Genomic DNA, 57,671 nt, shown 5'->3' with positions numbered 1-57,671 from the left:
CGCCGCCATCACCAGATGCCATTCGACGACGTACTTGCCCGCCACCATGTCGGTGACTTGCACGGTGAGCGTCTTGTTTTCCGGCGAGCGGATCAGCGTGTAGACGACGGCAAACTCGTTCCACGCATTGATGAACGTGAAGATCGCCGTCACGACGATCGCGGGCACGGCGAGTGGCAAGAAGACCTTGAACACGGCGCGCGAGCGGCTGCATCCTTCGAGCCACGCCGACTCTTCGAGATCGCGCGGCACCGTCTGGAAATACGACGACAGCATCCACACGGCGAACGCGATATTGAACGCCGCGTACGAGACGATCACGCCGATCTTCGAGTCGACGAGATTGCCGTCGCCATACGGAATCATCGCGGCGAGGCGGAACAGGCCGACCACCAGCAGAATCGGCGAGAGCATCTGCGTGACGAGCAGGAACTGTCGATAGAGCCCGCGTCCGCGAAACGGAAAGCGCGCGAGCGCATATGCGGCAGGCAGGCTGACGGCCAGCGCGAGCGCCGTCGAAAGCAGGCTGATCACGCAACTGTTGCGCAACGCGACGCCGAAGTTCGCGGCCGTCCACATATCGACGAAGTTCTGCCATTGCCAATGCACGGGGAACCAGCGCGCCGGATAGATGAACACTTCCTGCGCGGGCTTCAACGCGGTGAACAGCATCACGGCAAACGGAAACAGCACGATCACGACGAGCGGCGACAGCGCGAGCCAGCACCACACGGTGCGCTTCATCTTCGCGTTCATGCGGGCTCTCCTTCCTTCGACGGCTGAATGCGCAGATACAGCACCGAGAACACGAACAGCATCACGAGCATGACCAGCGACACGGCGGCCGCCTGGCCGGGGCGTCCGAGCCTGAAGCCCAGTTCGTACAGGTACGTGACGAGGATATGCGTGCCGTTGTCGGGGCCGCCTTGCGTCATCACCCAGATGATCGGAAACGAGTTGAACACGTAGATCACGTTGAGCAGGATCGCCATGTTCACGAACGGGCGCAGCAACGGCAGCGTCAACTGGCGGAACTGCTGCCACGCGCTTGCGCCGTCGATGCGAGCGGCTTCGTAGATATCGCCGGGCACGGAAGACAGCCCGCCAAGCAGGATCGTCACCGTGAACGGAATCGACACGAGGATGCCGACGGCGATTTCCACCGGGAACGCGAGTTCGGGCGTCGCGAGCCAGTGAATCGGCCCGCCGATCAGCCCGAGACGCTGCAACGTGACGTTGACCATCCCATAGTCGTCGTTGAAGGCCCAGCGCCAGACGACGGCTGTCATCGTCAGCGAGACGGACCATGGCAGCATCACGATCGTGCGCGCGATGCCGCGGCCATGAAAGTCCTGATTCAGCACCAGCGCGACGGGCACGGAAATGATGATCGTGCCGCCGACCACGCAAGCCGTCCAGACGATCGTCCGGCGCAGCGAATCGAGAAACACGGGATCGGCGAAGACGGTATAGAAGTTCTTCAGGCCGGTGAAATCGCGAATCGCACCGAAGCGCGACACATCGTGCAGCGACTGGTACACGATGTTGAAGATCGGATAGCTGATGATGAACAGCGCGAGAATCAGGCTCGGCGCGATCAGCCACCAGGGCGCGGCGGCGCGCGGCGCGATGGAACGGCTCATGCGCGCTCGATCGACAGTTGCTTGGGCGTTGGAACTCATGAAGCCCTCGGGACGGAATGGGCCGGATGCAATACGACGCACGCTTCGCATGAACAAAGCACAGCGCGCGCTCATCGAACTTGAAGCCGCATCGACATCGAGCCGATGCGGCTTCCGTACTTCTTCGCTAATAACGAATCGTCAACGAAGGCTCAAGCGCGCTTCAATGGCCGAGCGCCTGGTTCGCCTGGTTGGCCGCCTGTTTCAGCGCATCGTCGGGCTTCGCCTTGCCGAGATAGACGGCCTGCATCGCGTTCGTCACGGCCTTCGCGGTGTCTTCCCAGCCCGTCACCGTCGGCGCGAAACGCGCTTGCGGCAACAGCGCGATGAACGCCTTCGTGTCGGCATCGTTGAACGCGGGGTCGGCGGCTTCCGCCTTCGTCGTCGGCAGGAAGCCTTCCGTGCTCGTGAACTCGACGCGCGGTTCCTTCGTGAACAGATAGTCGAGGAACTTCCACGCGTCCTTCTTCACCTTCGAGTTCTTGAACATCACGATCGAATCGGTGACGGCATACGTCGCGCCATTCGTGCCGACGGGAACCGGGTCGATGCCGTACTTCAGATTCGGCGCTTCCTTCTTGATCTGCTTCGCGAGGAACGGCGCGGAGATCACCATCGCGACGCGGCCCTGCTTGAACAGGTTCTGCACGTCCTCGCGGCTGTAGCCCGTCACGCCAGGCTGCGTCAGGCCCTGGTCGATCATCGACTTGTACAGCGTCGCTGCCTTGATGCCAGCGGGCGAATCGAAGCCGGCCTTGCCTTGCTTGTTCAGCACGTCGCCGCCGTTGGTCCACAGCGCATAGTAGTAGTACACGTCGGTTTCGATTTCCTTGCCCTGGAGGCCGAAACCGGCGACGCCCTTCGCCTTCAGCTTCTTCGACGCGTCGATCACGTCATTCCACGTCTTCGGGCCATTCGGATAGCCGACGCTCGCGAGCAGATCCTTGTTGTAGTAGAGCGCGCGTGCCGAAGCGGCGATGGGCAGGCCGTACGTCTTGCCGTTGATCTGGCCAGGCGCGAGGAACGGGCCGATGAAACGGCCCTTGAAGTTCGCATCCATGTAGCCGTCGAGCGGCTCGGCCACGTCGTCCTTCACGAAATCGAGCAGCCAGCGCGTGCCGACGATCGCGAGATCGGCGTTCGCGTTGCCCGAGATGTCCGTTTGCAGCTTCTGTTGCAGCGTGTCCCAGTTCACGTCCTCGATCTTGATCGTGGTGCCGGGGTTGGCCTTCTCGAACTGGCGGGCCATTTTCTCGAAGTACGGGGCCGTCGCGTCGCTGTAGTGCGCGACCGTCACACGCACCGTATCGGCGTGCGCCGATAGGGCAAGACCTGCAAACGCGAGCGCTGCGGCGACTTTGCCGAGCGTGAGGGAAGCACGTGCATGCAACGACATTTCGTCTCTCCTGGGATGGTCCGCCGCCGTAGCCGGCTGCTTGGGTTGATTGTTTGAAAAAATCCTACACACGAAAAAAAATGTTGTCACGTAGGGCTGACGATATTTTTTGTCGTCCGGTTTTTTGCATAAGATGCCGTAAAAGATGGGCTTTTTGTGCGGTGCGGGTTGGGCGATCTATGTAGCGAACGCATCATTCGCAAACCCCCAAAATGCGCACTATGTAGGAAATTTACATGACGACCGACGGTTTCGCGCATCGAGCGCAGGCCGTCCGGGAACGTGGAGAGGACGGACATGAAGCGTGTCGTGCTGGTGACGGGAGCGTGCGGTGGAATCGGCAGCGTGTTGTGCCGGCGTTTCGTCGAGGACGGCGCGACGGTGCTCGCGCTCGATATCGACGCCACCGCGCTGAACGAGCTTGCTGCAAGTCTGGGCGCCGACAACGTGACGCCCGTCGCCGTCGATCTCGGCGATGCCGAGGCGGTGCGCGAGAGCGTTGCGCAAGCGGTGCAAGCGCGCGGCCCCGTCGATGTGCTGGTCGCGAACGCGGGCGCAGCGGAAGGGCTGACGCTCGCGACGACGGACGCCGCGAGCTGGCAGCGCGACGTGCATCTGAACCTGAACGGCACGTATCACACGGTCGAAGCGGTGCGCGCGTCGATGATCGAGCGGCAGCGCGGATCGATCGTGCTGATCGGCTCGGTGAACGGCATGGCGGCGCTCGGCCATCCCGCGTACAGCGCGGCGAAGGCGGGACTCATCAGCTATACGAAGTCGCTCGCGATCGAACTCGGGCGTTATGGCATTCGCGCGAACATCGTATGTCCGGGCACTGTGAAGACGAAGGCGTGGCAGGCGCGCGTCGACAAGAATCCGCAAGTGTTCGAGAACCTGAAGAAGTGGTATCCGCTGCGCGACTTCGCGACGCCCGACGATATCGCCGATGCCGTGCTTTTTCTCGCATCGCCGATGGCGCGCGTGATCACGGGCGTCGCGCTGCCCGTCGATGGCGGCCTGATGGCGGGCAATCGTCTGATGGCCGAGGAGCTGACGCTCGAATCGCTATAGCGCGATTAACGCCTTTAACGCCTTCGCACAGGCAAACGTGACCGCACAACCGCAACGCGGCGACATGCAACGCCGCGCACGACGACGATGAGGACAGCATGGCAGCAGTGCAACTGAGCGGCATCTACAAGCGTTATGGCGACACGCAGGTCGTGCACGGCATCGACCTGCACATCGACGACGGCGAGTTCGTCGTGCTGGTCGGCCCGTCGGGTTGCGGCAAGAGCACGTTGATGCGGATGGTCGCGGGCCTCGAAGAAATCAGCGGCGGCGAGCTGACGATCGGCGGCACGCGTGCGAACGGCTTGCCGCCGCAGCAGCGCAATATCTCGATGGTGTTTCAGAGCTACGCGCTGTATCCGCATCTGTCCGTATACGACAACATCGCGTTCGGTCCGCGTATTCGCAAGGAAGCGTCGACGAGCTTCAAGCCGCGCATCGAGGCGGCCGCGAAGATGCTGAACCTCAGCGGCTATCTGGACCGCTTGCCGCGCGCGCTGTCGGGCGGCCAGCGTCAGCGCGTCGCGATGGGGCGCGCGGTGGTGCGCGAGCCGTCGCTGTTCCTGTTCGACGAGCCGCTGTCGAACCTCGACGCGAAGCTGCGCGTGCAGATGCGCACGGAGATCAAGGCGCTGCATCAGCGGCTCAAGAACACGGTGATCTACGTCACGCACGACCAGATTGAGGCGATGACGATGGCCGATCGCATCGTCGTGATGAACGCGGGGCGCATCGAGCAGATCGGGCGTCCGCTGGAACTGTACGACCGTCCGGCGAATCTGTTCGTCGCGAGCTTTCTCGGCTCGCCTTCGATGAACTTCGCGGAGGGCGAAGTGGTGAGCGCGGCGAACGGCGTCGCATTGCAACTCGGCGATGGTGCGCGGATTCCGCTGCCCGGCGTGAGCGGCGCGACGGCGAAGCCCGGCGCGAAAGTCACGCTCGGCGTGCGGCCCGAGCATATCGAAGCATCGAACGACGGCATTCCGATGGACGTCGAAGTGATCGAGCCGACGGGCGCGGAAACGCATCTGTACGGCAAGATCGGCGGCGCGTCGTGGTGCGTGACGACGCGCCAGCGCGCGTCGATCGAGCCGGGTCAGCGCGTGACGGTGCGCTTTCCCGAGCAGCACATGCATCTGTTCGACACGGGGAGCGGACGCAGACTCGGCTGACGGCACGACATAGCGACGACATGCCGTTGATTCACCTTCAACCCAAAGGAACGCACGGGTGTCCGCACCGAACCTGATTCCTCATATCCGCAGCGCGCTCGAATCGCTGCGGCCCGCCGAGCGCAAGGTCGCCGACATGGTGCTGTCGGATGTCGACTTCGCGATGCGCGCGAGCATCACCGAGCTTGCGCAGCGCGCGGACGTATCCGAGCCTTCCGTCACGCGCTTCTGCCGGGCCGTCGGTGCGCACGGTTTGCGCGACTTCAAGATGCAGCTCGCGCAAAGCGTCGCGGGCGGGATGCCGTATGCGTCGCAGGCCGTCGCGCGCGACGACGATACCGAGGCGCTGATGCAAAAGGTCGGCGAAGCGGCCGTCGAAGGCATCATGCAGGCGCGCAGCGCGATCGATCCCGTCGCGGTGAACGCCGCGATGGCCGCCCTGGCGAGCGCGCGTCGCGTGTATTTCTTCGGCGTCGGCTCGGGTTCGGGGCTTGTCGCGCAGGACGCGGCGTTGCGCTTCCTGCGCCTCGACATCGCCGCGAGCGCTTTTACGGATGCGCATTTGCAGCGCCTGTACGCGGGTCTGCTCGAACCCGGCGACGTCGCGTTCGCGATTTCGCATTCGGGGCGCAGCGTCGAAGTGAACGAGAGCATGCAGATCGCGAAGGAGCGCGGCGCGACGACGATTGCGTTAACCAATGTCGGCTCGCGGCTCGCGTGGATGGTCGATATCCCGTTGCTGTTGCGCGTGCCGAGTCCCGTCGATCCGAATACGCCGGGCGTGTCGCGGCTCGTGCATCTGTGCGTGATGGATGCGCTCGCGATAGGCGTCGCGCTGCGGCTCGAACCGCACACGCTGGAGAAGATGCGTCACGCGAAAGCGCGCCTGTCGCACGAAGCAGATGAGGCCGCCGAGGACGAGCCTCGTTGAGCCTCGTTAGTCAGGCGTGCGTCGTCGCTGTTTAGCGATGCACGAATCCGAACCGCCGCGACAGACGTTGAGCCGCCGCGAGCAACGTTTGCGCGGCGCCGCCCTGCGTGTCGCTGTCGAAACTTCCCGCCGTGCCCATCAACGCGATCACCAGCACGATGCTGCCCGTGTGATCGAAAACGGGCGCGGCCAGCGTGTTGATGCCGGGAATCGGCTTGTTGAGCGCGGTGTCGATGCCATGCTCGCGGATCTGCGCGAGACGCTCCGCGTACGGCGGCGCGAGCTTCGCCGCGCGCGCATCCGGCGACGCGAAAATCTCCGCGCGCTGCGCACCCGCGAGACGCAGATGATCCTGCGCGAGCAGACCGTGCCGCACATCGTCGGCGACATGAGCGGCGAACACGCGGCCGATCGCCGTGTTGACGAGCGACATCACCGTGCCCACGCGCAGGCTCACATGCAACGGCCGCGCCGATTCTTCGAGCCGCACGACGGTCGGCCCGAGCGGACCGAGCACGGCCATCGCGACGCTCATGCCCGTCGTCACCGCGAGGTCGACGATTTCGGGCTCCGCTTCGCGCGTCGGCGACAGGCGCTGCAATCCGATCAGACCCAGTTCTAGCGCAAGCGGCCCCGCTTCGAAACAACCTGACGCGTCGCGCCCGAGCAAGCCGATCTTCTGCAGGCTCACCAGATGCGGAAAGGCCTTCGCGGCCGGCATGCCCGCTGCCGCCGCCAGATCGCGCAACGACAACGGCTTGCCCGCCGCGACGAGAGCCGTGAGCAGCTCGCCCGTGCTGTCGAGCGACTGGATGCCGCGCTGCTGTTTTGCATCGGCGGCGGTTTCGGATGGCGAGGTCCTGAGGGCTTCGTTCATATTCAATGCGCCACGATATCCGCGCCGATCTCGCGCGCCGCGTCTTGCAGCGCGCGTGCGACCGGCCCGTTCCAGTTCACGTCGATTGTGCCGCTCGGGCCGATCACCGTCAGCGCGAGGCATAGCTCGCCGGCGGCATCGAGCACGGGCACGGCGAGACTGCTGATGCCGGGGCTCGGCGCGTCGATGCCGCGTTCGATACCGCGCTCGCGGATCGCGGCAAGCGTCGCGTCGAACGCTTTGCGCCCGGCGGGCGCGACGATATCGGCCGTGCCGCCCGACTGGTTCGCCCACATCGTCTGCAATTGAGCGGGCGCGACGAACGCGCAGAACACGCGTCCCGTCGATGTGGCGGGCAAAGACATCACCGTGCCCACATGCAGGTTCACATGCAGCGGAAAGCCCGCGTGCTCGTAGCGGACGATGGTCGGCCCTTGCGGACCGGCCGTGCAGATCGCGACGCTAAAACCGATGTGCTCGGCGAGCGCCGCGACGCGCGGCACGGCGGCGCGAAACGCAGGCTGGTTCGCGAGCCGCATCAGGCCGAGCCGCAATGACAGCGGGCCCGGCTCGTAGCGTCCCAAGAGTTCGTCGCGCTTGATGAGGCCGAGCCGCGTGAGGCTCACGAGATACGCGTGCGCCTGGCCGGGCGCGATGTCGGCCGCCGATGCGAGGTCGGAGAGCGCGAGCGGCGCGCGCGCCGTCGCGAGCGCATGCAGTAGCCGTCCGCCGACTTCGACGCTCTGGATGCCGCGCTGCTGCTTGCCAGCGCCCGTTTCGCTGTCTGCTGCTGCTTTGGCTGTCTTGGCCGCCTTGCTCATGCCGCTCACGACGTTCGCGTGCTCCGAAAAAAGGTCCATGTTAAACGAACGCGCGCCTTCGACCGCCTACGATCGCGCCGATCCAGCGAGCGCTCAGGGTAAACACGAAATTAGCATATAGCGATATGATTCGCTATTGACAAATAATCGGCAGCGTCTAAGATGGAATCAACCCGACGCGACAGCAACAGCCGCCGGGCAATTCCAACCAATGGGGCGAGACAGTCATCCACACTGCGCCGGCCGTTCGCATGCGGCGCGCGGTCTCGCCCTTCGCCCTATCAATTGACGGAGACGAGCATGGCCAAGGCATTCGCATCGCAAGCCGACCTCGAAGAGAAGAAGATCACGTGGACGCAGCTGTCCGACAACGCGTATGCGTACACGGCGGAAGGCGACCCGAACTCCGGCGTGATCATCGGCGAAGACGGCGTGCTGATCGTCGATACGACCGCGACGCCCGCGATGGCGCAAGACCTGATCGCGAAGATCCGCAGCGTCACCGACAAGCCGATCAAATACGTCGTGCTGTCGCACTATCACGCGGTGCGCGTGCTCGGCGCGTCGGCGTATTTCAACGAAGGCGCGCAGCAGATCATCGCGAGCCGCGGCACGTATGAAATGATCGTCGAGCGCGGCGAGGCCGACATGAAGTCGGAGATCGAGCGCTTTCCGCGTCTCTTTGCCGGCGTCGAAACGGTGCCGGGCCTCACGTGGCCGACGCTTGTGTTCGAGAAGGAAATCACGCTGTTCCTCGGCAAGCTCGAAGTGCGCATCGCGCATCTTGGCGCGGGTCATACGAAGGGCGATACCGTCGTGTGGCTGCCTTCGCAAAAGGTGCTGTTCTCGGGCGATCTCGTCGAATACGAGGCCGCGTGCTATTGCGGCGATGCTCAGCTCGAACAGTGGCCCGCGACGCTCGAAGCGCTGCGCGCGTTGAACGCCGAAAAGCTGGTGCCGGGTCGTGGTCCCGCGCTGACCACGCCCGAAGACGTGAACAAGGGCTTGGACTATACGAAGGACTTCGTCACGACGTTGCTGCAAAGCGGCCGCGAGGCCGTCGCCGAAAAACTCGATCTGAAGGCCGCGATGGCGCACACGCGCAAGGCGATGGACCCGAAGTTCGGCCAGGTCTTTATTTACGAGCACTGCCTGCCGTTCGATGTGTCGCGCGCGTATGACGAGGCGAGCGGCATCGCGCATCCGCGCATCTGGACCGCGCAGCGCGACAAGGATATGTGGGACGCGCTTCAGGCGTGATTCCATGCGTGACGCCCGCCGGGCGTGATGCGGCATGACCGAAGCACAGAGCAGATGGATGGAGACAGCAGAATGAGCAGCATCGACTATCAGACCTTGTCGTTCGAGTACCGGCGCTGCGCCGAGCAGGACAACAGCACGGCGAAGCACCCCGTGATCGTGGTCGGCGCGGGGCCCGTCGGTCTCGCGACGGCAATCGATCTCGCGCAGCATGGCGTGCCCGTCGTGCTCGTCGACGATGATTGCTCGCTTTCGACAGGTTCGCGTGCGATCTGCTTTTCGAAGCGCTCGCTCGATATCTTCGATCGCCTCGGCTGCGGCGACCGGATGGTCGACAAGGGTATCAGCTGGAACGTCGGCAAGGTGTTCTTGCAGGACGAGCTGGTGTACACGTTCAATCTGCTGCCGGAGGCGGGGCATCATCGTCCCGCGTTCATCAACTTGCAGCAGTACTACGTCGAAGGCTTCCTGCTCGAGCGCGCGCAGTCGCTGCCGAATATCGACATCCGCTGGAAGAACAAGGTGATCGGCTTGCAGCAGCACGGCGAGCCGGGTTCCACAGATGCGTTCGTCACGCTGACCGTCGAGACGCCCGATGGCGACTATCCGTTGTGCGGCCGCTATGTCATCGCCGCCGACGGCTCGCGCAGCCCAATCCGCAACACGATGGGACTCGACAGCAAGGGCCGCGTTTTCAAGGACCGTTTTCTGATCGCCGACGTGAAAATGGAAGCGGAGTTTCCGAGCGAGCGCTGGTTCTGGTTCGATCCGCCGTTCCATCCGAATCAGTCGGTGCTGCTGCATCGCCAGCCCGACAACGTATGGCGCATCGACTTTCAACTCGGCTGGGACGCGGATCCCGTCCTCGAGAAAACGCCCGAGCGCGTGCTGCCGCGCGTGCGCGCGCTGCTCGGACCCGATGTGAAATTCGAACTGGAATGGGTCAGCGTCTACACGTTTTCATGTCTGCGCATGGATCGCTTCCGGCATGGCAACGTGGTGTTCGTCGGCGATGCCGCGCATCTCGTGTCGCCGTTCGGCGCGCGCGGCGCGAACAGCGGCTTTCAGGATGCCGAGAACATCGCGTGGAAGCTCGCGATGGTGCTCGACGGCCGCGCGCCGGACGCGTTGCTTGACACGTATGCGAGCGAACGCGAATACGCGGCCGACGAAAACATCCGCAACTCGACGCGCTCCACCGACTTCATCACGCCGAAGTCGCCTGTCAGCCGCACCTTCCGCGACGCCGTGCTGAAGCTCGCGCGTAAGCATTCTTTCGCGCGTGCGCTCGCGAACAGCGGACGTCTTTCCGTGCCTGCGGTGCTGCGCGATTCGGCGCTCAACACGGCTGATCGCGACAGCTTCGAAGGCAAGATGGTGCCGGGGACTTCGTGCGCGGACGCGCCGGTTTTGCTGAACGGCGCGCCCGCCTGGCTGCTCGCGCAAGTGGGCGAGGTGTTCACGGGCGTGCTCTTCTGCGGCAAGGACGGCATCGACGCCGCGACGCAACGTGCGTGGAATGCGCTGCACGATGGCCCGGTTCCCCTGAAGCTGGTCATCGTCGCGCGTGATGGCGCGCGCGATTCGATACGTGATCTGAAGGGCGCAGTCGTCCTCGACGATGCCGAAGGTCTTGCGTTCTCGCGTTACGATGCGACGCCTGGCACGTTCTATTTGATCCGCCCGGACCAGCATGTGTGTGGGCGTTGGCGAACGCTCGACGCGGCGCGTATCGAAGCCGCGCTCAAACGGGCATTGTGCGTGGAAGGCATTGCGTAAATGCAGCGTACGGCGCAACAGGAGACAACAGTGGCACTCATCACGCAACTCAATCTGACACAACCCGACGACTTCTACGAAGCGCTGATCGACATGCATCGCGACTTCGATGAAGCGCAAAGCCAGGCGGCCAACGCGCAACTGATCCTGTTGCTCGCGAATCATATCGGCGACCATGCGACGCTGATGGAAGCGATTCGATATGCGCGCGAAGGCGTCGATGGAAAGGATGCGCAGGCTGCGGCGGGGCACGCAGCGGACGCACCGCGCGTCGCGGCCTGATCTTTTGATGCGGCTCGCAGCGTAAGCACAGGCGAGCCAGGCGAGCCATCACTTTTCCCACAGCCTCACCCGTTCACAACCTCACAACACGGCGCAACGAACGCCGGACCCGTTGGGTCCGTTGGACCCGTATTGTCTGGAGATCCTGATGAGTCATTCCATGAGCCACTCCGTTCCGCATGCCTATGAGCCTGGTGGTTCCGCCGCCACGCAGCACGACGACACGGCGCTTTATCGCAAGGTCACGTGGCGCATCGTGCCGTTTCTGTTTCTCTGCTACGTCATTTCGTTTCTCGATCGCATCAACATCGGCTTCGCGCAATTGCAGATGAAGCACGATCTCGGCTTCAGCGATGCGATGTATGGACTCGGCGCTGCCGTCTTCTATATCGGCTACGTGGCATGCGAAGTGCCGAGCAATCTGCTGTTGGCTCGCTTCGGCGCGCGCCGCACGTTCACGCGGATCATGCTGCTGTGGGGCGCGGCGTCGGTGTGCATGATGGTCGTCTCCCAACCGTCGCATTTCTATCTGTTGCGGTTCATGCTCGGCGTGTTCGAAGCGGGCTTCTTTCCGGGCATCGTGCTGTATCTGACGTACTGGTATCCCGCGCAGCGGCGCGCCGTGATCCTGTCGATTTTCTTCGCGGGCGTCGCGGTGGCGGGCGTGCTCGGTGGCCTCGTCTCCGGCTGGATCATGCGCGACATGGCGGGCGTCATGGGCCTGTTCGGCTGGCAATGGATGTTCGCGATCGAAGGCGCGCCCGCTCTCGTGCTCGGCTTGCTCGCTGCGTTCTGGCTCGTCGATGGGCCGCAAAAGGCTGCGTGGCTCACGCAGCAGGAGAAGGATCATCTGATCGCGCAACGCGATGCCGAGCATCGTCCCGCGAGTTCGCATTCTTCGCGCTCGTTCATCGACGCATTGCGCAACCCACGCGTCTATCTGTTCGGGTTCATCTATTTCTCGCTGACGTGCGCATCGTTGACGCTCAACTTCTGGATGCCGCTGATGATCCGCGATTTCGGCGTGCACGACGTGCTGTGGATCAGCCTGTACACGGTGATCCCCAATGCGATCGGCGCGGTTGGATTGATCGCCATTGCGCGTCATTCGGATCGTCACGGCGAGCGCCGCAAGCATTTCGCTTTTTGCACGATGGGGGGCGGTATCGCGCTGTCATTGCTCACGCTGCATCTGAGCAGCTTTGCCGCGATGCTCGGCATTCTGTCGATTGGCGCCGTGCTGATCTTCGCCGCGCTGCCGATCTTCTGGACCGTGCCGTCCGGTTATCTGTCGGGCAAGGCTGCTGCTGCGTGCATCGCGCTGATCAGCAGCATCGGCATTACGAGCGGCATCGTGAGCCCGTGGGTGATCGGCGTCATTAAGACACGCACGGGCAGCATGGACGTCGCGCTGTATCTGCTGACGGCACTGCTGTTCATGAGCGGCATCGCATTGCTGCGCGGCGTGCCTGCGCGGCGCATCGCGGACCAGGCGTCGGCTTGAATTCCTAGACCTGCACCGACGGAATGCTCTTCATGCAACGTAGCGCGAACATCGACCGGCTGTGTCGAATGCCGGAGATCTTGTAGAGTTTTTCGCGCAAGAAGCGTTCATAGCCCGCTGTGCCATCGACGGCCACCTTGATCAGATAGTCGTATTCGCCCGACACGAGATACGCCTCGAGCACGTCGGGCAGCGTCGCGAGTTCGGCGCCGAAGCGGGCCAGTGCGTCGTCGTCGTGCCGGTCGAGCGTGACCTCGATCAGCACGACATCCGCGAAACCCAGCTTCTGCTGGTCCAGCAACGCGACGTAGCCGCGGATATAACCGTCGGCTTCGAGTTGGCGCGTGCGGTTCCAGCACGCAGTGGTCGACATGCCGACAAGCTCGGCCAGTTCCGCATTCGACAGGCGCGCGTTCTTTTGCAGCGCGCGCATGATCGCGCGGTCCTGATTGTCCAGCGGGCGGGTGCGGGCTTGCATGATGTGCGATCAGAAGAATGTTCGTGGAATCTCCATTCTACCGGAACGATATTCCGTCTATGGCCCGTCTTTCGTGCGAGACAGGAAGCCTATCAACCTGCATCACCGGTATATTCTTCACCATGCTTCCTTGCCCGCAAGGACAGGCGGATAACCCTCCGCCGGCAGGTGCCGCGTCATTCGCAAGATGGCGCCGGCAGGGATGGTCAGCGGCGAAACCACGCCGTGCGACGCGTTCATCGGTCACGGAAGCATTCATTCTCTGCGCAGTTCTCGCGCGTCAATTTCCCCTGCTTCTATTCTCACGCCTGTTTTTTGTCCTATCGACAGGCGCTTTTATTACTAAAACAATCCATCTATATTGCAGAAATAAAATCTGTCATCGCGGACGTGGTGATTCCAGTCGGACACGGCAGTGAATCACGCGCGCGCGCCACGTCGCATCGTCAAGTCATGGCGGTCTTCGGGAGACGGCCATGCTTCAACCCAGCAGGGGGAGCCATGTCCACGTCGCCTCTTTTCGATGCGCCGCACGATTCCAGCGACTTCGCCGAGCACGCCGATTCGCGCCTGCACAACCGCGATCTCGCGCCCGTTCCGCACGACCGCCGCACGTGGACGGGCTACAGCATCTTTGCGATGTGGATGTCCGACGTGCATAGCGTCGGCGGCTATACGTTCGCGGCGAGTCTCTTTCTGCTCGGCATTTCCGGCTGGCAGGTGCTGATCGCACTGACGGTCGGCATTCTTGTCGTCTACATGCTGATGAACTGGGTCGGCAAACCGAGCTATATGCACGGCATTCCCTTCCCGGTGATGGCGCGCGTGAGCATGGGCGTGATGGGCGCAAACCTCGCGGCGATGATTCGCGGCGTGGTCGGCATTGTCTGGTATGGCGTGCAAACGTACTTCGCGTCCAAAGCGGTCGCGACACTACTGCTTTTGTTCATTCCCGCATCGGCGGCATTGCGTGACGTGAGCTTTCTGAAGCTCGATGGCCTGGGCTGGATAAGCTTTCTTTTCATGTGGATCTTCCAGCTCTTTATTTTTCAACGCGGCATGGAGACGATCCGCAAGTTCATCGATTTTTGCGGGCCGGCGGTGTACGTCGTGATGTTCGCGCTGATGGCGTGGATACTTTCGCAAGCTGGCCTTGGCAGCTTGAGCCTGACTCTTGGCGGTAAAACGCTGACGGGCGCACAACAGTTTGCGGGCATGGGGAATGCCATACTGCTCGTGGTCAGTTATTTCGCTGCGTTGCTGCTCAATTTCGGCGACTTCTCGCGTTTTGCAAGAAGCGAGCAGCAGATGAAAGTCGGCAATTTCCTCGGACTGCCCGTCAACTTCATCGTCTTCGCGATCATTACCGTCATCGTCACGTCGGGCAGCGCGAGCGTATTCGGTTCGATGATCATGGACCCCGTCGCGATCGTCGCGCACATCCAGAACAAGGTCGCCGTTGTGATCGGCAGCCTGACGTTTATCGTGGCGACAATGGGCATTAATATCGTCGCCAATTTTGTTTCGCCCGCCTATGATCTCGCCAATCTTTTCCCGAAGCACGTCGATTTCAAGCGCGGCGGTTTGATCGCGTCCATTCTCGCCGTGCTCGTTTGCCCGTGGATTTTTGTCGACAGTCCAAAGGCCATTACGATTTTTGTCAGCGTATTCGGCTCCGTGCTCGCACCGCTGTATGGCGTAATGATGGCCGACTTTTACCTCATCAAGAAACAGCACGTGCAAACGGCCGAACTCTATACGATGGCGCCGACGGGCCGCTTCTATTACGACGGCGGCTGGAACAAGGTGGGTGTTGCGGCGCTCGTGCTGTCGGGATGCATCTCCGTGGGTTGGGAGTTGTGCACCCAGTTGTTGCACGTGCTGCCCGAGAACAATTTTGGCTGGTTGATCGGCGCGGTTGCGGGCGCGGTGCTCTACGTGGCGATGATGCGGTTCGCGCGGAGAACCTGAAAGAATGACCGAGTGCGCATTCGTCCTCAAGAAAGTTCTCCGAGGCGAAAGAATTTGTGCTCGGGAAAAGCGTCAATGGACCGATTTCGGCGCTAGTTTGTCTTTAGAGACCGATTGAATTATTCGATACTCAGGTGTCGATTCGTGGCGCGCGCCGATGGCGCGCCACCGTCACCATATGCGCGCGCGTATAGAGCAAGAGCCGCCGAAGCAAACACCCATACTGCTACGACTCTTTCGAACGGACACGAAGATGGACCGGCTGGACGCGTTAAGGCTGTTCGTCGAAATCGCCGAAGCCGGGAGTTTTTCCGCGGCCGCGCGAAAGAGCACGATCTCGACTTCGACAGTCACGCTTGCGCTACAAAAGCTGGAAGAGGAAGTCGGTGCGCGGCTCATTACGCGCACGACACGGCGGCTGTCATTCACGCACGAAGGTCAACGTTTCCTCGACGACGCGCGCCGCGTGCTCGCCGATTGGGATGCCGCAATACTGAGCCTGCGCGACGACGGCCCTTTGAACGGACCGATCCGTCTCACGGCCAGCAACGACTTCGGCCGGACCCGAGTCGTGCCATTGCTCGACAAGTTCATGAGCCTGCATCCGCAAGTGCAGGTGTCGCTGCTGTTGACGGACGGCGTGGTCGATCTCGTCGATCAGCGTCTGGACCTTGCGTTGCGCAACGGACCTCTGATCGATTCGCGGCTCAAGGCGCGGCTGCTGCTGACGGGCCCGCTCGTCGTCTGCGCGGCGCCGTCGTACTGGACGGCGCATGGCAAACCGATGCACCCGTCTCAGCTTTCTTCGCACAATTGCCTGATATTCGCGCGACCCGATGGGCCGCTGTCGAACTGGCCGTTTATCATCGACGGCAAAAAGGTGTCGGTGAAGGTATCGGGAAACCGCGTTGCGAGCGATGGCAGCGTGCTGCGCGAATGGGCGATCAACGGTTATGGCGTTGTGCTCAAGAACCGGTGGGACATCTATCACGAACTGATGTCCGGCCGGCTCGAAACCGCGCTGGACCCATTCATCGGCGAACGCGTCGATCTGTTCGCGGTCTATGTGGGCGCAGTGCCGAGCCGGCGCGTTGGCACGCTGATCGACTTCATTGCGCGCGAGCTTGCCGTCGACGATGCGCTTGAACTGCATCCGCTCGACAGCACGCGCCCTCTCTAGTACGACAGACGTTTCCATTGTTCAGACTTTAGTCCGGCACGCATGCAGCGTCTGCCGGATTGCCCCCGCATTCAAAAGCAGGTAGCCTAACTGCGATTGAATCAGTCGGAGTGGATATGTCTCACATCAGCGCGGGCGTCGAATACGGGTTGCACTGCCTGCTTTATCTGACCGAACAGGCGCCAGGCGGCGTGACGGAAGCGAGCGTGCGCGATCTCGCGGAACTGCAGGGCGTACCCGCCGATTACGTCGCGAAGCTGTTCACGAAGCTGCACAAGGCGGGGCTCGTCATTGCGACGGAGGGCGCAAAGGGCGGCTTTGCACTGGCGCGTCCGGCAAACCAGATTTCGGTACTCGATGTCGTGACGGCGATCGACGGCGACAAGCCGCTGTTCGAATGCCGCGAAGTGCGCACGCGCTGTGCGGTGTTCGGCGAGACTGCGCCGACGTGGGCGTCGAGCGGCGTCTGCTCGATTCATGCAGTGATGCAGAACGCCGAGAAGCGCATGCGTGAGGCGCTGGCATCGCAATCGCTGTCGGATCTGGCGACGCGCACATCCGCGAAAGCGCCACGCACGTTCGGGCCGCAAGTCGTGAAGTGGCTCGAAGGGCGTGCGACTGGCCGGCGCCGGGAGCGCGGCGATCGTCATCGGGCACACGACGCGGAGCGATAGTCGCGAGGTCATATTCCCGGCGAGTTTGACGCGAAAGGCCGCAGCTTCATTGCTGCGGTCTTTTTGTTTGGGCATCGAAAAGCGCCGCATTCTCGCGGCAGATGATTTACACCGTTTCGAGTTGCGCGCTACCGGTGCGTTCCCGTTCCCATGCCGCCCAATCGGCCGCCACGGCTGCGAGGTCCGCGTGCGCGCGCTTCAACGCGTCGATGCGGGCTTCCTGATCGGAGAACTGCAGCGGCTGCGCATCGACGAAAGTCGGCGCGTCGACACCGATGAAGCCGAATGCTGCCTTGAGCGCCGGCGTCAACGCATCCATCGACGAGAACACGTTGCCGGGGCGCAAGTCCGCGCCACGCGTGGTGATGAACAGTACTTTCTGGCGATTCAGCTGGCCGACGATGCGCCCATCCTCCGTTGTCCGGTAGGTGATGCCCGCACGCGTGATGTTGTCGATGAACGCCTTGAACGCGGACGGCATTGACCAGTTGTACATCGGCATCGCAAAGACAAAAGCATCGGCCTCGAAGAGGCGCTTGCAGAGCGCGTCGGAAGCGGCGAGCGTCGCGCGCATTTCGTCGGTGCGTTCCTGTTCGTCGCGGTACGTCGCAATGGCAAATGCCTTGCTGACGTGCGCCGGCGTATCGACAGTGACATCGAGGTAATCGACTTCGACCTCTACGCCTTCACTCCGCAAGTTGTCGATGAACTGGCGCGACAGCGCGCGGGAATTGGACCGTTCGCGCTTCGCGCTCGAATCGACGTGAAAAATCTTCATGTTTGCTCTCTAGTTGCAACGTTTTTGAAAATCGGCGCCGCACCTGGCGGCAGAAGACGACTGCGTCACGCGCCATCGACAGGACCTTCGCATGCGCCAGGTCTCCATTACTACGACTCGTCATATCGTAGTCGCGAGAATGGTGGGTTTATCCATTCGATGCAACGGATGGAGATACGGCTGGAGATTTCGGGCGTCGTGCATCCGGAATTCGTGTGAAGAAGCCAGAGGCTTGCGCAGAGAGGCTTGGTCCGCTGTCGCGTCAAACGGCCCGAGCATCCGTGATGAAAACGGGAAACAGTGTTTCGCGCAACGCATCGTACGTGCCAAAGAAAACGGCGGCCATGTGGCCGCCGTTGATCAGGAAAGAAGTCGAGCGTATGACAAAGGCGCAGAAATATCAGAGTTTCGCCACTTCCTTATATACATGTATGCGCGGACGAATCGACCGTCGAAACTAGTCGAGTACGATGCCCCTCGCATAGCCGGGCACTTCTGACGCGAGAATCATTCGGTTGCGATTGGCGGGGAAATACGTTTCGCAGGCACGTGGACGGAACACAGGATCACCGCGTCGAATCGGCCTGCCAGTCAGCACGCAAAAGGCGTCCTTGCGCGCGAGGCCGATGCGCCATACCTGATCCGCGTAATGGCCCGAGCGCGGGTCGCTCCAGCACACGCTGAGCGTTTTCGACGACAGCAGTTCGAGAATTGAAATATGCGCCGGCGGCGGTTCCGCTTCCACAGGTTCTAGCGCTTCGGGCGGCGGCCGTTTGGTCATGCGGAATTTTTTCTTCGGACCGTATTGCGCTTTTCTGGTCGATTCAAGCGTCGAGGGTGTGGGCATCAAAACGCCCACCAATGCGCGTCGAACAATATCTTCTTCGACCGGACGAGTCATGATTCACCTCCGTCACAGAGTTTGGCTGGCGGCTCGCGATCGCGCGGCCGAGGTGCTGCTGCTGACGTCAACGTTGTTGTACGGTGTGGCTCGCAAGGCAATTTGTTTGACATGCCTGCATGGCGCAGCGATGCGCAACCTCGATTCGAGGCATCGACGCGCCATGACTCTATATTGGACGTTCCGACCGCAATACGGCAAGTCAGCTTCGCCAATCGAGCGGCAATTTTGCGTAGCAGGCGATTGATCGACGCGCGGCATAGACGCGATGAGCGCATGCATCGCGTGCTGGAAAAGGCACGTGCGTCTGGATGGCCGATAGCCACTACCGACGGGCAACTGAATGCCTGGAGCTCGCGCGTGCCTTGCATCAAGTTGCTCTGATTCGATAAGGCAAATATGCGCGTGGCTTACTTCTTGTCCCAGATCACGAGGTTCTTATCGTTGTCGTCCGCGACAAAAATGGCGAGCAGCTTCGCGGGCTTGGTCTTGCTTGCGTTTTCGCTGACCAGATGGTGAGCGCCAGGTGCTTCCGTCCAGCTCTCGCCCGCGTGATACACGCGCTCTTCGCCATCGTCGACCTTGCTGCGAATTTCGCCTTGCAGCACATAGCCGACCACGAACGCCCGCCCATGCCGATGTGACCGCGAAACGCCACCCGGTTTGTAGTCGACGACGATGGCCGTCATGGTCTTGCCGGGCAAGTTTGCAATGGCGGTCTGGAACGCCGGGCTGATGTGCTCGTGTCGGCTATCGATGCCCTGCGCATGGGCGGCGTGCGATGCGCCGAGCGCAATACACGCTGCGGCAGTGGATGCGAAAACGGTATCGACGAAATTCACTTCAACTCTTCGATACAAGGCATTTTTGATCGTTGCGACGTGCCAGCAGACTTCAGCACGATGAACGTTGCATACGAACGTGCGTTTATAACTGCGATAATCCAAATCGTAGTTGCGAGATTAAACACTTTGCTGCAAGTATGCAAGCAAACGTCCCGCGTCCCGCTGCGAACATATGAAAGGTCAGTATCCGCCCGGCTTTCCCACATAGCGAGAGTTGACTGGTGGATGCTGCCGTGACATTTCACTTGCCATGTTTGTCATGCGTGTCTAGAATCCGCATCATTGACATCCACGTCAAATATCGCGAGCGGCTCGTTCCGCTTCCTGAAGAATCGCCACGCAGCGCACGGCCTCAAGCGGAGCACTTTCAGCATGTCTACAGATGCATGTCTCTCATCGACGGCCGACACGGGCCGTATCGCCGTATGGCGACATATCTTTGCGGGTTTCAGTGCGAGCCTCGTCGGTATCGGACTCGCTCGCTTTGCCTATACGCCGCTCATTCCGCCGCTCATTCAATCGCACTGGTTCGCGGCATCGGATGTCGTGTATCTGGGCGCGGCCAATCTCGCCGGCTATCTGCTTGGCGCGCTGCTGGGACGCCCGCTTGCGCATCGCGTGACGAGCGCATCGGCATTGAGAGCAATGATGTTGCTCGTCACCGTGGCGTTTCTTGCGTGTGCGTTTCCGGTATCGGTGGCCTGGTTCTTCTTCTGGAGATTGATGTCGGGCGTGGCGGGCGGAACGATCATGGTGCTGGTCGCCGCGACCGTGCTGCCGCATGTGCCTGCCGCTCGCAAGGGGCTTGCAAGTGGAGCGATCTTTCTCGGCCTCGGCGTCGGTATCGCGGCGTCGGGCACGATCGTTCCTTTGCTGCTCAACCTTGGCTTGCGAAACACGTGGATCGGCATCGCTGCCTTGTCCGCTGCTCTCACATTGGCGACGTGGTACGGGTGGCCGTCCGCAACGCAATCGTTGCACGCTTCAGCGGCGTCCCACACTGTGAGGACGCGCGAGCCTTCGACGGTCCGCGTCCTTTACGTCGAGTACGCATTGATGGCGCTCGGCCTCGTTCCCACGATGGTCTTTCTCGTCGATTTCATCGCGCGCGGTCTCGGCGCGGGCGCGCACGTCGGCGCTTCGTACTGGATTCTTTATGGCGTAGGCGCGATCTTCGGCGCGCCTGTATATGGCTTCGTCGCAGACCGCCTGGGCGGACGATTCGCTATCCGCGTGCTGTCGCTGCTGCAAGTCGTGGCGCTCGCGGCGCTTGCGATATCGAGCAACAGAGTACTGATCGGCGCGCTCACGTTGCTGATCGGCAGCTATCCGCCCGGCATTGTGCCGACGATGCTCGCGCGCATCCATGAAGTCGTGCACGACCACGGCAAGCAGCACGTCGTGTGGGGCCGCGCGACGACGACCTTCGCAGCATTTCAGGCGATTGCGGGCTACGCGTATTCGGCGATTTTCAACGCGAGCGGCGGCAATCATCGTCTGCTGTTTGCAATCGGGGCGGCGGCGCTGATGTTCGTGGTCGTCGCAGACTATGTGGCGCCGTGGCTCGCGCGAAAGCCCGAAACAAACGGAAGCATCACATAGTGGTTTTCACGCGCGGCACGGTTGTTCTTGAAATCGTCGCGGGTGGGATCGTTTAAAAAGGATGGCATGCTGTGACTTAACAAAGATTAACTACCGCTCCTGCTTTTGACATACGACAATTCGATCATTCACTCTCGTATGGTTCGGGCAGGCATGACATCGACAGGAGACGTTCGATCGTGAAGGCCGGGGCAAATCGCTCACTCGCGAGCGTCATCGACGACGCTGACGCTCTGTCGCAAGCGCGCACGCACCACAGCTGCACGCGTTCGGCACTCACTCGCAATCTTTTTGTTCTCGGCGTGTGCGGCTGGTCGTTGATCGAGACGCCTGCCGAGCTCGATCCTTCGCTGGGCCACATGGGCATCGCAGCGCTCGCGATTTCAAAGATTCTTTCGGCCGCGCTGGGCGTTGCGGCCGTGCGGGACATCAGGCGCGCGCAGTGGCTATTCACGTTCCTGTGCGGACTGAGCCTCGTCGCAATCGTACCGGCACTGCCCGTCGAGCTGAACGAATCGTTGTGGGTGTTCTCGCAATCGCTAATCGAATGCCTGCTCAAGGCGGGCGCTTTGCTCGCGTTGGGCTTTTCGCGTGCCCCGCGCGCGTCACGTTCTGGCGGCATGGCGGTGGCTGCGTGGAACGTCGTCAGCGAATCCTCTTCTGATATCGTCGAGCAACGCTAAATGTACTAGATGGTTAGCGGCCGTCTGAAAAGATCGCGTGCGATCGAGCAGAACAGATCGGTCGTGGGACTTTGATCCTGCAAACGTCGGCTCATGATGATCGGCGACGACACCTGCGCGCCGTCGAGTGATCGATATGTCACGCCTCGCGCGCGCAAACCTCTGACGCTCTCCGGCACGAGACACACGCCGACCTGCGCGGCGACAAGGCCGAGCGCCGTCTGCAACTCGCGCACTTCATGGACGGCTGCGGGCTCGACGGCATGATCGCGAAAGGCGGAGAGCTGCTGGTCCGCGTAACTGGGCCGCGGCGTGGACGGATAGATGATCAGCGTTTCTTTCGCAAGCGCGTCGAGCGTCAACGTTCCGCTTTCCGCGAGCGCATGGCCAGCAGGCAACGCGGCGATCAGCGTCTCTTCGACGAGCACCTCGCGCGCCAATTGCGATTCGTCGAAACGCAGGCGTCCAAAGCCGACATCGATGCGTCCGCCTTTTAGTGCGCTCAGCTGCTCGATCGTGAACATCTCGATCAGCGAAATCTGGATGAGCGGCGCCGCTTCCCTGAATGCGCGGATCACGTCGGGCAACGCGCCGTATAGCGTCGATGGTACGAAGCCGATGACAATGCGCTCGGCGAGTTGCGCGAGGCGCCGCGTGAGCGGCAACAATTCGTCGCTCTCTTCGAGCAGGCGCTTCGCCTGCGCGTAAAAGACGCGCCCGGCTTCCGTCAGCCTGAGCGGGCGCGCGCCTCGTTCGAAGAGCGCAAGGCCCACGCTGTCTTCGATCTGCTGGATTTGCCGCGAGAGCGGCGGCTGCGTCATGTTCAGCCGTTCGGCGGCGCGCGTGAAGTTTCTTTCTTCCGCGACCGCGACGAAATAGCGAAGTTGACGCAGTTCCATCTATGCCCTGAAGGTATGGAAATAGACTCAATCGGTCTTGGACGGATTCCGCTGACGCACCTAGTATGGGACCAACAGCAGGAGAGCCGTATGATACCAAGCCCCATACAGATACAAGCCGTAGACACCATTCTCGTCGATGTTCCCACGATCCGGCCGCACCGCCTGTCCGTCGCCACGATGAATTGCCAGGTCCTCGTGCTGGTCCGGATTCAATGCGCGGATGGTATAGCGGGCTGGGGCGAGGCGACGACGATCGGCGGGCTCGCTTATGGCGAGGAGAGCCCCGAAAGCATCAAAACCAATATCGACACCTACTTCGCGCCGATGCTCAAAGGCATGGATGCGACGCGCCCCGGCCAGATCATGGCGAAGCTGCGCGAGAGCTTTCAAGGCAATCGCTTTGCGAAGTGCGCGATCGAAACGGCGCTGTTCGACGCGCAGGCTCGACGGTTTGGCGTGCCGCTGTCGGAACTGTTCGGCGGCCGCGTGACGGATTCCGTGGAGGTCGCGTGGACGCTTGCGAGCGGCGACACAGGACGCGATATCGACGAAGCGCATCAGATGCTGGAAATGAAGCGCCATCGCGTGTTCAAGCTGAAGATCGGCACGCGTGTGCCCGCTGACGACGTCGCGCATGTTGCCGCGATCAGGGCCGCCGTGGGCGACCGCGCGCAAGTGCGCGTCGACGTGAATCAGGCATGGAGCCAGGTCGAAGCGCTGTGGGCCATCGAGCGGCTCGCGGATGCGGGCTGCGATCTGATCGAACAGCCGATTGCCGCCGACGATCGACGTGGCCTCAAGCGTCTCACGCATCTGTCGAAGGTACCCATCATGGCCGACGAAGCATTGCACGGCCCCGTCGATGCATTCGATCTCGCTAGCACCCACGCCGCCGATGTGTTCGCAGTGAAGATCGCGCAATCGGGCGGCCTGACGGGCGCGGCGAGCGTGGCGGCGATTGCGCTCGCATCGGGTGTCGACCTGTATGGCGGCACGATGCTCGAAGGCGCGCTCGGCACGATCGCTTCTGCGCAACTGTTCAGCACTTTCCGCGAATTGAAGTGGGGCACTGAGCTCTTCGGGCCATTGCTTCTCACCGAAGAAATTCTCGTCGAGCCGCTGCGCTACGAGAACTTCGCGTTGAAGTTGCCACAAGGGCCGGGCCTCGGCATTCAACTCGACCTCGACAAGGTCGAGAGATTGCGCCGCGATACGAAGCGCGGCGCGAGTGTAGTGAAGCTATGACGGTGCTGAACGGCCCGTTGAGCATCGTCGTCAGTGATTGGACTAAAGGAGACATCCCCATGGAAATCAAAGCCATCGACGCCCTGTTGAACACGATCAACGAGAGCGCCACGCATGAAGGCAATGCTCGCACGAAGCAGGTGGTCAACCGCATCATTCGCGACCTGTTCATCGCGATCGACGAACTCGACGTGACGCCGAACGAGTTCTGGTCGGCGCTGAACTATCTCGGCGAAGCGGGCCAAAGCGGCGAACTCGGCCTGCTGGCAGCGGGTCTTGGCTTCGAGCACTTCCTGGACGTCCGTCTCGACGAAGCCGAAAAGAAAGCAGGTGTCTCGGGTGGCACCCCGCGCACGATCGAAGGTCCGCTGTATGTGGCGGGCGCGCCGGAATCGACGGGCCATGCGCGTTTGGACAACGGCAATGAGCCGGGCGAAACGCTCGTGATGCGCGGCCACGTGACCGGCGAAGACGGCGAGCCGCTGCGCGGAGCGCTGGTCGAAGTGTGGCACGCAAACCATCTCGGCAACTACTCGCACTTCGACAAGTCGCAGCCCGAATACAATCTGCGCCGCTCGATCCGCACCGATGAAAACGGTAACTACAGCTTCCGCAGCGTGGTTCCCATCGGCTATAGCGTGCCGCCCGAAGGCAAGACGCAGCAACTGCTCGATCTGCTCGGCCGTCACGGTCATCGTCCCGCGCACATTCACTTCTTCGTGTCGGCGCCCGGCTATCGCAAGCTCACGACGCAGATCAATATCGAAGGCGATCCGTATCTGTGGGACGATTTCGCGTTTGCCACGCGCGAAGGCCTCGTGCCTGCGCTGAAGAAGGAAGAGGGCGCAACGGGCAAGCCGTATGGCATCGACGGCCAGTTCGCGCTGATCGACTTCGACTTCAATCTCGTCAAGGAACGCAACGATGTGCCGACGAGTGAAGTGGAGCGTGCTCGCGCCTGATCGCTCCGCATCGTCGAATGGTTGAGATGCGGCCGCTTTCAGGCGGTCGCGCGCATTGAAAGCGCGGCGCGCAGTGAACGTCGTATAGCGAATTGTCGCGCAATCGGTCGAAAGTCACTCGAAAGTCTCTCTAAACAAGCGGAGTACCTGAATGCTATTTCACGTGAAGATGGTCGTTAAGCTGCCGCCCGATATGCCTGCGGAGCGCGCGAACGAATTGAAGGCCAACGAAAAGGCCATGGCGCAGCGGCTGCAACAAGAAGGCATCTGGAGACACTTGTGGCGTATCGCCGGGCTGTATGCGAACTACAGCGTGTTCGATGTAGAGAGTCCCGCGCAGCTGAATGATCTGCTCATGCAGTTGCCGCTCTATCCGTATATGGAAGTCGAAGTCGATGCGATATGCCGGCATCCGTCGTCGATTCATGACGACGATCGCTAACGGCTTCAGCTTCCGTTTTCGTTAGCGCTATAAAAACAAAAAAGGAAGAGACCAGGCACGCGTCTCTTCCAAAGTACTACTAGGGTAGTCCTACCAGACAACAACAACCACTACAACAAACGACAGCTCGATCAGTCGAGCGCGGCAGCAGGCCCGAAGAATTCATAACGGCTCTGTTTCTCGGGCACGCCCATCGCCTTCAGATGCCGCTTCACGGCCTTCATGAAAGGCTTCGGTCCGAGGAAATACACATCGACGTCGCGCGTCGCGGGCATCCATTCCATCAGACGCGCTTCATCGAGCAAGCCTTCCGCGTGATGTGCCTCGTCGTCGGCACGCGGCTTCTCGTACACATAGAAACGCTTGAGTTGCGGATGACGATCCGCGAGCTCGTCGATGACATCGCGGAACGCATGCACGCCGCCGTGACGCGCTGCGTGGATGAAGTGAATCGGACGCGACGTCTGCAACGCGGCGTTGAGCATCGCGAGCGTCGGCGTGATGCCCACACCGCCGCTGATCAGCACGAGCGGCTTGTCGCTGCTCTCCAGCGTGAAATCGCCCGACGGCGCGTACAGGTCCAGCGTCGAGCCTTCGTGCACGGAGTCATGCAGGAAGTTCGAGCCCCGGCCGTTCGGCTCGCGCTTCACACTGATCCGATATTCGTGGCCATTTGCCGCAGCCGACAGCGAATAGTTGCGGCGGATTTCTTCGCCTTCGACGACGAGGCGCAGACCGATGTACTGGCCGGGACGGAATTCGAGCACATCGCCGCCGTCGGCCGGGCGCAGATAGAACGACGTGATCTCGTCGCTCTCCTTGACCTTGCGCGCCACCACGAACTCACGCGTGCCGCGCCAGCCGCCATTGGCCGTTTCCTTTTCGACATACACCTTCTCTTCGAGACCGATCAGCAGGTCGGCCAGTTGCTGATAGGCCGCGGCCCATGCTTCGATCACGGCATCCGTCGCGATCTCCGCGCCGAGCACTTCGCGGATCGCGCGCAGCAGACATCCGCCGACGATCGGATAATGCTCGGGAAGGATGTTCAGCGCGACGTGCTTGTTGACGATCTGCGAAACCAGTCCGCCGAGTTGTTCGAGTTGATCGATATGACGCGCGTACATCAGCACCGCATTCGCCAGCGCACGCGGCTGGTCGCCTGATTGCTGGTGAGCCTGGTTGAAGAGCGGGCGCACGGTCGGGTACTCGGACAGCATGATCTTGTAGAAGTGCGTCGTGAGCGCTTCGCCGCCGCTTTCGAGCAGGGGTACGGTTGCCTTGATGATTGCGCGTTGTTCGGCTGACAGCATGAATGGGTTCCTCGCGGTTGGGTGAATGGCGCCCGCCAATGCAGCGGGGCTCGGGTAATCACCTAACGCAGGTATCGGGCCAGCTCATGAGCGTCGTAAAATCAAGACGTTAGAAAAATCATCTGTGGATATGACAAGGGTTAAAGTGACTTCATTCGAAGTCAGACTGACTGCATCAGAGGTGCTCGACGCGCTGATTCCGCTCGTCGAGGACCTGTCGCGCGATCTGCCGGAGCGCGAGCGCTATCGCCGGCTGCTGACGACGCTGCGCACGCTTTTCCCCGGCGATGCAGCGGCCCTTTTGCGTCTCGACGAAGACACGCTCGTACCGCTCGCGATCGATGGCCTGAGCGGCGATACGCTCGGCAGGCGCTTTCGCGTTGGCGATCATCCGCGCTTCGAAGCACTGCTGTCGAGTCGTGCGCCGACGCGCTTTCCCGCCGATTCCACCTTTCCCGATCCCTACGATGGCCTTGTGCAGGGCGTAAGCGGCCATCTCGAAGTGCACGATTGTCTGGGCTGTCCGCTGTTCATCGGCGGCAGGCCGTGGGGTCTGCTGACGCTCGATGCGCTCGACCCTGAGCGCTTCGACAGCATCGACATGAACGCGCTGCAAGCGTTTCTGAGTCTCGCGGCGGCGACGGTGAGCGTCGCGGAGCGCATCCACACGCTTGAGCGCAACACGGAAGAAGAGCGTCAGCGCGCGGAAGCATATCGCCAGGCGAGCGGGCAGAGCAGCCGCGATCTGATCGGCAGCAGCGCGGCGCATCAGCAACTCGTTAACGAAATCCGCGTCGTCGCGAACAGCGAGTTAACGGTGCTCGTCACGGGCGAAACCGGCGTCGGCAAGGAACTCGTCGCGAACGCGATTCACGGCGGCTCGCCGCGCGCGAACAAGCCGATGATCAGTCTCAACTGCGCGGCGCTGCCCGATACGCTTGTCGAAAGCGAGCTGTTCGGGCATGTGCGCGGCGCGTTCTCGGGCGCGTCGTCGGATCGCAGCGGCAAGTTCGAGCTGGCCGACGGCGGCACGCTGTTTCTCGACGAAGTCGGCGAGCTGCCGCTCGGCGTGCAGGCGAAGCTGCTGCGCGTGCTGCAGAACGGGCAGTTGCAGCGCATCGGCTCGGACAGCGAGCACAAGGTGGACGTGCGGCTTATCGCCGCGACAAATCGCGACCTGGCCGAAGAAGTGCGCGCCGGACGTTTTCGCGCGGACCTGTATCACCGGCTGAGCGTCTATCCGCTGCGCGTGCCGCCGCTGCGCGAGCGCGGACGCGATGTGCTGCTGCTCGCGGGCTTCTTCCTTGAAGAGAACCGCGCGCGGCTCGGGCTGCTCAGCATCCGGCTCGCGCACGACGCGCAGGCCGCGCTGCTTTCGTACAACTGGCCGGGCAACGTTCGCGAACTGGAGCACATGATCGGGCGCAGCGCGTTCAAGGCGTTGTCGCGCCATCGCGAGCGGCCACGCATTCTGACGCTGACGGCGGCGGACCTCGGCATGTCGGCGAACCCCGGCGGCGATCTGGCCGCGCCCGCTTCGAGTTCGTCGTCGACGGACGCGGGCGAAGCGGGCGCCACCGATTTCCGCAGTGCCGTCACGGCTTACGAGCGCACGCTAGTCAGCGACGCGCTCGAGCGCAACAACCACAATTGGGCGGCCGTCGCGCGCACGCTCGGCATGGATCGCGCGAACCTGAATCGGCTCGCGAAGCGTCTCGGGTTGAAGTGAGCAAGTTTCGAGCGGCACGCGAGACCTGATTTGGTAGTATCTGATGTGTCAGTCAGATCGCCGTTTGCTCAGGAGGCCTCGCGTGCGTCATTACACCAAAGACAATTTCAAGGTGCGGGAGAGCGTGGGCTTTCAGCTCGTGAGGGCGCGCAACCTGATCGTCACCGAAATGGACGCGGCGCTCAAGGAACTCGACATCTCCGGCCAGCAAATGGGCATCATGCTGATGCTCAGACAGAAACTCGCTTCGACGCCATTCGAGCTGTCGAAAATGCTCGGCATCGACACGGGGCTGATGACCCGCATGCTGGACAAGCTCGAAGCGAGAGGGCTGCTGGTGCGCTCACGTGATCAGGAGGATCGTCGCGTCGTCAACCTTTCGCTGACGAAAGACGGCATCGCCGTCGCCGATCAGATTCCCGAAATCGCGCCTGACGTGCTCAACGCGCGCCTCAAGGACTTCACAAAGGCCGAACTGACAGAACTGCGCCGCTTGCTGCGCAAATTCCTCGGCGATTGAACACCCTCTGCGCGGCCGTTCGGCCTGCGCCCGCACTATCCAGCTGAAAGACAAGGACTGTCGCATCTGATGGAACAATGAGTTTCACGTGTACGCCGTTGACTGTATCTGACACGTCAATTATTGTTCTTGCAAATAGCACGGAGTCAGAGATGTTGCACGATCCGAAAGACGATTTCCGTTTGACGCAAGACGTCGTTTGCGCGATCAGCAAGGCGCGCAACGTCGTGATGACGCAGATGGATGCAGCGGTGAAGGACCTGAACATCAGGGCGCACCACGTGAGCATTTTGTTGTCGCTGATGCGCGGCGTCGATACGACACCGGCGATGTTGTCGCGGCACCTCGGCATCGACACAGGTCTGATGACGCGCATGCTCGACAAGCTCGAAGCGCACCGCATGCTCACGCGCTCGCGCAGCATCGATGACCGACGCGTCGTGAATCTCGAGCTGACGGACTCAGGCCGCGAGGTCGCGTTGCGCATCGCCGAGATAGCGCCCGAAGTGCTGAACGCGCGCCTCGGACGCTTCACGGTAGCGGAATTCGACGAACTGCGCCGTCTGCTTCGAAAATTCCTCGGCGACTGAGCGATTTTTTTACCCAATTATCTGATAGGTCAGAAAATGAGCAATCAATCAAGTGCCCGGCAGCGCGCGTCGCGGGCGTTGAAGGTGAGTGTGTCGCTGATGTTCGCGGCGGTGCTGTCGGCGTGCGTGAACTACGCGGGCATCCACAGCGACGCGAAGACGGCCGAGCCGCAGCAGTATGCGACGCAGCAAAGCATTCCCGCCGAACAGGGCCATTGGCCCGCCGCCAATTGGGCCGATCAGTTCGGCGATGCGCAACTGAAGGCGCTGATCGACGAAGCGCTGACGAGCAGCCCGACGCTCGACCAGGCTCGCGCCCGCGTCGCGGCTGCTTCGGCGTACAGCGAAACGGCGAAGGCGGGCACGATGCCGCGCGTCGACGCAAGCTACTCGCTCACGCGCCAGCAGTTTTCCAGCACTGCGCTCGTGCCGCCTCCATACGGCGGTTCGTGGCAGACGGAAAACAAGGGCCTCTTGAGCGCTTCGTACGATCTCGATCTGTGGGGCAAGAACCGCGAAGCGTTGAAGTCGGCTGTCTCGCAGCTTCAGGCCAGCCAGGCCGACGCGGAACTCGTCAAGCTGACGCTGACGACGTCGCTCGCCCGCACGTATAACCAGCTCGCGCGCCTGTACGTGCTGCGCGACATCGCGCAACAGGAAATCGCGCAGCGCGAGCAGATCGACAGGATCACAGCGGGCCGCATTGCGACGGGGCTGGATACGGAAGTCGAGCGCAAGACCGCGCAGGCCAATCTCGCGACGAGCCGCGCCACGCTGAAAGCGCTCGACGGCCAGATTCTCACGACGCGCTATCAGATCGCCGCGCTGCTCGGCGCAGGGCCGGACCGTGGCTTGCAGATCGCGCGTCCTGCGCTCGGCATCGGCGACGAAGTGCGTCTGCCCGACAACCTGCCCGCCGATCTCGTGAGCCGCCGCCCCGATATCGTGGCCGCGCGCTGGCGCGTCGATGCGATGACGCACGACGTGAAGGAAGCGAAAGCCGAGTTTTATCCCGACATCAACCTGAGCGCCGCCATCGGTCTCGACGCGTTCGGCTTCGGCCGCTTTCTGACGGCGGCGAGCCGCACGGCGTCGGTGGGCCCGGCGATTCATCTGCCCATCTTCGATGCAGGCGAACTGCGCGCTCAACTGAAGGGCCGCTACGCCGATTTCGATTACGCCGTCGCGACCTACAACCAGACGCTCGTCACCGCATTGAGCGAAGTCGCGACGCAACTCGCCGACGTGCGTTCGACGGACGGGCAACTCGTCGATGCACAGGCTGCGCAGGACGCCGCGCGCCAGGCCGACAAGCTCGCGCTGGTGCAGTACAAAGCCGGCCTCACCAACCAGCTGACCGTGCTGAATGCCGACGTCAACGCGCTTTCCGCCGATCAGGCCGTCGCGAACCTGCGCATGGACCGCCGCGACCAGCAGATCGCGCTGGCCTCTGCGCTTGGCGGCGGCTTCGTCGATGCATCGAATGCATCCGATCCCAACACGCCTGCCGTCGCCGCGCGCTGAGCGGCGACTCACCGAATCCGCCTGGAGAATCGAAATGAGCGAACTCAACACCCCGGAGCGTCAAGCGACGCCAGACACGCAAGCCACGGCAGCAGCGTCCGCGAAGCGGGACATCGCCGCGAACGAGCCAAACACGCGCAAGCGCAAGATTCTGCTCACGCTGCTCGGCGCGGCTGTCATCGTGTCGTCGGCGGCTTATGGCGCGTACTACATGACGTATGCCCGCTATCACGAGACCACCGACGACGCGTACGTCAGCGGCAATCTCGTGCAACTGACACCGCAAGTGACAGGCACCGTCGTCGCGGTGAACGCGGACGACACGCAGATCGTGAAAGCGGGCGACTCCGTCGTGAAGCTCGACAACGCCGATGCGAAGGTCGCGCTGGGCAACGCCGAAGCGACGCTCGGCCAGACCGTGCGGCAAGTGAGCAGCCTCTACGTGAACAACGATTTCTATGCGGCCAACGTCGCGCAGAAGCAATCCGATCTGGCGCGCGCGCAGGACGATCTGCGCCGCCGCCAGGCCGTCGCCGATACGGGCGCGGTGTCGGCGGAAGACATCGCGCACGCGCGCGACACTGTGACGGCCGCGCAGGCCGCGCTCGACGCAGCGCGTCAACAGGCGGAAGCGAACCGCGCGTTGACCGACCGCACGACGATCGAGCAGCATCCGAACGTGCAGGCCGCCGCATCGAAAGTGCGCGACGCGTACCTCGCGTATGCACGCAACACGCTGCCCGCGCCCGTCACCGGCTATGTCGCGAAACGCTCGGTGCAGGTCGGCCAGCGCGTGTCGCCGGGCACGCCATTGATGGCCATCGTGCCGCTCGACGGCGTGTGGGTCGATGCGAACTACAAGGAAAGCCAGTTGCGCAACATGCGCATCGGCCAGCCGGTGACGCTGACGGCCGACGTATACGGCGGCAAGGTTCAGTATCACGGCCGCGTGGTGGGCTTTTCGGCGGGCACGGGCAGCGCGTTCGCAACGTTGCCCGCGCAGAACGCGACGGGCAACTGGATCAAGGTCGTGCAACGCTTGCCCGCGCGTATCCAGCTCGATCAGAAGGAGCTCGAAGCGCATCCGCTGCGTATCGGCCTTTCGATGGAAGTCGATGTCGATACGCACGACAACACCGGCGCGCAGCTCGGCACGGCCATGAACACGACGTATCACACGGACGTGTTCGATGGATACGGCGCGCAGGCCGATGCGGAGATCGAAAAAATCATCGCGCAGAACAGCGTGCCGATGCATGAGGGCGCGATGGCCAGCGCCGCATCGTCGCGGTCGCTTGCGAAGCGCGATGCGCGCGAGAAGGGCGACAAGGGAGACAAGCGCGTCGGCTTGGCGCAACGCGCCGGCTAATTCACACGGCGGGACGCGGCTCCTATCCGTGCCCCCGGTTCGCCCGATTATCTGATAGGTCAGATAAAAGCCGCTGACCAAAAGAAAACTTTGGACCTGAACTGACATGAATCCTTCGACGCAACTTTCACCGCCACCGCTCACAGGCGGCAAGCTGGTCCTCGCGACGATCGCCGTCGCGCTTGCGACGTTCATGAACGTGCTCGATTCGTCGATCGCGAACGTCGCGATTCCGACCATTTCCGGCAACCTCGGCGTCTCCGTCGATGAAGGCACGTGGGTCATCACGCTGTTCTCGGCGGCCAATGCCGTCGCGATTCCGCTGACGGGCTGGCTCACGCAGCGCGTCGGCCAGATCAAGCTGTTCGTCGCCGCGATCCTGCTGTTCGTGTTCTCGTCGTGGCTGTGCGGCGTCGCGCCGAATCTGATCGTGCTGCTTGCCGCGCGCGTGTTGCAGGGCGCGGTCGCGGGTCCGCTGATTCCGCTGTCGCAGGCGATTCTGCTCGGCTCGTATCCGAAAGAAAGAAGCTCGACGGCGCTGTCGCTGTGGGCGATGACAGCGACCGTCGGACCGATCGCTGGCCCGGCGCTGGGTGGCTGGATCACCGACAGCTACAGCTGGTCGTGGATCTTCTACATCAACATTCCCGTGGGCCTGTTCGCCGCCGCCGTGACGTGGATCATCTATCGCGATCGCGAATCGCCGGCACGCAAGCTGCCCATCGACAAAGTCGGATTGCTGTCGCTGATCGCCTGGGTCGCGTCGCTGCAGATCATGCTCGACAAAGGGAAGGACCTCGACTGGTTCAACTCGCCCGTGATCTGCGCGCTCGCGGTCATTGCGGCCATCAGCTTTCTGTTTTTCCTGATCTGGGAGTTCACGGAGAAGAACCCGATCGTCGATATCCGCCTGTTCGCGGTGCGCAATTTTCGCGGCGGCACGATTGCGATCTCGGTCGCGTATGCAGTGTTCTTCTCGAACCTCGTGATCCTGCCGCAATGGATTCAGGGCTATCTCGGCTATCGTTCCGTCGATGCCGGTCTCGTGACCGCGCCGCTCGGCATCTTTGCCGTGCTGCTCGCGCCCGTGATGGCGAAGATCATGCCGAAGTCCGATGCGCGCGTGCTCGCGACGCTCGCCTTCGTCGGCTATGCGGGCGTGTTCTTCATGCGTTCGCAGTACACGACGGGCGTCGACCAGTGGACGCTGATTCTGCCGACGCTTCTGCAAGGCATTCCGACTGCGCTGTTCTTCGTGCCGCTCACGGCCATCATCCTGTCGGGCCTGCCCGCCGACAAGATTCCGGCCGCAGCCGGTTTGTCGAACTTCGTGCGCGTGTTCGCGGGCGGCGTGGGCACGTCGCTGATCACGACGGGCTGGAACAATCGGACCATTCTGCACCACGCCCAACTCGCGGAGCAGTCGAGCGTAAACAATCCCGCGTACACGAGCGCGATCGCGAACGTGCACTCGACGCTCGGCGGCAGCGTGAATCAGGCCGTCGCGTTCTTCGAGCAGTCGATGAATGCGCAGGCCGCGATGCTCGGGCTGAACGATATCTTCTGGCTGTCGTCGATGATCTTCATCGTGATCATCCCGTTGATCTGGCTGACGCGGCCGTCGAAGGGCGGTGGCGGCGCGGCGGCGGCTGGCGCGCATTGAGCGCGAGCCGATTGCACCGATAGAGCCGATCGCAGGCGCGCGTGTGAAGCCCCGATCCAATCAATGGATCGGGGCTTTTCGCTGAAGCGCTCAGCCTCGCTGCTGCGCGACGGCCTTGCGAACGGGATCGACTGCGGGCGCTGCGTCATGCGGCGTCGGCGTCGCGTCGATGTTCTTCACTTCGATGATGCCGGCGCCGCGTGCCTTGACGCTGTTCGTCGGCGCGGTAGTCGGCAACGTCAGCTCGGGCTTGTTGCACGCTTTCGCGCGCGCGTCGCGTTGCATCGCGACGGGCTGCATGCTCGCCGGGTCCTTGTCCGCGCCCGCTGCGATCTGCGCATCGCTGCATCCCCACGATTCGAGCAGCGAACGCGCCATGCCCGTCGAGCATTGCGCGCGGCTGCGCGTGATGCGCGCCGCGACCTTCATGAACGCGCTGTCGTGCAGCGCTTCGAGCCGCTCATACGCGCGCCCGGCGTCGTCGATGTTCAGCGCAACGGCCGTGCGATACGCGTCGCGCGCATCATCCATTGCGGCGGGCGAGACGAGGCCCGTCTTCATCGACGGCAGACGCAGCGCGTCGCCGAGATTCACATACGCTTCCTGATAGCCGGGATTCTTTGCGATTGCGATCCGCAGTTCGTTGACGGCGGCGGCGCGATAGTCGGTGCCGGGCTGCATCGAAGCATCCGCGAGCGCCGGCATCTGCGCGAGCCCGAGCCACGCGCGGGCGAGCGCGTTGTGTGCGGGCGCGTAGTCCCTGTGCAGCTGAACGGCGCGCTTGAGCACGTCGGCGGCTTGCTGGTAGCAGCCCATGTCCGCGAGCGCGACGCCCCAGTTGTAGTACGCCCACGGACGCACCTTCTTCCACGCATGCAGCTCGCCGCTCATATCGACGATGCGGCGCGCGTGCCGGATCGAGCGTTCGTAGTCGCGCGCGTAGGTGTCCAGCTTCGATAGCGCGAGCAGCGCCCATGCGGCATCCTCTTTCGACGCGCCCGACGCGTCGCGCCCCGAGCCCGCCGCGAGCTGTTCGAAGCGCTCGCGCATCTCGTCGAACTGGCAAGGCGCGTCGCCTGCCCCTGCTTTCAGGCAGCGCTTCTGCTCCATCTGCGTCAGATACGATGCGTACAGCAGCGGGCTCTGATGCTGAAGGATCGTCATCGCGGCTTGCCGCAGCGCATGCGTGAGCGCTTGTGATTCGCTCGATGCATCGGCTTGCGTGGCCGCTTCGGGCGATACGCCGTCGCCGAGCACGACGGTGCTTCCGTCGGGGTCGCGCAGCGTGAGCATCATCGCGAACGACGACGGCGTGCCGACGACCGTGCCGTACACCGACGAGTCGCGCTTGAGCAGCGTCCGCGCGAATTCGATCAGCGGGCGGATCGACAGATCGGTGCCGGGCACCGTGATGTCGGGCAGCTTGAACTCGGAGAGCACGTGCTCGGTATCGTTTGCGGGTGTGACGGATTCGGCTTCCCTGCGCAGATCGCTGAGCGTATCGACGAGCACGTGCTGCAAGGTCTGATCGGTATAGCCACGGTGCCTGAAATCGTCGGAGATCGCGATTGGCTCGACGAGCGTCAGCGGATCGAACCATGCGCCGCACAGCGCGATGATCCGCGGCCCGAGATAGAACGCCGCGACGAGGACGAGCGGAATCACGATGCCGAGATACAGCACGTGGCGGCACAGGAACCGTATCGCCCAGATCAACGCGGCGAGCGGATTGTCGAGAGATTTCATGGGGTCTCCTTGCGTTGCGCTGCGATTGGCGCACCTGTCACAAGGCATCGAACATGCCAATTCGTCAGACGCGGGCAGAAACAAGGCCAGGCGATCGACAAGGCGTGGGAGTGTCGGGAGACGGACAACAGACCGAAGGCGGGAGTCGGATCGCGGGCATCACAGGTATCGATTTGACAGTTTGTGGCCCGTCTGCTTTCAACATCCGTATCGCGATGAAGGCGTTTGCAATGACAAATAAGGGTAAACGTAAGGGCAAATCTGGTATCGTGCGCGCAGGCTCGATTAGCCTGAACGCGAAAAACGGCATCGCCGGGATGTGTTCCAACCGGTACATCCGCCGGCACTGCGCCGGCTGGAGAGCAAGGCGCCATGCGGGTCGGCGCGCCGTCGCCCGTGATGGGCAGCGCACGGGCAGCAACAATCGTCGTCGGGAAGATCCGTCTCAATGTCAGGCCGATTGCCGGCCAGATCAGGATTTCTTAAGCGAAAACCGCAAAAAATCGTCTTCGGGTTCCTCCCGGTGTCAACCTTTTGGGCAAATTGCCGTTGTCCGTTTGTAAAGAGTTGAAAAAGGCGAAGTCAGGGCGGCCATAGCTCCCCGGATCGCTCCGAAATCCAACCTGATTCGATGCGGACGCAACGAGACCATTGCTGCGCATCCAGGCAACACCCGAATTCATCCATGTCTGACCAACCGCATTTTTCGAGCCGCGCGGTCGCGCTGCTTCAGCGAGCATGCGCCACGCTCGGCAGCCGGCGGCTGTTGTCGCCCGTGCTGTCGCTGGGCGTCTGCGTGCTGCTTCTGATTGTCTTCCAGCATCTGTCGCAAGCCGTCGACTACCGCTCGGTGATCCGCCACCTGCGTCATCTGACGGCGGGCGAGTGGTCGGCCGCGCTCGGCGCGACCGTGCTCAGCTACATCGCTCTCGCGGGCCGCGATGCCGTCGGGCTGCGCTACGTCGGCAAAACGGTGCCGCGCGCGGCGCTATGGATCGGCGCGACGGCGGGCTCGGCGCTCGGCAACGTGACCGGCTTCGGCGCGCTGACGGGCGGCGCGGTGCGCGCGCGCGTCTACGCGGTCGCCGACGTGACGCCCGCGCAGATCGGCCGCATGACGGTCTTCACGAGCGTTTCGCTTGCGCTCGCGCTCGTGCTGATGACGGCGCTCGGCATGCTGTGCGACGCAACGACGCTCGCGCCGATGCTCCACACTCCGACGGGCGCGCTCGCGTGGGGCGGCGCGGCACTGCTGACGCTGCTCGGGCTCATCACGCTCGCGTGCGGCAAGAACACGCGGCAAATCCGCACCCGCTGGAACTGGCTCGCGTTCGATGTGCCGTCGCGCCGCGACTTCGTCGCGCAGGTCCTGCTTGCCGCGCTCGACGTCGTCGCCGCCGGTCTCGCGCTGTGGGCGCTGTTGCCGCACACGGACGTGAGCTTCGTGTCGTTCATCACGATCTACGCGGCTGCGATGCTGCTCGGGCTGATCGGCCATACGCCGGGCGGCGTCGGCGTGTTCGAGGCGGCGATGGTGTTCGCGCTCGGCAGCAGCGTGCAGACGCACTACATGGTCGCCGCGCTGCTCGCCTATCGCGCAATCTATTTCGGCTTGCCGCTGATCGTGTCGGCGGGACTGCTGGCCGGCTTCGAAGGACGCGCGCTGAGAAAGCATTTGCCGCTGCATCACGCGGCTGCCGTCTCGCAGCTCGCGCCGCTGTTTCTGAGCCTCGTCACGTTCGTCGTCGGCGGCATGCTGGTGATCTCCAGCGCGACGCCCGCGTTCTGGCATCGCATCGCGATTCTGCGGGACTTTCTGCCGCTGTGGGTGCTCGAAGGCTCGCAGTTGCTGTGCAGCCTCGTCGGCGTGGCGCTGCTGTTCGTCGCGCGCGGCCTGTCGCGGCGACTCGACGCGGCATGGTGGCTCACGCTCGGCCTCGCTGTCCTGAGTCTCGCGCTGTCGCTGACGAAGGGTCTCGCGTTCGTCGAAGCGGGCGTGCTGTCCACGCTGATCGTGCTGCTTCTCGCGACGCGCTCGCGCTTCAACCGCCGCTCGTCGCTGTTTGCCGAGCCGTTCACGGCGGCCTGGCTCGTGTCGGTGATGATGGTGCTGATGCTCGCGGTGTGGGTGATGCTGTTCGCGTTCCGCGACGTGCCCTATACGCGCGACCTGTGGTGGCAATTTGCTTTCGACGAACGCGCGCCACGCGCGCTGCGCGCGACGCTCGCGGCCAGCCTGTTCGCCGCGACGTTCTCGTTCTGGCAATTGCTGCGTCCCGCGGCGGGCCGCTTCGTGATGCCGGCGAAGCAGGATCTCGAGGACGCGGCCCGCATCTTCCGCGCGCAGGAACGCAGCGACGCCGGTCTCGCGCTGATGGGCGACAAGAGCTTCCTGTTTTCCAGGTCGCGCCAGGCCTTCCTGATGTACGCGAAGTACGGCCGCACGTGGGCCGCGCTGCACGATCCCGTCGGTCCGCGCTGCGAGTGGGCCGAGCTGATCGGCGAGTTCGTCGCGCTCGCGCATGCGCATGGCGGGCGGGCGGCGTTCTATCAGGTGCGCGCGAATGCGCTGCCGCTCTATCTCGACGCGGGTCTCACGCTGATGAAGCTCGGCGAGGAAGCGCACGTCGTGCTCGACGAATTCGACCTGAAGGGCTCGCATCGCGCGCATCTTCGCTATGCGTTGAAGCGCGGCGAGCGCGACGGCTTCACGGTCGAAGTGATCGAGCCGGCGCACGTGCCCGAATCGATGGAGACGCTGCGCGCGATTTCCGATGTGTGGCTCGACAGCCGCGATGCGCGCGAAAAGAGTTTCTCCGTCGCGGCGTTCACGGAGGACTATCTGGCCGCGCAATCGGTGATGCTCGTGCGTCAGAACGGCGAGCCCGTCGCGTTCGTCACGTTCATGACGACGGACCTGAACACGGAAGCGACCGTCGGCGTGATGCGCCACGTGCCGCAAGCATCGCCGTACGCAATGGAGTACCTGTTCACCCAGCTCGCGCTGCATCTGAAGCACGCGGGCTTTCGTTCGCTGAGCCTCGGCATGGCGCCGTTCTCCGGCATGTCGCCGACGCCGCTCGCGTCGCGCTGGCACCGGCTCGCGGGCATCGTGTGGCGCTTCGGCGGCCGCTTCTATAACTTCCGCGGACTGCGCGCTTTCAAGAGCAAATTCCAGCCTCAATGGGAGCCGCGCTATCTCGCTGCATCGGGGTCTGTCGGCGTGTTCTTCACGCTCGCGGATCTGTCATTGCTGGCAGGAGGCCGGCGTTCATGATCAAGCAAAAGTTTTACCGGCTCGCCGCATTGGCGAGCGTTTCGCTGTGCTCGCTCGCGGGCACCGCATCGACTGCGCACGCGTATGAAACCGTGCCCGGCGGTCTTTATGGCCAGGTCACAGTGACGAAGCCCGCAGGCGAAGTGCACGGCTTCGTCGTGCTGTTCTCGCGCGAAAGCGGATGGAGCGCTGTGGATCAGCAGGCCGCCGACGCGCTCGCGAAGGACGGCGCAATGGTGGTCGGCGTCGATACGAAGAAGTACGCAGCGAATCTCGCCGCGAAGAAAGAGACCTGTCATCAGATCGTCGGCGACGCGGAGGCCGTGAGCCATCAGCTCGAACGTCAGGTGCAGTCGAACCACTACTACATGCCGATCCTCGCAGGCTCGGGTCAGGGCGCGACGCTCGCGATGGCGGTGCTGAAGCAGGCGGCGGAGAACACCGTGGCGGGCGCCGTATCGGTTGCGGCGCAGCGCGATCTCGACAAGCGTTTCAACCCCTGCCCGCCGGACCCGACCATTACGCACGGCCCCGGTTTGCCCGGTTTCGTCGAAACGGATGCTAATGCTTCCGCCGGCGCGCAGCGCATCGTCGATCTGACGACGCCGCATCTGCGCGTCGCGCCAGTCAAGGAAGAGGACGTCTCCGATCTGCCGTTGATCGAATTGCCTGCCGCGCATCCGAACGGCCTGATGGCGATCGTGATTTCAGGCGACGGCGGCTGGCGCGATCTCGATAAGACCATTGCAGAAGAACTGCAGAAAGATGGCGTGTCCGTGATCGGCTGGGACAGCCTGCGTTACTTCTGGTCCGAGCACTCGCCGCAACAGACGAGCCACGACCTCGCGCGCGTGCTGCAGACCTACACGACGCGCTGGCACGCGGATCACGTCGCGCTGATCGGCTATTCGTTCGGCGCCGACGTAATGCCGTTCGCGTACAACCGCTTGCCCGATGCGATGCGCGCGAAAGTCGCGCTGATTTCGCTGCTCGGCTTCGCGCCCGCGGCGGACTTCCAGATTCGCGTGACGGGCTGGCTCGGCATGCCTGCCAGCGACAAGGCGCTGAAGGTGAAGCCCGAGTTCGACCGTCTGCCGCCGCATATCGTGCAGTGCTTCTATGGCGAACACGAAGAAGACACGCTGTGCCCGGCGCTCACGAAGACGGGTATCGAAGTGATCCGCACATCGGGAGATCATCATTTCGGGAATGACTACACGGCGCTCGAAAAGCGTATTCTCGGCGCGCTGAAAAAGCAGGCTGGCGGCGCTTGAATCTCGCGCGATATCGCGCTTGATACGCCCTTTATAGCGAATGAAGCGCGGCGACTGTGGATGAACGACAGTCGCCGCGCTTGCGTTGGAGCGCGCGGGTGTGTCCCGCATCTTCGATTATTGTTGCGGCTGCAATGGCCGCATAAGCTGTGCGTCTTTAGTGAAAAACCAGATACAGAATCACGAGGACGATAAGCGGCACACCTAGCAACCAACCGATCAGATAAGGCATCTCTTTTCTCCCTGTGCGACTGCCGAGACCAGGCGGTCGTCGTGACACAGCGCCTGACATAGATCGACGCAAGCGATATGCCACTGGATTGGATTGCGTTGCAGCATGGCGTCGTATCCGCGCTAAAGCCCTGATACGGCTTGATTCGAGCGCTCCTTCATGGGCATTCCGCATGCGTGCGTTTTGCGCATTGCGTTCGCGTCGCAAAGTCCGGCAATGCGGGTTTTTCCGCACTGTCGCAATCTTTTCAGGCTCTATTGGCTTTTCATCAATTGCGGCGCAATCCGGCGAATGCGCACTAATATGATCTTTGACCGGATTGAATTGACGCTTTCGAACAGGTAATAGAAGTATGCAGCGGCGCATCGTCGGCGAATGAATTGACTGCTTTCAGTTGAGCCGCGACCGGTGCGTTTTACTGGTGTCCGTGCTGTATTCCTCTGAGAGATGCCATGCTGAAGCGTCGGACCTTCCTGCTGGGCGGTGCGGGCGCAGTCGGCGCGCTGATCGTCGGATGGTCGGTGCTGCCGCCGCGTCAGCGAATCGTCGCATCGGCGCCCTTGCCCGTGCGGCCGGGCGAATCGGCGCTCAACGGCTACGTGAAGATCGCCAGCGACGACACCGTCACCGTGATGATGTGCCGGGCCGAGATGGGACAGGGCGTGCACACGGGGCTCGCGATGCTGGTGGCCGAGGAACTCGATGCGGACTGGCGCGACATTCGCGTGGCCCATGCGCCGATCGACGGCATCTACAACAACGTCGAGAGCGTCGTCGGCGATCTGCCGTTTCGTCCCGACGATGACGGCGTCATCAAGGAACTCACCGTGTGGCTCGCGCGCAAGCTCGCGCGCGATTTCGGCACGTCGATGACGGGCGGCTCGTCGACCATCAACGATCTCTGGCAACCGATGCGCGAGGCGGGCGCGTGCGCGCGCGCGATGCTGATCGGCGCGGCAGCCGAAATCTGGAACGTGAAGGCGTCGGAGTGCCGCGTCGAAAAGGGCAAGGTGCTGCACGGCTCGGGGCGTAGCGCATCGTTCGGGCAACTCGCTGCCGGAGCCGCGCGCCAGCCGCTGCCGCGCAAGCCCGTTCTGAAAGAGCCGGACACCTTCAGGCTGATCGGCAAGCCGCTCACGCGTATCGAAGCGCCCTCGAAGATGGACGGCAGCGCGCGCTTCGGCATCGACGTGCTGCCGGATGGCCTGCTCTACGCGAGCATTGCGATGTGTCCGACACTCGGCGGCACGGTGCGCAAGTTCGACGGCTCGGTGGCGGCGGCGCTGCCGGGCGTGCAACGCGTATTTGCCGTCGACGCGTACAACGGCGGCACGGGCGGCGTCGCTGTGATCGCGGACAACATGTTCGTCGCGATGAATGCGCTCGACGTGCTGTCGATCGAATGGAACGACGGCGCGACGAAAGGGTTGAACAACGCGGCTGTGGTGGAGCGTCTGTCGCAGGCGCTCGATGAAAGCGACGGCCACGCGTGGTACAGCCACGGCGACGTCGATTCTGCGCTGGACCGCGCCGCGCACACCGTCATGGCCGAGTATCACGTGCCCTATCTCGCGCATGCGGCGCTCGAGCCCGTGAACTGCACTGCGCAAATCAGGAACGGCACGGCAACGGTTTGGGCCGCGACTCAGGTGCCCGCCGTCGCGCGCATGCATGTCGCGAAGCTGCTGGGCATCGACGCAGGGCAGGTCGATTTGCAGCAGCAACTGATAGGCGGCGCGTTCGGACGCAGGCTCGAAGTTGACTTCATCGTGCAAGCGGTGGCGATTGCGCGCGAAGCCAACGGACGCCCTGTGCAAACGCTGTGGACGCGTCCGCAGGACATGCGCCACGACTTCTATCGGCCGGCCTGCCTGTCGCGCTTCAAGGCGGCACTCGATGCGCAGGGCCAACTGATTGGGTGGCACAACGCATCGGTGAGCCAATCGATCGTCATGACGTGGATGGCGCGCAATTACCACATCCCCGACATCGGCCTCAATCTGGACAAGACCGTTTCCGAAGGTGCGTTCGATCAGCCTTATGAAATGCCGAACGTCTGGATCGGGCAACGCACGATCGATTTGCCGATGCCTGTCGGCTTCTGGCGCTCCGTCGGGCATTCGCATCAGGCGTTTTTCATCGAGAGCTTTATCGACGAAGTGGCCGCCGCCGCGCACAAAGACCCGGTCGCGTTTCGCGCGAGTCTTCTGACGCGGCATCCGCGGCATCTGGCCGTGCTGCAGAAAGTGGCCAGCATGTCCGGATGGCGCGCGCCCCTCGCATGGTCCGACAACGGCATCCGGCATGCGCGCGGCGTTGCACTGCATGAAGCATTCGGCAGCGTGGTCGCGCAGGTCGTCGATGTGTCGATGGAAGCGGGCAATGCGTTGAAGGTAAACCGCGTGTTTTGCGCGATCGATTGCGGCTTGCCCGTCAATCCGAATCTGATCAGGCAGCAGGTGGAAGGTGCGATCGTGTTCGGCCTTTCCGCTGCGCTCAAGGAAGAAATCACGCTCGACGACGGCGCAGTGGTCGAAAGCCTTTACAGCGAATTCGATGTCGTGCGCATGGACGAATGCCCCGATATCTGCGTCGAGATCATGCCGTCCAAAGGGCATCCACAGGGTGTCGGTGAAGTCGCGCTGCCGCCCATCGCGCCCGCCGTCGCCAATGCGCTGTTCGCGCTGACGGGCATGCGCTTTCGCACGTTGCCGTTCAAGGTGAAGCTGTACTCGGGGAGTGCAACATGCTCAAGCTGAATATCAACGGCAAGACGGTCGACGTGTATTCCGATCCCACTACGCCGCTGCTCTGGGTCTTGCGTTGCGAACTGAAGATGACGGGCACGAAGTTCGGTTGCGGCGTCGGTGTGTGTGGCGCGTGTACCGTGCTCGTCGGCAAGGAAGCGAAGACCTCTTGCCAGGAAAAGCTCTCCGATATCGGCGCCAATGACGTTACGACAATCGAAGGATTGCGCGGACTGCAAGCGCGTGCGCTGAAAGAAGCGTGGACGCGTATCGATGTCGTGCAATGCGGCTACTGCCAGAGCGCGCAACTGATGGCTGCGAGCGCGCTGATTCTCAACAATCCGCATCCGAACGCGAAGGATATCGACTGCGCGATGCACGGCATCATTTGCCGTTGCGGCACTTATCCGCGCATCAGGCAGGCGATTCTCGAAGCAACGGGGCAAGTCAGGAGCAATGCCAGTCCGTGCGAGAAGGGCTAAGAGACGGGGCTAAAAGAACGGCTAATACCCTTTGTTGTAGAGCGTCAGATGGTTGCTCACCGACGCCACGCCCGGCACACCCTTCGTCACGTCGGCCGCCTGCTGGATCTGCGGACCATCGGGCACGCTGCCCGATAACGTGATCACTCCGTCGCGTGCCTTCACATACACATTCGACACGTTGAAATTGGGCGCTTTCGCCAACGCCTTGCGTACATCGCGAGCCAGCTTTTTGTCCGCCGGCGTCGCCTTGCCTGAATGCGCGGCCGGACTCGACGCCATCGACATGCTATCGCTGGCCTGTGCGTGGACGTTCGGCACCGACGTCATGCAACCCACGGCGACAAGCAGCGTCACGACATTGCGTGTTTTCATGATTGCCCTCTATTCGGCTTGGCAGATCGTGAGTCAAAGATAGTCAACATTCCGCTTCCGATAAAGCCGCTCATACGAATAAGGGGAAACCCGCAGTTATTGATTATCGCGAACGGAGATATCGCTTATTCGCGCTATTGCGTTGCTCGATAAAAGCATGGCCTGCACACTTTGACGCAAATCAAGACATCACGCACTCGTATTCAGGAGACACATATGCGTACGCAAGTCGGCATCATCGGCGCGGGTCCTGCTGGACTGCTTCTCTCTCATCTTCTCCATTTGCAAGGCATCGATTCCGTCGTGCTCGAATCGCGTAGCCGCGAGCAGATCGAATCGACGATACGCGCGGGCGTGCTCGAACAGGGCACGGTGGACCTGCTCACGGAAACGGGCGTCGGCGAGCGTATGAAAGCACAGGGGGCGCTGCATCACGGCTTCGAACTCGCTTTCGAAGGCAAGCGCCGGCGCCTCGATCTCACTGGATTGACGGGCAAATCCATTACCGTCTATGCGCAGCACGAAGTCATCAAGGACCTGGTTGCCGCGCGCATCGCCGCGCAAGGCGCACTGCATTTCGAAGTGTCGGACGTATCGCTGCATGACATCGAAAGCAGCAAGCCTAGTGTTCGCTACCGTCATGAGGGCGAAGCCCGCGAACTGCATTGCGATTTCATCATTGGATGCGACGGTGCGCAGGGCGTCTCGCGCAATTCGATTCCCGAAGCGCTGCGCCGCGATTATCAGCGCGTTTATCCGTTTGCGTGGTTCGGCATTCTCGTCGAAGCGCCGCCCACATCCGATGAACTGATCTATGCGCGTCATGAACGCGGCTTCGCGCTCGTCAGCACGCGTTCGCACGACGTGCAGCGCATGTACTTTCAATGCGATCCGCAGGACACCGTCGACCACTGGTCCGACGACCGCATCTGGGCGGAAATGCATGCACGTGTCGATTCGGACGAGGGGCACAAGGTAATCGAAGGCAAGATCTTCCGGAAGAACATTATCGGCATGCGCAGTTTCGTCTCGACGACGATGCAGCACGGCCGGCTGTTCCTGGCCGGCGACGCCGCGCACATCGTGCCGCCGACGGGCGCGAAGGGCCTCAATCTCGCGGTCTCCGACGTGCGCGTGCTGTCGGAAGCACTGCGCGGGTTCTACAAGGAAGACCGCACCGATCTGCTCGACCGCTATGGTGAAACGGCGCTCAAGCGCATCTGGCGCGCCGAGCATTTCTCGTACTGGATGACGCGCATGATGCACCGCCTCGACGATGCATCGTCGTTCGAGCAGCAGTTGCAAGTCGCGGAACTCGAGTACGTGACGACTTCGCGCAGTGCCGCAATGTCGATGGCCGAGAATTATGTCGGCACGGCACCCGTATGAGCGGCGCAGGTTGAGTGAGAAGAACGTTCAGCCTTCCGTGTCGATGCCCAGCGCCTCGATGGCTTTGCGTTGATAACCACCCGTCGCAAGCAGCAGGCTGCACGAATACTCGTTGTCGACCTGCTGCGCGCGAATTCGCCCGATGCCGAGTTCTTCGACGATTTCGCCGTTGCGCATGATGGCGACGCGCGAGCATAGAAAGCCCACGACAGCGAGATTGTGGCTCACGAGAATCATCGTCAGATCGCGCTCGCGATGCAGGCGCTTGAGCAGATTCAGTATCTCCGCTTGCACGGAGACGTCGAGCGCCGACGTCGGCTCGTCGAGAAGCAGCACACGCGGCTCGACGATCAGCGCACGCGCAATCGCCACACGCTGACGTTGACCGCCCGACAACTGATGCGGATAGCGAAAGCGAAACGACGCATTCAGTCCCACTTCGCGCAGCGCATCGAGGATACGTTCTTCGTGCTGTCCGATTCCGTTGATGCGCAACGGCTCACGCAGCGTCTGGTCCACGGTGAAGCGCGGATGCAGCGAGCCGTACGGGTCCTGAAACACCATCTGCACGTCGCGCTTTTGCGTGTGTTCGCCTTGCTGCGCGATGCGAACAGTGCCTTGCGCGATGGGCGAAAGTCCGCTCAACGCGCGAAGAATGGTCGACTTGCCTGAGCCCGATTCGCCGACAAGCCCGAACACTTCGCCGCGCGCAACATGAAAGCCCGCGTTGCGCACGGCGTCGACGCTGCCCGCCGCCGTCTTGAAGCGCACAGTCAATGCATCGACGTCGATCATGCGGATGCTCCTTGCGCATCGTCGAGCCATGCGGGGTCGCGCGACAGAACGGGCAATTCGGCGGGTGGATCGGCAAGCGGCGGATTGGCAGCGAGCAGACCACGCGTGTACGGATGTTGCGCATGCGCGAGATCGCGCGCCGCGCACGTTTCGACGACACGCCCCGCATACATCACGACGACGCGATCGCAAAACGACATCACGAGCGGCAGATCGTGGCTGATAAAGATGAGGCCAGTATCATGTTTCGCGATCATCTCGTCGAGCACCGCGAGCACCTGCATCGACACCAGCACGTCGAGCGCGCTGGTCGGCTCGTCGGCGATCAGCAGGCGCGGTCCCGTCGACACCATCATCGCGATCATCACGCGTTGCCCCATGCCGCCCGAAAGCTCATGCGGATACGAATCCGCGACGCGCTCGGGATTGCGGATATGCACCGCATCGAGCGCCGCGATGATTTTTTCGCGCATCGCGCGACGGCTGAGCTTCGGGTCGTGCAGCGCGAACGCTTCGCGCATTTGCTGCGCGACGGTCATCACCGGGTTCAGCGAGTACTTCGGGTCTTGCAGGATCATGCCCATTTGCTGACCGCACAACTGGCGGCGCCTGTCGGCGCGCATGGTCAGCAGATCGTGTCCGTCGAAGCGCAGCGTTTTCGCCGTGCAGTGCGCGGCAGGCGGCAGCAGCCCGAGCAGCGCGCGGCCCGTCAGCGATTTACCTGAACCGGATTCGCCGACGATGCCCAGGCGCTCGCCCTTGTGCAGGCTCAGCGAGAGTCCGCGTACCGCTTCGTTCAGCGTGCCGTCGTGCGTGCGAAACGCGACGCGCAGATCGTCGATTTCGCACAGCGGGGAGGACGTTTCGTTCGTGCGCATGTCAGTCTCCGTGACGCGGATCGAACACGTCGCGCAGCCCGTCGCCGAGCAGATTGAATGCGAGGCTCACGAGCAGGATCGCAAAGCCCGGTATCGTCGCGACCCACCAAGCGTCGAGCAGCACGTTGCGGCCCGACGCGACCATGAAGCCCCATTCGGGACTGGGCGGTTGCGCGCCGAGCCCCAGAAAGCCGAGACCCGCGACGGTCAGGATAATGCCCGCCATGTCGAGCGTCGCGCGCACGATCACCGACGACGAACACAGCGGCACGATATAGCGCAGCAGAATGCGCAGATTCGATGCGCCTTGCAGGCGCGCCACATGAATGAAGTCCGCTTGCACGAGCCTCAACGTTTCGGCGCGCGCGAGACGCGCGTACGCGGGCCACGCAGTAATCGAAATCGCGATCACCGCGTTGAACACGCCGGGTCCGAGTGCTGCTGCAAAAGCGAGCGCGAGCACGATCTTCGGAAACGCGAGCGCAATATCGGTCACACGCATCAGCACGTTATCGACCCAGCCGCCGAAGAAGCCCGCCGTCGTACCGATCAACAAGCCGATCGGCACGACGACTATGACGACGAGAATCGCAATCGACAGCGTGAGCCGTGATCCATAGATCACGCGCGAGAGAATGTCGCGGCCGAGCTGATCGGTGCCGAGCCAGTGAGAGGCCGAACCGGGCGGCAGCAGGCGATCCGACAAGACCTGCCGAAGCGGATCATGCGGCGCGATCCACGGTCCGACGATGGCGGCGATCATGAGTAGCGCGAGGATCGACAGGCCGAATACGGAGAGCGGATTGCCCGCGAAGCGCCGCCAGCGCCGATACGCGAGACCGAGCGCCGCCTGTCTGCGCGAAGCGGGCGTGTCGGTCAGCAGCCACGCTCTGAGCGTCGGGCGAGGCGCGTTCATCGGCCAGTCCTGCTTCGAGCGGTCAACAGTGGGACGCACGTGGAAGTTCTCCGTTGCATCAGCGGGCGCGCGGATCGAACACGCGATAGAGCGCATCCGTCAGCAGGTTCAACGCAATGAATGTGATGCCGATCACGAGCGTGCTGCCGAGCACGGCGTTCATGTCGGCGTTGAGCAGGGCGCCCGTCAGATACGAGCCGATGCCCGGCCACGCGAATACGATTTCGGTCAGCACCGAGCCTTCCAGCAGAAAGCTGTACGAGAGCGCAATCACCGTCAGCAGCGGCACTGCGATGTTCCCGAACGCATGCACCCACACCACGCGACGCTCGGAAAGACCTTTCGCGCGTGCCGTCGTGATGTACTCCTGGTTCAACTGGTCGAGCATGAACGAGCGCGTCATACGGCTCAGATAGGCGACCGAGTAGTATCCCAGGATCGCAGCGGGCAATGCGATGTGCGACAGCGCATTGAAGAACACATCCCATTCGCCCGCGATCAGCGAATCGATCAGCAGGCTTCCTGTGTGCGTGTCCACCATGCCGTCGAACACAGGATCGATTCGTCCCGGTCCCGACACCCAATGCAGCTTCGCGTAGAAGAGCAGCAGCCCCATCAGGCCGAGCCAGAATACGGGCACGGAACTGCCGATAAGCCCGATGAAACGCGCGACGTGATCGATCCAGCGATTGTGCCGCGTGGCGGCAATCACGCCGAGCGGCACGCCGACCAGTACGCCGATGATCGTCGACAGCGTCGCGAGTTCTAGTGTTGCGGGAAACACGCGCTTGATATCGTCGATCACCGGGTTTGCCGTCAGCAGCGATACGCCCAGATCGCCGTGCAGCACCGCGCGCACGTAGATAAAGAACTGCACGGCGAGCGGCTTGTCGAGCCCGAGCTGGATGCGCGCTGCCGCATACGCGCTCGCCGATGCGCGATCGCCGAGTATCGCGAGCACCGGGTCGATGGGCACCTTGCGGCCGATCACGAAGGTCACGGCCAGCAGGCCCGTGAACGTGATGGCGAGCGTGAGCGCCCAGCGCAGCACGCGCAGCGTCCAGCGCACGCTCGCGCTGCGCGCGGACGCAGCGCGAATGCGATCGATCGGAGTGAGCGTAGTCGACATGTAGATGAAGTGTCGCGTGCGCTTACTGCTTCTTCACATGCAGATACGACACAAGGTCGTTGATCGGACCGACTTCGAGACCCGATACGCCCGGACGCATCGCCACCTGCGACACCTGCTGGAACATGATGACGAACGGCGATTTCGCGAGCATTTCCTTTTGCATCGTTTGATAGAGCTGCGCGCGCTTCGTCGTCGACGATTCGGCGAGCGCGGCGTTGGTCTCTTTCGTCAGATCGGGAATGTCCCACGAATTGCGCCACGCGAGCATCTTGTACGAGGACTTGTCGGAGTTGTCCGGGTTCCACGCATAGCCTTGCGCGTTGCTGTGCGGGTCAATGTAATCCGCCGACCATTCGCCGATATAGATATCGTGCTGGCGCGCGCGATACTTCGCGAGCGTCTGCTTGTTGTCGCCCGGAATGATCTCGACCTTGATGCCGCCTTGCGCGAGATTCGCCTGCACCGCTTGTGCGATTTCGTTGTACGGGTAAGCGCTGCGCACATCCATCGTCACGTTGAAGCCGTTCGGCAAGCCCGCTTTCGCGAGCAACGCCTTCGCTTTCGCGACGTCCTGGTGATACGGATTGGTATTCAACGCGCCGAGGAAGCCTTCGGGCAGGAACGTCTGATGAACCTTGAACGTGCTCTTCGTCACGTTCTTCTGGATGCCGTCGTAGTCGATCAGCCACTTCATCGCTTCCTGCACTTCCGGCTTCGCGAGATTTGCGTTCTTCACATTGAGGCCGAGATAGAGCAGCGTCGCTTGCGGCACCGACACCACCTGCACCTTGTTGGCCTTCGTGAGCGTCGCGAGATCGTCGGGGCTCAGATTGCGCGCGACATCCGCGTCACCGTTTTCGAGCAGCAGACGCTGGCTCGACGCTTCGGGCACGTGGCGCATCACGATCCGCTTCATCGCGAGCGGCAGGCGATAGCCGTCGTATTTCTGCAAGATGATGCTGTCGTTCGCCGTCCATTTGACGAGCTTGTACGCGCCCGAGCCCGCTTCGTTCGTGCGCAGCCATTCGTTGCCGAAGTCGTTGCCCTTCTGATGCGACATCAACAGCTTCTTGTCGACGACCGACGCGGGCCACGCGCCCAGCACGTTCAGCACGAATGTGGGCGCGTATTTCTGGTCGGTCGTGATGCTGACGGTCGAGTCGTCGATCTTCTTGACGTTTTGCAGCGCGTTGTCCTTCGTCAGGCCAATGCCTTGCAGCACGGCGGCCGCGCCCTTGTCGAGCAGCACGCAGCGCTGGATCGACCACGCGACGTCGTCGGCCGTCAGCGGATTGCCCGAATGGAACTTGAGGCCGGGACGAATCTTGAACGTGAACGTGAGTCCGTCGGGGCTGACCGTCCACGATTGCGCGACGTCGCCATTGAATTTCGACGGGTCTTTCAGATCGACGCGCACCAGACGGTCATAGGTATTCGCGACGTACTCCTCGGGCACCAGCTCGTAGACTTCTCCCGGATCGAGCGTCGAGAATTCGTCGAGCGTGGTGGCGATCACCAGCATGTCTTTCGGTGTCGCCGCAAATGCGGTGCTTGTTGTCGTCATCGTAAGCGTCAGTGCGGATACGACCGCGACTGCCGCCAGCGCATTGCGCAAAACCAGATTCATACTCGCTCCGTATCGAGAGGAAGTGCGGTGAGAAATCTGCAAATAAGCCTTTGTGATTACATCAATTTCAAAGGGCCGCTTTCGCTGTTGTCGATCACGGGCAGCGCGCGCGACCCCGGCAATTCGTAATGCCACCACTCGCTCGGAATATGCGTGAAGCCCGCCGCATGCATGATGCCGAGCAACAGCAGCCGATTGCGCTGCACGTGCTGTGGCAGGCCCTGGTGGAAGTGCTCTGACTCCTTGACCATCGCGTCGAAACCTGTGCCCATGTCGAGCGGCTCGCCGTTGCCGTCCATCAAGGTCAGATCGAGCGCGGTGCCGCGGCTATGGTTCGAGCCTCGTCCAAGCTCGGCGATATAGGTTGGATCGGGAAGAAAGTCCCACAACACCTGCTGCGCTTGCGGCGGACGATACGCATCGAAAATGCGCAGCTTCATGCCGATGCTCGCGGCGAGTTCGACGGCCTTGCGCAAGCCTGCTTCGGCGGGCGCGAGCAACAGGCAGTGCGCTTGCTTGTAGATCGCCTTGCCGGTGAAATTGCGGTCGGTCGCATAGGCGAGGTCGATGTCGACCGCGTGCGTTTCCTGCGTGATATGAATCAGTCGAGGTTTGTCGGTCATGAGAGTCAAAGGTCGAATTGATCGAGTTCACGCTGCAACTCGCGGTTGCGCGCGACGCGTTCGTCGATGGCAGAACCCAGCCGTTCGACGATCGACGTAATCAGCAGATTGAAGAGGCACGTAAGCGGTGCGAGCGAATCCCAGAACTGGCCGACATCCGTTTTCACCTGCAGCAGATCGCAAGCGAAGTCGCGGGCCCACGGACAATAAAGATCGGTGACGAGCGCAAATGGCAATTCGCGCCGCGCGGCCGCTTCGCAATAGCGGCGTGCGATGCGCGAATAGGCGCGCGTGTCGGTGACGATCAGATAAGGCGATGCGAACTCCGAATTCAGCGAATCGACATACGAGCCCGACATGCCGTCGGAGTAGAACACGCGCGGCCGCAGATATTCGAGGTAGCTGTAGAACGCGTTCGAAATACCGCGCGTGGATTGAATGCCGAGAATAAAGACGGCATCGGCCGTGGCGACGCGCTGCGCGACGCGCGCGAAGGTTTCGCATTGCGCAAGCTGGTACACGTAGCCGATTGCATCGACTTCGAGATCGAGCGAACGGGCGAGCGCGGTGTCGCGCGTGGGATCACCGTTGGTATGGGCGTTTGCGCTGTCGTGGTGGCGCTCGCTGCGCCACGCGTCGAGCCGGTCGGTGATGAACCACGGCCGCGCTTGCGCGCCGCGCAACTCGCGCTTCAGATCGTCGAGATTGCGATAGCCGACGCTTCGCAAAAAGCGTCCGACGGAAATGCCGCTCGTGCCCGTCTGCTGCGCAATCTGGTCCGCCGTCTCCAGGCCGAGGCGCTCCAGATTCGCCAGCATGTAACTGGCGATGCGCTTCGCCGTGGGCGTGAGCGTCGCGAAACTCGCTTCGACTGTGTGGGCGAACGCGGTGGACATCGAGTTGTCTTCCGGGTTTTGTTCTGTGTCTTGTCGGTTAGTTATCTGTCACTGCTCGGCGAGCTGGTATGTATATGACAAGGACAATAAAGCGAGTGCTAACTTAAATTTTTAATCGGATTTAAAGAGCCAATAGAAAAAGCGATGCAACTGCGCGTTGAATGTCATTCTTCTGTCACGCGTTCTCGTCAGCCGAATTGCACGTGCTGCATGTAGCGCGAGAATGGGCGCCCTCGTCTGCTCGCCGATCCGAATGGCGCTAACATCATCGCCGCAGCATTCGGTCGCGCGCGTCGAGCACCGCGCGATCTTCATCCCGACGTAACACGGACAGCATCGCCTCGGCATGCCGTCTGGATTTCGGTTTTGGAAGCGGCGGCGCAGCGGCCCGCTGCCCATCTAGAACTACCGTATGGTCCGGCACAACATCCGCCGGATTTTCTTATAAGTGTTGGAGGGCTGAACGTGAACAAGCTGACTACTGCCTTTGGCGCACCCGTAGTAGACAACCAGAACATTCAGACGGCGGGGCCGCGCGGCCCGGCGTTGTTGCAGGACGTGTGGTTCCTCGAAAAGCTCGCGCATTTCGACCGCGAAGTGATTCCCGAGCGCCGGATGCACGCGAAAGGCTCGGGCGCGTTTGGCACATTCACGGTCACGCACGACATCACGAAGTACACGCGGGCGAAGATCTTCTCGGACATCGGCAAGAAGACGGAACTATTCGTGCGCTTCTCGACGGTCGCGGGCGAGCGCGGCGCCGCCGATGCGGAGCGCGACATTCGCGGCTTCGCGATCAAGTTCTATACGGAAGAGGGCAACTGGGATCTCGTCGGCAACAATACGCCCGTATTCTTTTTGCGCGATCCGCTGAAATTCCCCGACCTGAATCACGCGGTCAAGCGCGATCCGCGCACGGGTCTGCGCAGCGCAGAAAACAACTGGGACTTCTGGACGCAACTGCCCGAAGCACTGCATCAGGTGACGATCGTGATGAGCGATCGCGGCATTCCGAAGTCGTTCCGTCATATGCATGGCTTCGGCAGCCATACGTTCAGCTTCATCAACGCAGCGAAAGAGCGCTACTGGGTGAAGTTCCATTTCCAGACGCAGCAGGGCATCCAGAATCTGACGGATGCAGAAGCGGCCGCGCTCGTCGGCGTGGATCGCGAGAGCTCGCATCGCGACCTGTATGAAGCGATCGAACGCAAGGAATTCCCGAAGTGGACGATGTACGTGCAATTGATGCCCGAGAAGGACGCGTCGAAGGTCGCTTATAACCCGTTCGATCTGACGAAGATCTGGCCGAAGAAAGACTATCCGCTGATCGAAGTCGGCGTGATGGAATTGAATCGCAACGCGGAGAATCATTTCGCGGATGTCGAGCAGTCCGCGTTCAATCCGGCCAACGTCGTACCGGGCATCGGCTTCTCGCCCGACAAGATGCTGCAAGGCCGGCTCTTCTCATACGGCGACGCACAGCGCTATCGCCTCGGCGTGAATCACAGCCTGATTCCCGTGAACGCGCCGAGATGTCCCGTACACAGCTATCACCGCGACGGCTTCATGCGCGTGGACGGCAACATGGGCGGCGCGACGCCGTACAACCCGAACACGCGCGGCGAATGGCTCGACCAGCCGGATTTCAGCGAGCCGCCGTTGTCGATCGAAGGCGCTGCGGATCACTGGAATCATCGCGTCGACGATGACTACTACTCGCAGCCGGGCGCGCTGTTCCGGCTGATGACGGCCGAGCAGAAGCAGGCGCTGTTCGACAATACGGCGCGCTCGCTCGCGGGTGTCTCGGAGCCGATCCAGAAGCTGCACATCGAGCATTGCACAAAGGCCGATCCCGCTTATGGGCAAGGCGTTGCGGCAGCGCTGGAGTCGGCGAAGAAGAGTAGCGCTACGCCGAATCGCGCGCTGTGAGTTGCCAGGAAATGAGCACTGCGCATCCCACGTGACGATGCGAAGAAGCGTTTAGTATCGGCGTTCCCTGAAGATCGACCGCAAGGCCGATCTTTGGGGCAGCGCCAAAGAGCCGACGCGCGCGCCCGAATCAATCAAGCGACGCAACGAAAATGCGCGCGACCTCTTCGAGCCCTTGCCGGTCATCGTCGTCGAAGCGCGCGAGCGCGGGGCTGTCGATATCCAGCACGCCGACCAGTTCGCCATTCGCCCTTTGCAGCGGAATCACGATCTCCGAACGCGAGGCCGAGTCGCACGCGATATGTTCGGGGAACGCGTCGACATCTGGCACGACTTGCGTTTCTCGCGTCTGCGCTGCGTGGCCGCATACGCCGCGGCCCATCGGAATGCGCACGCAAGCAGGCTTGCCCTGAAACGGGCCGACCACGAGCTCGCCGTCGATAGCGAAATAAAAGCCTGTCCAATTCAGTTGCGGCAGGCTGTGAAAAATCAGCGCTGACAGATTCGCCGCATTGGCGATCTGATTCGATTCGCCCTCAACGAGCGAGCGCGCCTGCGAGGCCAGTTCACGATAGAACTCGGCCTTGGGCAGCGCGGTATTGATGGTGGCTTCGAACATCGGATGCACTCACGTCTGCTTCATCGAAGCAGCCATTCTCGCATCAATGGGCGCGACGCGACGGCAAGCGTCTCAGATGCCGATGAACTCCGTGAAATCGTCGAGCGGCGTGCGCTGCGCGCGCCACTGATTGATCGCGGCGTCCGTATCTTCGTATCCGATTGCCATGCCGCTGAACAGCATGCGCTCGCCGGGCATGTCGAGAAACGCGCCGATCGTCTTCGGGTACATCGCCCAGCATTCCTGCGCGCAACTGTGCAGCCCTTCCTCACGCAACAGCAGCATCACGGACTGCATGAACATGCCGAGATCGGCCCATTGCGGCGGACCCATGCGGCGATCGACGGTGCAGAAGAGCGCAAGCGGCGCATCGAAAAACGCGAAATTGCGCGCGAACTGCGCGAGACGTCCAGGCCGGTTCTCGCGCGCGATGCCGATGCTGCGATACAGATCTTCGCCCACTGCGAACCTCCGCTCGCGATACGGCGAGTGAAGATTCGGCGGATAGACGTTGTACTCGGTTTCTTCGCCGCCCGGCGCATCCGCGATGCGCTCGCGCATGATGTGCTTGAGTCGCGCGAGCGCATCGCCCCCTACGACATGGATGTGCCACGGCTGCAGATTTCCGCCCGAAGGCGAGCGCGCGGCGGTGGCGAGCACGCGGCGGATCACGTCGGGCGCGACGGGGTCGGGCAAAAACTGGCGCACCGATTTGCGGCTGGTGACTGCATCACTGACGTTCAAGCTTTTTCTCCATGAGCCGTGGCCAAGGACATATGCCGATGATACAGGCGACGATGCGCGCGTCGTGCTAAAGCTTCCGAAAGGCAGTGCCGTTAATGGACCCAAACGCAGGGACCAAACGCAGCGACCAAACCACAACGAATACATACGCAATCGCAAACGGGGAGCCGCATTTGAATACGATGAAGCTGGCAATATATGTCGCCGCGATCGCTGCACTGGCTGCGCTGGCCGGTTGCGTCACGAGCGAGCAGCAGATATCCGCCGCGCCTGCACGGCCGCGTCCCGCGGTCGTTGCGGTGCAGGCTCCGCCGCCTGCCGTCGTCGTGCGCGCGCCGGCGCCTGTCGGGCAGCCGGTGTACGTGTCCGCGCCCAGCGATGTCTACATTGCGGGCGTGATGGATCGCGACGTGGTGTTCGTCGGCGGCGACACGTATCTGTGGGTAGTGGGCACGGATGGCCGGCGTCATCGGCATTTTTACGCACATGGCGATCGCCGCGCCGAAGTCTTCCGCCGACGCGAGCATCTGCGCGCCGAGATGGCTCATCGTGGCGCTCACGCGCCGAGCCACGCGGTCGTCGCGCATCGCGACACGCATGCGCCGCATCGCCCCGAGCACCACGAACGCGCGCCGACGCGGCATCCATCGGCGGAACATCATCGTCCGCAGCCTGAAGCCGCGCACGTGGCCGAGCACCACGGCAACGATCGCGGACGGCAGCACGGCCACAACCGGCCGCCGCGCGTCGACGAGGCGCAGCAGCAGACGCCGCACCGGCAGGGGCAAGCGGGCTGAACGTCAACTGAGCATCAACTGAGCGTCACGGCGCGACGCTGCGCTGATATGCGATGGCTCGAATCACTTTCCCGAACCATACGCGCGCACGAAGAACGCGATCGTGATGCACGCCGTCAGCGTCAGCGTGCCGTAGCGAATCACGCGCGCGGGGGCGCGCCGTCCGATGTGTGCGCCGCCGTATCCGCCGAGCGTCGCGCCTACCAACATCGCGAGTGTCTCGGGCCAATGCACCGCATGCGCGACGATAAACGCGATGACGGCCATCGTGTTGGCCGCGCTCACGAGCAGCGTGCGCGGCGCGTTGAGCAGCTTCAGCTCGCGGCTGTCGAGCAGGCCCCATACGGCCATCATCATGATGCCGACTGCGCCGCCGAAATAGCCGCCATACACGCCGAGCACGAACTGGATCACGAGCACGGCCGCTCGCCCGATGTGCCAGCGCGCGCGCATCCATTCGCCGAAGCGCCGGCCGAATGCGAGCGCGAGCGTCGCGAACAGCAGCAGCCATGGCACGACGAAATCGAATGTCTTTGCAGGCGTGAGCAGCAACAGCAACGCGCCGCAAATGCCGCCGATCAGCGTCGTGACGATCATCGCGCGCAGCGACACCGAGCCGATCGGCCCGAGTCCGTCGCGATACGCCCACGCGCTCGCGAGGCCGCCGGGATAAAGGGCGACGGTGCTCGAAGCGTTCGCCTGAACCGAAGGCACGCCGGCTGCGATCAATGCGGGAAGCGTGACGAACGAGCCGCCGCCCGCCAGCGCGTTCATGCCGCCTGCGAGCAGTCCCGCGCCCGCCACAAGGAATAGTCCATTCATGCGACGCATCATAGCTGCGGCGGCTTCGCGGATACAATCGGGATTCTCCGATGCCAGTGTTCGCCCCAACCGAAGATGACGACGTCGCGTTTTGACCTTACCGATCTGCGGCTATTCCTGATGGTCGTCGAGCACGGCAGCCTTACGCGCGGCGCGCAGGCGATGCATCTCGCGCTTGCGTCGGCGAGCGAGCGCATCTCGGGCATGGAGTCCGCGCTCGGCACG

Annotated in this window: 53 protein-coding genes (2 of these 53 cut by a window edge); 30 read left to right on the top strand and 23 right to left on the bottom strand. The window is 62.5% G+C overall.

The features are described 5' to 3' along the window. The 3 genes from AABE10_RS01625 to AABE10_RS01615 form a co-directional block, all read right to left on the bottom strand. Positions 1-756, bottom strand: partial view of a carbohydrate ABC transporter permease gene (locus AABE10_RS01625; RefSeq protein ID WP_087732933.1) — the 5' portion only. Its footprint begins 90 nt before the window's first position; the window shows 756 of its 846 coding nt (coding positions 1-756); it begins with the start codon at positions 754-756; its stop codon lies off the left edge, out of view. Beyond that, on the bottom strand, positions 753-1,643 hold the full coding sequence (locus AABE10_RS01620) for a sugar ABC transporter permease (protein WP_342931552.1): 891 nt from the start codon (positions 1,641-1,643) through the stop codon (positions 753-755). Before AABE10_RS01620 ends, AABE10_RS01625 begins: the two co-directional genes overlap by 4 nt. Before the next feature lie 202 nt (positions 1,644-1,845). Further along, complete coding sequence (locus tag AABE10_RS01615; RefSeq protein ID WP_342931551.1) at positions 1,846-3,078, bottom strand: sugar ABC transporter substrate-binding protein; 1,233 nt, start codon at positions 3,076-3,078, stop codon at positions 1,846-1,848. Between the two features lie 297 nt (positions 3,079-3,375). Here AABE10_RS01615 and AABE10_RS01610 point away from each other — a divergent pair, with 297 nt between their 5' ends. The 3 genes from AABE10_RS01610 (at position 3,376) to AABE10_RS01600 (ending at position 6,252) form a co-directional block, all read left to right on the top strand. Beyond that, the gene (locus tag AABE10_RS01610) at positions 3,376-4,149 is read left to right on the top strand and encodes an SDR family oxidoreductase (RefSeq protein ID WP_342931550.1); all 774 of its coding nucleotides are present in this window, start codon (positions 3,376-3,378) and stop codon (positions 4,147-4,149) included. A gap of 98 nt (positions 4,150-4,247) precedes the next feature. After that, on the top strand, positions 4,248-5,321 hold the full coding sequence (locus AABE10_RS01605; protein WP_342931549.1) for a sn-glycerol-3-phosphate ABC transporter ATP-binding protein UgpC: 1,074 nt from the start codon (positions 4,248-4,250) through the stop codon (positions 5,319-5,321). A 58-nt stretch (positions 5,322-5,379) separates the two neighbouring features. After that, a complete protein-coding gene (locus tag AABE10_RS01600; RefSeq protein WP_342931548.1) occupies positions 5,380-6,252 on the top strand; it encodes an SIS domain-containing protein in 873 nt (290 codons plus the stop codon). Between the two features lie 31 nt (positions 6,253-6,283). On the opposite strand, the gene AABE10_RS01595 is transcribed toward AABE10_RS01600, so the two are convergent. Further along, positions 6,284-7,129, bottom strand: a complete 846-nt coding sequence (locus AABE10_RS01595; protein WP_342931547.1) for an IclR family transcriptional regulator — start codon at positions 7,127-7,129, stop codon at positions 6,284-6,286. Between the two features lie 2 nt (positions 7,130-7,131). Continuing rightward, the gene (locus AABE10_RS01590; RefSeq protein ID WP_342931546.1) at positions 7,132-7,989 is read right to left on the bottom strand and encodes an IclR family transcriptional regulator; all 858 of its coding nucleotides are present in this window, start codon (positions 7,987-7,989) and stop codon (positions 7,132-7,134) included. 261 nt (positions 7,990-8,250) lie between these two features. Between AABE10_RS01590 and AABE10_RS01585 the strand changes: the two genes are divergently transcribed. From AABE10_RS01585 to AABE10_RS01570, 4 genes are all read left to right on the top strand, one after another. After that, positions 8,251-9,210, top strand: a complete 960-nt coding sequence (locus AABE10_RS01585; RefSeq protein WP_342931545.1) for an MBL fold metallo-hydrolase — start codon at positions 8,251-8,253, stop codon at positions 9,208-9,210. Positions 9,211-9,282: 72 nt separating this feature from the next. Next, on the top strand, positions 9,283-10,989 hold the full coding sequence (locus tag AABE10_RS01580) for an FAD-dependent oxidoreductase (protein WP_342931544.1): 1,707 nt from the start codon (positions 9,283-9,285) through the stop codon (positions 10,987-10,989). Positions 10,990-11,019: 30 nt separating this feature from the next. Further along, positions 11,020-11,271 (top strand): DUF2783 domain-containing protein, encoded by a 252-nt coding sequence (locus AABE10_RS01575; protein WP_342931543.1) that lies wholly within the window; start codon positions 11,020-11,022, stop codon positions 11,269-11,271. 160 nt (positions 11,272-11,431) lie between these two features. Then, positions 11,432-12,775: an MFS transporter gene (locus AABE10_RS01570; RefSeq protein WP_342931542.1), complete on the top strand. Its 1,344-nt coding sequence runs from the start codon at positions 11,432-11,434 to the stop codon at positions 12,773-12,775. Positions 12,776-12,779: 4 nt separating this feature from the next. Here AABE10_RS01570 and AABE10_RS01565 read toward each other — a convergent pair whose 3' ends face one another. After that, on the bottom strand, positions 12,780-13,253 hold the full coding sequence (locus AABE10_RS01565; protein WP_342931541.1) for an Lrp/AsnC family transcriptional regulator: 474 nt from the start codon (positions 13,251-13,253) through the stop codon (positions 12,780-12,782). Positions 13,254-13,754: 501 nt separating this feature from the next. Here AABE10_RS01565 and AABE10_RS01560 point away from each other — a divergent pair. From AABE10_RS01560 to AABE10_RS01550, 3 genes are all read left to right on the top strand, one after another. Next, on the top strand, positions 13,755-15,224 hold the full coding sequence (locus AABE10_RS01560) for an NCS1 family nucleobase:cation symporter-1 (RefSeq protein WP_342932228.1): 1,470 nt from the start codon (positions 13,755-13,757) through the stop codon (positions 15,222-15,224). A gap of 253 nt (positions 15,225-15,477) precedes the next feature. Then, positions 15,478-16,404, top strand: a complete 927-nt coding sequence (locus AABE10_RS01555; protein ID WP_342931540.1) for a LysR family transcriptional regulator — start codon at positions 15,478-15,480, stop codon at positions 16,402-16,404. Between the two features lie 116 nt (positions 16,405-16,520). Next, complete coding sequence (locus AABE10_RS01550) at positions 16,521-17,078, top strand: Rrf2 family transcriptional regulator (RefSeq protein ID WP_342931539.1); 558 nt, start codon at positions 16,521-16,523, stop codon at positions 17,076-17,078. A 106-nt stretch (positions 17,079-17,184) separates the two neighbouring features. On the opposite strand, the gene AABE10_RS01545 is transcribed toward AABE10_RS01550, so the two are convergent. From AABE10_RS01545 to AABE10_RS01535, 3 genes are all read right to left on the bottom strand, one after another. Further along, the gene (locus AABE10_RS01545; protein WP_342931538.1) at positions 17,185-17,856 is read right to left on the bottom strand and encodes an FMN-dependent NADH-azoreductase; all 672 of its coding nucleotides are present in this window, start codon (positions 17,854-17,856) and stop codon (positions 17,185-17,187) included. Positions 17,857-18,313: 457 nt separating this feature from the next. Beyond that, positions 18,314-18,757, bottom strand: coding sequence for a DUF3331 domain-containing protein (locus tag AABE10_RS01540; RefSeq protein WP_342931537.1), 444 nt, complete (start codon positions 18,755-18,757; stop codon positions 18,314-18,316). A 410-nt stretch (positions 18,758-19,167) separates the two neighbouring features. Further along, complete coding sequence (locus AABE10_RS01535) at positions 19,168-19,599, bottom strand: cupin domain-containing protein (RefSeq protein ID WP_342931536.1); 432 nt, start codon at positions 19,597-19,599, stop codon at positions 19,168-19,170. Positions 19,600-19,974: 375 nt separating this feature from the next. Between AABE10_RS01535 and AABE10_RS01530 the strand changes: the two genes are divergently transcribed. Both AABE10_RS01530 and AABE10_RS01525 read left to right on the top strand, forming a co-directional pair. Continuing rightward, positions 19,975-21,204 carry a YbfB/YjiJ family MFS transporter gene (locus AABE10_RS01530; RefSeq protein ID WP_342931535.1) on the top strand — a complete coding sequence of 410 codons (1,230 nt, stop codon included), beginning with the start codon at positions 19,975-19,977 and terminating at the stop codon, positions 21,202-21,204. A gap of 179 nt (positions 21,205-21,383) precedes the next feature. Then, a complete protein-coding gene (locus AABE10_RS01525) occupies positions 21,384-21,887 on the top strand; it encodes a hypothetical protein (protein ID WP_342931534.1) in 504 nt (167 codons plus the stop codon). Between the two features lie 5 nt (positions 21,888-21,892). Here the strand turns inward: AABE10_RS01525 and AABE10_RS01520 are convergent, their stop codons facing one another. Then, complete coding sequence (locus AABE10_RS01520; RefSeq protein WP_342931533.1) at positions 21,893-22,786, bottom strand: LysR family transcriptional regulator; 894 nt, start codon at positions 22,784-22,786, stop codon at positions 21,893-21,895. A 90-nt stretch (positions 22,787-22,876) separates the two neighbouring features. On the opposite strand from AABE10_RS01520, the gene AABE10_RS01515 reads away from it, so the two are divergent. The 3 genes from AABE10_RS01515 (at position 22,877) to catC (ending at position 25,438) form a co-directional block, all read left to right on the top strand. Next, positions 22,877-24,034, top strand: coding sequence for a muconate/chloromuconate family cycloisomerase (locus AABE10_RS01515; protein ID WP_342931532.1), 1,158 nt, complete (start codon positions 22,877-22,879; stop codon positions 24,032-24,034). A gap of 59 nt (positions 24,035-24,093) precedes the next feature. Further along, entirely contained in the window at positions 24,094-24,996 is a 903-nt protein-coding gene (gene catA, locus AABE10_RS01510) for a catechol 1,2-dioxygenase (protein ID WP_342931531.1), read from the top strand. A gap of 151 nt (positions 24,997-25,147) precedes the next feature. Beyond that, positions 25,148-25,438, top strand: coding sequence for a muconolactone Delta-isomerase (gene catC, locus AABE10_RS01505; RefSeq protein WP_342931530.1), 291 nt, complete (start codon positions 25,148-25,150; stop codon positions 25,436-25,438). A 131-nt stretch (positions 25,439-25,569) separates the two neighbouring features. On the opposite strand, the gene hmpA is transcribed toward catC, so the two are convergent. Further along, positions 25,570-26,751, bottom strand: coding sequence for an NO-inducible flavohemoprotein (gene hmpA / locus AABE10_RS01500; RefSeq protein ID WP_342931529.1), 1,182 nt, complete (start codon positions 26,749-26,751; stop codon positions 25,570-25,572). A 130-nt stretch (positions 26,752-26,881) separates the two neighbouring features. Here hmpA and norR point away from each other — a divergent pair, with 130 nt between their 5' ends. The 6 genes from norR to AABE10_RS01470 all read left to right on the top strand — a co-directional run bounded on the left by norR (position 26,882) and on the right by AABE10_RS01470 (position 34,146). Further along, a complete protein-coding gene (norR, locus tag AABE10_RS01495) occupies positions 26,882-28,480 on the top strand; it encodes a nitric oxide reductase transcriptional regulator NorR (RefSeq protein ID WP_342931528.1) in 1,599 nt (532 codons plus the stop codon). Positions 28,481-28,562: 82 nt separating this feature from the next. Beyond that, complete coding sequence (locus tag AABE10_RS01490; protein ID WP_342931527.1) at positions 28,563-29,000, top strand: MarR family transcriptional regulator; 438 nt, start codon at positions 28,563-28,565, stop codon at positions 28,998-29,000. A 152-nt stretch (positions 29,001-29,152) separates the two neighbouring features. Next, positions 29,153-29,590: a MarR family winged helix-turn-helix transcriptional regulator gene (locus AABE10_RS01485; protein ID WP_342931526.1), complete on the top strand. Its 438-nt coding sequence runs from the start codon at positions 29,153-29,155 to the stop codon at positions 29,588-29,590. A 36-nt stretch (positions 29,591-29,626) separates the two neighbouring features. Next, positions 29,627-31,114, top strand: coding sequence for an efflux transporter outer membrane subunit (locus AABE10_RS01480; RefSeq protein WP_342931525.1), 1,488 nt, complete (start codon positions 29,627-29,629; stop codon positions 31,112-31,114). 34 nt (positions 31,115-31,148) lie between these two features. Beyond that, positions 31,149-32,483, top strand: coding sequence for an HlyD family efflux transporter periplasmic adaptor subunit (locus AABE10_RS01475; protein ID WP_342931524.1), 1,335 nt, complete (start codon positions 31,149-31,151; stop codon positions 32,481-32,483). A gap of 106 nt (positions 32,484-32,589) precedes the next feature. Then, complete coding sequence (locus tag AABE10_RS01470) at positions 32,590-34,146, top strand: DHA2 family efflux MFS transporter permease subunit (RefSeq protein WP_342931523.1); 1,557 nt, start codon at positions 32,590-32,592, stop codon at positions 34,144-34,146. A gap of 90 nt (positions 34,147-34,236) precedes the next feature. Here AABE10_RS01470 and AABE10_RS01465 read toward each other — a convergent pair whose 3' ends face one another. Continuing rightward, complete coding sequence (locus AABE10_RS01465; protein ID WP_342931522.1) at positions 34,237-35,892, bottom strand: tetratricopeptide repeat protein; 1,656 nt, start codon at positions 35,890-35,892, stop codon at positions 34,237-34,239. Positions 35,893-35,945: 53 nt separating this feature from the next. On the opposite strand from AABE10_RS01465, the gene AABE10_RS01460 reads away from it, so the two are divergent. From AABE10_RS01460 to AABE10_RS01440, 5 genes are all read left to right on the top strand, one after another. Beyond that, on the top strand, positions 35,946-36,455 hold the full coding sequence (locus AABE10_RS01460; protein WP_342931521.1) for a hypothetical protein: 510 nt from the start codon (positions 35,946-35,948) through the stop codon (positions 36,453-36,455). Between the two features lie 122 nt (positions 36,456-36,577). After that, positions 36,578-39,169 (top strand): bifunctional lysylphosphatidylglycerol flippase/synthetase MprF, encoded by a 2,592-nt coding sequence (mprF, locus tag AABE10_RS01455; protein WP_342931520.1) that lies wholly within the window; start codon positions 36,578-36,580, stop codon positions 39,167-39,169. Next, on the top strand, positions 39,166-40,443 hold the full coding sequence (locus AABE10_RS01450; RefSeq protein WP_342931519.1) for a virulence factor family protein: 1,278 nt from the start codon (positions 39,166-39,168) through the stop codon (positions 40,441-40,443). The genes mprF and AABE10_RS01450 overlap by 4 nt, the downstream gene beginning before the upstream one ends. Positions 40,444-41,127: 684 nt before the next feature. Then, complete coding sequence (locus tag AABE10_RS01445; protein ID WP_342931518.1) at positions 41,128-43,434, top strand: xanthine dehydrogenase family protein molybdopterin-binding subunit; 2,307 nt, start codon at positions 41,128-41,130, stop codon at positions 43,432-43,434. Next, positions 43,422-43,904, top strand: a complete 483-nt coding sequence (locus AABE10_RS01440) for a (2Fe-2S)-binding protein (RefSeq protein ID WP_090863999.1) — start codon at positions 43,422-43,424, stop codon at positions 43,902-43,904. The genes AABE10_RS01445 and AABE10_RS01440 overlap by 13 nt, the downstream gene beginning before the upstream one ends. 21 nt (positions 43,905-43,925) lie before the next feature. Here the strand turns inward: AABE10_RS01440 and AABE10_RS01435 are convergent, their stop codons facing one another. Next, positions 43,926-44,279 (bottom strand): BON domain-containing protein, encoded by a 354-nt coding sequence (locus tag AABE10_RS01435; RefSeq protein ID WP_342931517.1) that lies wholly within the window; start codon positions 44,277-44,279, stop codon positions 43,926-43,928. A gap of 216 nt (positions 44,280-44,495) precedes the next feature. Here AABE10_RS01435 and AABE10_RS01430 point away from each other — a divergent pair, with 216 nt between their 5' ends. Continuing rightward, the gene (locus tag AABE10_RS01430; RefSeq protein ID WP_342931516.1) at positions 44,496-45,668 is read left to right on the top strand and encodes a 4-hydroxybenzoate 3-monooxygenase; all 1,173 of its coding nucleotides are present in this window, start codon (positions 44,496-44,498) and stop codon (positions 45,666-45,668) included. Positions 45,669-45,695: 27 nt separating this feature from the next. Here the strand turns inward: AABE10_RS01430 and AABE10_RS01425 are convergent, their stop codons facing one another. Genes AABE10_RS01425 through sapR form a run of 7 tightly spaced genes read right to left on the bottom strand, consistent with a single transcriptional unit; the run spans position 45,696 to position 52,535 of the window. After that, positions 45,696-46,463: an ABC transporter ATP-binding protein gene (locus AABE10_RS01425; protein WP_342931515.1), complete on the bottom strand. Its 768-nt coding sequence runs from the start codon at positions 46,461-46,463 to the stop codon at positions 45,696-45,698. After that, positions 46,460-47,341 carry an ABC transporter ATP-binding protein gene (locus AABE10_RS01420; protein ID WP_342931514.1) on the bottom strand — a complete coding sequence of 294 codons (882 nt, stop codon included), beginning with the start codon at positions 47,339-47,341 and terminating at the stop codon, positions 46,460-46,462. The genes AABE10_RS01425 and AABE10_RS01420 overlap by 4 nt, the downstream gene beginning before the upstream one ends. A 1-nt stretch (position 47,342) precedes the next feature. Beyond that, positions 47,343-48,257 carry a nickel transporter permease gene (nikC, locus tag AABE10_RS01415; protein ID WP_342932227.1) on the bottom strand — a complete coding sequence of 305 codons (915 nt, stop codon included), beginning with the start codon at positions 48,255-48,257 and terminating at the stop codon, positions 47,343-47,345. A 58-nt stretch (positions 48,258-48,315) separates the two neighbouring features. Beyond that, positions 48,316-49,386, bottom strand: a complete 1,071-nt coding sequence (locus AABE10_RS01410; protein WP_342931513.1) for an ABC transporter permease — start codon at positions 49,384-49,386, stop codon at positions 48,316-48,318. Between the two features lie 22 nt (positions 49,387-49,408). Next, entirely contained in the window at positions 49,409-51,016 is a 1,608-nt protein-coding gene (locus tag AABE10_RS01405) for an ABC transporter substrate-binding protein (protein ID WP_342931512.1), read from the bottom strand. Between the two features lie 56 nt (positions 51,017-51,072). Next, positions 51,073-51,639: a D-alanyl-D-alanine dipeptidase gene (gene ddpX, locus AABE10_RS01400; RefSeq protein ID WP_342931511.1), complete on the bottom strand. Its 567-nt coding sequence runs from the start codon at positions 51,637-51,639 to the stop codon at positions 51,073-51,075. Between the two features lie 5 nt (positions 51,640-51,644). Further along, on the bottom strand, positions 51,645-52,535 hold the full coding sequence (gene sapR, locus AABE10_RS01395; protein WP_342931510.1) for a sap1 transcriptional regulator SapR: 891 nt from the start codon (positions 52,533-52,535) through the stop codon (positions 51,645-51,647). Between the two features lie 465 nt (positions 52,536-53,000). On the opposite strand from sapR, the gene AABE10_RS01390 reads away from it, so the two are divergent. Beyond that, entirely contained in the window at positions 53,001-54,464 is a 1,464-nt protein-coding gene (locus tag AABE10_RS01390; RefSeq protein WP_342931509.1) for a catalase, read from the top strand. A 130-nt stretch (positions 54,465-54,594) separates the two neighbouring features. Here AABE10_RS01390 and AABE10_RS01385 read toward each other — a convergent pair whose 3' ends face one another. Both AABE10_RS01385 and AABE10_RS01380 read right to left on the bottom strand, forming a co-directional pair. Continuing rightward, positions 54,595-55,083, bottom strand: a complete 489-nt coding sequence (locus AABE10_RS01385; protein WP_342931508.1) for a GAF domain-containing protein — start codon at positions 55,081-55,083, stop codon at positions 54,595-54,597. Positions 55,084-55,155: 72 nt separating this feature from the next. Further along, a complete protein-coding gene (locus AABE10_RS01380) occupies positions 55,156-55,827 on the bottom strand; it encodes a nitroreductase (protein WP_342931507.1) in 672 nt (223 codons plus the stop codon). A gap of 182 nt (positions 55,828-56,009) precedes the next feature. On the opposite strand from AABE10_RS01380, the gene AABE10_RS01375 reads away from it, so the two are divergent. Beyond that, a complete protein-coding gene (locus tag AABE10_RS01375) occupies positions 56,010-56,624 on the top strand; it encodes a hypothetical protein (protein WP_342931506.1) in 615 nt (204 codons plus the stop codon). A 63-nt stretch (positions 56,625-56,687) separates the two neighbouring features. On the opposite strand, the gene AABE10_RS01370 is transcribed toward AABE10_RS01375, so the two are convergent. After that, positions 56,688-57,446: a sulfite exporter TauE/SafE family protein gene (locus AABE10_RS01370; protein ID WP_342931505.1), complete on the bottom strand. Its 759-nt coding sequence runs from the start codon at positions 57,444-57,446 to the stop codon at positions 56,688-56,690. A 75-nt stretch (positions 57,447-57,521) separates the two neighbouring features. On the opposite strand from AABE10_RS01370, the gene AABE10_RS01365 reads away from it, so the two are divergent. After that, on the top strand, positions 57,522-57,671 hold the start of the coding sequence (locus AABE10_RS01365; RefSeq protein WP_342931504.1) for a LysR family transcriptional regulator. The gene runs 753 nt beyond the window's last position; the window shows 150 of its 903 coding nt (coding positions 1-150); the start codon lies at positions 57,522-57,524; its stop codon lies off the right edge, out of view.

Source organism: Paraburkholderia diazotrophica, from assembly GCF_038900755.1.
GTDB lineage: Bacteria > Pseudomonadota > Gammaproteobacteria > Burkholderiales > Burkholderiaceae > Paraburkholderia > Paraburkholderia diazotrophica_A.
Note: the sequence above shows the minus strand (reverse complement) of the source record. Positions and strands in the feature narration are given on the sequence as shown.

Coding starts and splice junctions, on each gene's coding strand:
- AABE10_RS01520 (WP_342931533.1), bottom strand. CDS start 22,786: ATGGAACTGCGTCAACTTCGCTATTTCGTCGCGGTCGCGGAAGAAAGA.
- AABE10_RS01580 (WP_342931544.1), top strand. CDS start 9,283: ATGAGCAGCATCGACTATCAGACCTTGTCGTTCGAGTACCGGCGCTGC.
- AABE10_RS01560 (WP_342932228.1), top strand. CDS start 13,755: ATGTCCACGTCGCCTCTTTTCGATGCGCCGCACGATTCCAGCGACTTC.
- AABE10_RS01555 (WP_342931540.1), top strand. CDS start 15,478: ATGGACCGGCTGGACGCGTTAAGGCTGTTCGTCGAAATCGCCGAAGCC.
- AABE10_RS01435 (WP_342931517.1), bottom strand. CDS start 44,279: ATGAAAACACGCAATGTCGTGACGCTGCTTGTCGCCGTGGGTTGCATG.
- AABE10_RS01565 (WP_342931541.1), bottom strand. CDS start 13,253: ATGCAAGCCCGCACCCGCCCGCTGGACAATCAGGACCGCGCGATCATG.
- hmpA (WP_342931529.1), bottom strand. CDS start 26,751: ATGCTGTCAGCCGAACAACGCGCAATCATCAAGGCAACCGTACCCCTG.
- mprF (WP_342931520.1), top strand. CDS start 36,578: ATGTCTGACCAACCGCATTTTTCGAGCCGCGCGGTCGCGCTGCTTCAG.
- AABE10_RS01515 (WP_342931532.1), top strand. CDS start 22,877: ATGATACCAAGCCCCATACAGATACAAGCCGTAGACACCATTCTCGTC.
- norR (WP_342931528.1), top strand. CDS start 26,882: ATGACAAGGGTTAAAGTGACTTCATTCGAAGTCAGACTGACTGCATCA.
- AABE10_RS01485 (WP_342931526.1), top strand. CDS start 29,153: ATGTTGCACGATCCGAAAGACGATTTCCGTTTGACGCAAGACGTCGTT.
- AABE10_RS01585 (WP_342931545.1), top strand. CDS start 8,251: ATGGCCAAGGCATTCGCATCGCAAGCCGACCTCGAAGAGAAGAAGATC.
- AABE10_RS01545 (WP_342931538.1), bottom strand. CDS start 17,856: ATGAAGATTTTTCACGTCGATTCGAGCGCGAAGCGCGAACGGTCCAAT.
- sapR (WP_342931510.1), bottom strand. CDS start 52,535: ATGTCCACCGCGTTCGCCCACACAGTCGAAGCGAGTTTCGCGACGCTC.
- AABE10_RS01430 (WP_342931516.1), top strand. CDS start 44,496: ATGCGTACGCAAGTCGGCATCATCGGCGCGGGTCCTGCTGGACTGCTT.
- AABE10_RS01590 (WP_342931546.1), bottom strand. CDS start 7,989: ATGGACCTTTTTTCGGAGCACGCGAACGTCGTGAGCGGCATGAGCAAG.
- AABE10_RS01570 (WP_342931542.1), top strand. CDS start 11,432: ATGAGCCACTCCGTTCCGCATGCCTATGAGCCTGGTGGTTCCGCCGCC.
- AABE10_RS01425 (WP_342931515.1), bottom strand. CDS start 46,463: ATGATCGACGTCGATGCATTGACTGTGCGCTTCAAGACGGCGGCGGGC.
- AABE10_RS01445 (WP_342931518.1), top strand. CDS start 41,128: ATGCTGAAGCGTCGGACCTTCCTGCTGGGCGGTGCGGGCGCAGTCGGC.
- AABE10_RS01550 (WP_342931539.1), top strand. CDS start 16,521: ATGTCTCACATCAGCGCGGGCGTCGAATACGGGTTGCACTGCCTGCTT.
- ddpX (WP_342931511.1), bottom strand. CDS start 51,639: ATGACCGACAAACCTCGACTGATTCATATCACGCAGGAAACGCACGCG.
- AABE10_RS01475 (WP_342931524.1), top strand. CDS start 31,149: ATGAGCGAACTCAACACCCCGGAGCGTCAAGCGACGCCAGACACGCAA.
- AABE10_RS01610 (WP_342931550.1), top strand. CDS start 3,376: ATGAAGCGTGTCGTGCTGGTGACGGGAGCGTGCGGTGGAATCGGCAGC.
- AABE10_RS01410 (WP_342931513.1), bottom strand. CDS start 49,386: ATGTCGACTACGCTCACTCCGATCGATCGCATTCGCGCTGCGTCCGCG.
- nikC (WP_342932227.1), bottom strand. CDS start 48,257: ATGAACGCGCCTCGCCCGACGCTCAGAGCGTGGCTGCTGACCGACACG.
- AABE10_RS01450 (WP_342931519.1), top strand. CDS start 39,166: ATGATCAAGCAAAAGTTTTACCGGCTCGCCGCATTGGCGAGCGTTTCG.
- AABE10_RS01530 (WP_342931535.1), top strand. CDS start 19,975: ATGTCTACAGATGCATGTCTCTCATCGACGGCCGACACGGGCCGTATC.
- AABE10_RS01440 (WP_090863999.1), top strand. CDS start 43,422: ATGCTCAAGCTGAATATCAACGGCAAGACGGTCGACGTGTATTCCGAT.
- AABE10_RS01370 (WP_342931505.1), bottom strand. CDS start 57,446: ATGAATGGACTATTCCTTGTGGCGGGCGCGGGACTGCTCGCAGGCGGC.
- AABE10_RS01420 (WP_342931514.1), bottom strand. CDS start 47,341: ATGCGCACGAACGAAACGTCCTCCCCGCTGTGCGAAATCGACGATCTG.
- catC (WP_342931530.1), top strand. CDS start 25,148: ATGCTATTTCACGTGAAGATGGTCGTTAAGCTGCCGCCCGATATGCCT.
- AABE10_RS01595 (WP_342931547.1), bottom strand. CDS start 7,129: ATGAACGAAGCCCTCAGGACCTCGCCATCCGAAACCGCCGCCGATGCA.
- AABE10_RS01470 (WP_342931523.1), top strand. CDS start 32,590: ATGAATCCTTCGACGCAACTTTCACCGCCACCGCTCACAGGCGGCAAG.
- AABE10_RS01465 (WP_342931522.1), bottom strand. CDS start 35,892: ATGAAATCTCTCGACAATCCGCTCGCCGCGTTGATCTGGGCGATACGG.
- AABE10_RS01405 (WP_342931512.1), bottom strand. CDS start 51,016: ATGAATCTGGTTTTGCGCAATGCGCTGGCGGCAGTCGCGGTCGTATCC.
- AABE10_RS01385 (WP_342931508.1), bottom strand. CDS start 55,083: ATGTTCGAAGCCACCATCAATACCGCGCTGCCCAAGGCCGAGTTCTAT.
- AABE10_RS01605 (WP_342931549.1), top strand. CDS start 4,248: ATGGCAGCAGTGCAACTGAGCGGCATCTACAAGCGTTATGGCGACACG.
- AABE10_RS01375 (WP_342931506.1), top strand. CDS start 56,010: ATGAAGCTGGCAATATATGTCGCCGCGATCGCTGCACTGGCTGCGCTG.
- AABE10_RS01480 (WP_342931525.1), top strand. CDS start 29,627: ATGAGCAATCAATCAAGTGCCCGGCAGCGCGCGTCGCGGGCGTTGAAG.
- catA (WP_342931531.1), top strand. CDS start 24,094: ATGGAAATCAAAGCCATCGACGCCCTGTTGAACACGATCAACGAGAGC.
- AABE10_RS01460 (WP_342931521.1), top strand. CDS start 35,946: ATGCCAATTCGTCAGACGCGGGCAGAAACAAGGCCAGGCGATCGACAA.
- AABE10_RS01540 (WP_342931537.1), bottom strand. CDS start 18,757: ATGACTCGTCCGGTCGAAGAAGATATTGTTCGACGCGCATTGGTGGGC.
- AABE10_RS01620 (WP_342931552.1), bottom strand. CDS start 1,643: ATGAGCCGTTCCATCGCGCCGCGCGCCGCCGCGCCCTGGTGGCTGATC.
- AABE10_RS01615 (WP_342931551.1), bottom strand. CDS start 3,078: ATGTCGTTGCATGCACGTGCTTCCCTCACGCTCGGCAAAGTCGCCGCA.